The following is a 42,199-nucleotide window of genomic DNA, read 5'->3' on the forward strand; positions in this document are numbered from 1 at the left end:
GCGAGCCTGCTCGCGATAGCGGAGTGACAGTCGACAGCAATGTTGAAGGTGATGACCCCATCGCGAGCAGAGCGCTTCCACAGTGATTTTCGAGGCGGGGAGGCGTAGGCCTCCCCGGTTCGTTTATGGAAACCACATGAAAATTCTGATCGTTGGGCCCAGTTGGGTCGGTGACATGGTGATGGCGCAGACACTTTTCCAGTGTCTTAAGCAACGCCACCCTCAGTGCGAAATCGACGTGCTGGCCCCCGAGTGGAGCCGGCCGATTCTTGAGCGCATGCCCGAAGTTCGCCAGGCCTTGAGCTTTCCGCTCGGTCACGGCGTTCTGGATCTGGCGACGCGTCGGCGCATCGGTAAATCCCTGGCCGGCCAGTACGACCAGGCGATCCTGTTGCCCAACTCCCTGAAGTCGGCGCTGGTGCCGTTCTTTGCCGGTATCCCGAAACGCACTGGCTGGCGCGGCGAATTCCGTTACGGCCTGCTCAATGACGTGCGCACGCTGGACAAAGATCGTTACCCGCTGATGATCGAACGCTTCATGGCCCTGGCTTACGAGCCGGGCGTTGAGCTGCCAAAACCGTATCCGCGCCCGACGCTGCAGATCGATCCGGTCACCCGTGAAACGGCACTGGCCAAATTCGGCCTGACCCTCGACCGTCCGGTGTTGGCCCTGTGCCCCGGCGCCGAGTTCGGCGAGTCCAAGCGCTGGCCGTCCGAGCATTACGCCAAGGTTGCCGAAGCGAAGATCCGCGAAGGCTGGCAAGTCTGGCTGTTCGGTTCGAAAAACGATCACGCCGTGGGCGAAGACATTCGCGCACGTTTGATTCCCGGCCTGCGTGAAGAGTCAGTGAACCTCAGTGGCGGCACTTCGCTGGCCGAAGCCATCGACCTGATGTCCTGCGCCGATTCGGTGGTGTCCAACGACTCCGGCCTGATGCACGTCGCCGCCGCGCTGAACCGCCCATTGGTAGCGGTCTACGGTTCGACGTCGCCGGGTTTCACACCACCGTTGGCCGAGCATGTGGAAATCGTACGCCTGGGCATCGAGTGCAGCCCATGCTTCGACCGCACCTGCCGTTTTGGCCATTACAACTGCCTGCGCCAGCTCATGCCGCAGGCCGTGAACGAAGCCTTGCAGCGGTTGCAAGGCACTGTGGTCGAGGTCAAATAGCTTGCGGGTTCTGTTGATCAAGACGTCTTCGCTGGGCGACGTCATTCATGCGTTGCCGGCGTTGACCGACGCGGCGCGGGCGATCCCCGGCATCAAATTCGACTGGGTGGTGGAAGAAGGCTTTGCCGAGATCCCGACCTGGCATCCGGCGGTGGGCAAGGTGATTCCGGTGGCGATCCGTCGCTGGCGCAAAAACATCTGGCAGACCATCAAGAGCGGTGAGTGGAAGCGTTTCAAGCAAAGCGTTCGCGCCTCGAAATACGACTTGGTGATCGACGCCCAGGGCTTGCTGAAAAGCGCCTGGCTGACCCGTTATGTCAAGGCGCCGGTGGCCGGCCTCGATAAAAGTTCGGCACGCGAGCCAATTGCTGCACGCTTTTACAATCGACGTCTGGCCGTTGCCCGAGGCCAGCACGCGGTGGAGCGAGTGCGTCAGCTGTTCGCCATCGCGTTGGGCTATGACTTGCCCAAAGGCCTGGGCGACTACGGTCTGAATGTCGAGCGCCTGGTGGAGCTGCCGCGCAAGAATCCTTACGTGGTGTTTCTGCATGGCACCACCTGGGACACCAAGCACTGGCCTGAAGCCTATTGGCGCGAGCTGACCGAACGGGTCGGCTACCTTGGCGTAGGGGTGAAGTTGCCTTGGGGCAATGCCCAGGAGAAAGCCCGCGCCGAGCGCATCGCCGCGGATTTCAAACACGCCGAAGTGTTGCCAAAATTGAACCTGGCGGGTGTCGGCAAGGTACTGGCCGGCGCGCAAGCCTGCGTGGCGGTAGACACCGGCCTGGGGCATCTGGCCGCCGCGCTGGATGTGCCGACGCTGTCGCTGTTCGGCCCGACCAATCCGGGCCTGACCGGCGCCTACGGCAAATCGCAGATTCACCTGGCCAGCGACTTCCCCTGCGCGCCGTGCCTGCAAAAGAAATGTACTTACCAACCGACGGCCGAAGATGCCCGTCAGTTTGACCTGAAACGCGAGTGGCCATTGTGCTTCACGCGACTGAATCCCGAGCGTGTCGCCAGCCGACTGAGCACGTTGTTACTGGCTGAGGAGCTGCGCTGATGCAATTGGCATTTGTCTTGTACAAATATTTCCCGTTCGGCGGCTTGCAGCGCGATTTCATGCGCATCGCCCTGGAGTGCCAGAAGCGCGGCCATCAGATTCGCGTCTACACGCTGATCTGGGAGGGCGACGTGCCGCCGGGCTTCGAAGTGCTGGTGGCGCCGGTCAAGGCGTTCTTCAACCATCGGCGCAATGAAAAGCTCAGCGAATGGATGGAAGCGGACCTGGCCAAGCGCCCGGTTGACCGTCTGATCGGCTTTAACAAGATGCCGGGTCTGGACGTGTACTACGCCGCCGACGGCTGCTTCGAAGACAAGGCGCAGAACCTGCGCAACTCGCTGTACCGCCGTTGGGGTCGCTATCGCCACTTCGCCGAATACGAGCGCGCAGTGTTCGCCAGGGACGCCAAGACCGAAGTGTTGATGATTTCCGAGGTCCAGCAGCCGTTGTTCATCAAGCATTACGACACACCGCTGGAGCGTTTCCACCTGCTGCCGCCGGGCATTGCCCAGGATCGTCGCCGGCCGGCCGATGCCGACGAAATTCGCGCAGGGTTCCGCGCGGAATTCAAGCTCCAGGACGACGAACTGCTGCTGGTGCAGATCGGCTCCGGGTTCAAGACCAAAGGTGTGGACCGCAGTCTCAAGGCACTGGCGGCATTGCCCGCCGAGTTGAAGAAGCGCACCCGGCTGTTTGTAATTGGCCAGGATGACCCCAAGTTATTCCAGATGCAGAGCGCGACCTTGGGGTTGGGCGACAACGTCACGTTCCTCAAGGGTCGCAGTGACATACCGCGTTTCCTGTTGGGTGCCGATCTGTTGATCCACCCGGCGTACAACGAAAACACCGGCACGGTTTTGCTTGAAGCGCTGGTGGCCGGCTTGCCGGTGCTGGTGAGCGCGGTGTGCGGTTACGCCCATTACATTGCCGAGGCCGATGCAGGTCTGGTGCTGGACGAACCGTTCGATCAGGCACAACTGACGCAGTACCTGACCGGCATGTTGAACGACGCTCTGGCAAGGGCGGCCTGGAGCCGCAACGGTCTGGCCTTCGCCGAAACGGCCGACCTCTACAGCATGCCGCAGCACGCGGCCGATGTGATTCTGGCGGAGCACGCTTAAATGAAGTTGATGCTGGCTGAACCGTTCAAAAGCCTCTGGGCCGGACGCGACCCGTTCGCCGAAGTCGAGGGGCTTGAGGGCGAGGTGTACCGCGAGCTGGAAGCGCGCCGGACATTACGCACGGAAGTCGACGGCAACGGGTTTTTCGTGAAAATCCACCGTGGCATCGGCTGGGGCGAAATCTTCAAGAACCTGCTTACAGCCAAGCTTCCTGTACTGGGCGCGGGTCAAGAGTGGAGGGCCATCCAGCGCCTGCAGGAAGTCGGCGTGCCGACCATGACCGCCGTGGCGTACGGCGAGAAGGGCAGCAACCCGGCCGACCAGCACTCGTTCATCGTCACCGAAGAACTGGCGCCTACGGTCAGCCTCGAAGATTTCAGCATCAACTGGATCAGGCAGCCTCCCGAACCAAGACTCAAGCGCGCACTGATCGCCGAAGTCGCACGCATGACCGGCATGATGCACCGCGCCGGGGTCAACCACCGCGACTGCTACATCTGCCATTTCCTGCTGCACACCGACAAACCGGTGACGGCGGACGACTTCAAGCTCTCGGTGATCGACCTGCACCGTGCCCAGACCCGTCCGACGATCACCTTGCGCTGGCGCAACAAGGACCTGGCGGCCCTGTACTTTTCGGCCCTGGACATTGGCCTGACCCGCCGCGACAAGCTGCGTTTTCTCAAAGGTTATTTCCAGCAGCCGCTGCGTCAGATCCTGAGTGAAGAGGCGTCGTTGCTGGCGTGGCTCGACGGCAAGGCCAACAAGCTCTACGAGCGTAAACAGCGATACGGGGATGCGCTCTGATGTCGGGTTGGAAACTGGAACCGGCCTACAGCGATCTGGCCGATGACTTCGGCAGCCTCGAGGCTGTGTTTGCATTGCAGGGCGAGCAATTGACCAGCGATCTGCTTTCGGAAGTCATCCGTGTCGAGCGCAATGGCGTCAACTATTACGTCAAGCGCTACGTGGGCGCTGGCAAAGGCTTGCGGCGTTACCTCGGCAAGCCTCGGGTGAAGATGGAGTGGCAGAACCTCAAGCGCTTCGCCAAGTGGGGCATTCCCACCGCCGAAGTGGTGGCCTGGGGGCTGGAGCGGCGCGGTGTGGCCTACGCTCGTGGTGCGATGATTACCCGGGAACTGCCGCGTACCGAAGACTTGTCGGCACTGGCCGAGCGGCGCGACCCGAAACTTTCGGATCGCGCCTGGGTCGATACTGTCAGTCGTCAGTTGGCCGAATACACCCGGATCATGCACGATCACCGCTTCACCCATAACGATTTGAAGTGGCGCAACCTGCTGATCGACGATGAGGCCCGAGTGTTTTTGATCGATTGCCCCAACGGCGATTTCTGGCGCGGTTTCTGGCTCAAGTACCGTATTACCAAGGATCTGGCGTGCCTGGACAAGGTCGCCAAGTATCAACTGTCGACTACCCAGCGCCTGCGCTTTTACCTGCAATACCGCAATCGGACCCGGCTCAACGCTGCGGACAAAAAACGCATCCGGCATGTGGTGAGATTTTTCGAGGGACGCGAATGACCGATTTTCTGGCCGCCGAGGACCGTGCGCTGCTTGAGCGCCATGGCCTTGGCACGTTCGAGGCACTCTGGGCCATGCAGCTCGAAGCGGTGGATGAACCCAACACCGGTCGCGGCGGCTGGAGCAGCGTGTCTCGGCTGGATCTGGAAGGTCATGGTTTCTACCTCAAGCGCCAAAGCAATTACCTGACCCGCACCTTGCGCGCACCGTTCGGCGAGCCAAGTTTTGCCCGCGAGTTTCGCAACATCTCCCATTACCAGAAACTGGGGATTCCGGCGCTGGAAGCGGTTTTTTACGGTGAGCGCAAGGTCAATGGCGAAGTCCGGGCGATCCTGCTGACCCGTGCCCTGGATGGTTGGGACGACCTCGACTCGCTGTTGCAGCGCTGGGCTGAATTGAGCCCCGAGCAGCACTCGGAAATCCTCAAGGCCAGTGGTGAACTGGCCCGGCAACTGCACGCTGCACGCCAGGTGCATGGTTGCTTCTACCCCAAGCACATTTTCATGCGCGCCACCGGCAACGGCTATCAGGCTCAATTGATCGATCTGGAAAAGACCCGACCGTTGCTGTACGGGCAGCGTGACCGAATCAAGGACCTGGAACCGCTGACGCGCCGTGCGTCCGAGTGGGGCGAGTCGCAACTACGGGAATTGCTGGCCGCCTATCTGGATCAGCCGCAGGAAAGCTCACTGATCGATAGTTGGCTGCAGCGCTTGACGGCGCGGCGCAGCCAGAAGAGGCCGCGCTGATGCGATTGTCCGAATTGAAGTCCGCCGGCCGCAATCCGGTTTTGCCGCTGAGCATATCGCTGGCCGACGCTGCCGGCCCCGCCGATTTACAACTGCTGAGCCTGTTGCGGGTGTTGCCGGGGCAGCGTTATGTCGGTGCTGGCGTCTGGCGTGGTCGGCCGGTGCTGGCCAAGTTGCTGGTCGGCAGCAAGGCAGCCCGGCATTTTCAGCGTGAACTGGACGGCGTGCGCCTGCTCTCTGCCCAAGGGCTGACCACGCCGCAGCTGTTGGCCGACGGCCTGAAAGAAGGTGAGGGTGGCTGGCTGCTGTTCGAGTTTCTGGAGGGCGCCGAAAGCCTGGGTGATACCTGGAAGCAGGTCGAGAATTTACCGGTGTTATCCGACGGGCAGGGGGCGGTGTTGGCCGAGGCGTTAGGCGCCATCGGTCAAATGCACCGCAAAGGACTGTGGCAGGAAGACCTGCACCTGGACAACCTGCTGCGTCAGCGTGGTCGTCTGTACTTGATCGACGGCGCCGGGATTTGCTCCGAAACGCCGGGGCAGCCCCTGTCGCGGCAGAAAGTCCTGGAAAACCTCGGGGTGTTCTTCGCCCAGTTGCCCAAGTCGCTGGAGCCCTTCATTGAAGAGTTGCTGGTGTATTACCTGCTCAGCAACGGCGAGCACGCCCTGCCGATGGAGGCGTTGCAGAAGCAGATCGACAAGGTCCGCAACTGGCGCCTCAAGGACTTCCTGAACAAGATCGGCCGCGAGTGCACACTGTTCAGCGTCCAGCGCGGAGCCTTTGGATTGCGGGCGATTCGCCGCGAGGAAGAGCCGTCAATGTTGCCGGTGCTGGAGCAGGCCGATGCCTTGCTCGATCAGGGGCATCTGTACAAGACTGGCGGTGCAGCGAGCGTCGGCAAGGTCGAGGTGGATGGCCGCACACTGGTGATCAAGCGCTACAACATCAAGGGTTTTGCCCATTGGCTCAAGCGCTTCTGGCGTCCGAGCCGGGCCTGGCATTCATGGCGCGAAGGCAACCGCCTGGCGTTCCTCGGGATTGCCACACCGAAGCCGCTGGCGCTGCTGGAAAAACGTGTTCTCTGGCTGCGAAGCCGGGCGTACTTGATCACCGAGTATCTGCCCGGGCCGGACATCATCGAGCGGTTTGCGCCGTATGTTGAGCGTGGCGATGCACCGGAAGCCGAGCTGGCGGCGCTGGATCATCTGTTTGCCGAGTTGATTCGCGAACGCATCAGCCATGGCGACTTCAAGGGGCATAATCTGTTCTGGCAGCAGGATCGCTGGGCGTTGATCGACCTTGACGCGATGTGCCAGCACGGCTCCCTCGGCAGCTTCGCCCCGGCGTACGCAAAGGACCGCGCGCGGTTCATGCGCAATTGGCCTGAAAGCAGCGCCCTTTACCAGGTCATCGATCAGCGTCTTCCCAAAGACATCTCCAGCGCTGCCTAAGCCGCTATCGCGAGCAAGCCCGCTCCCACACTGAATCTTTGTCGAACACATATTTTGTGTGCGGCCGAGAACCACTGTGGGGGCGAGCTTGTTCGCGATGACGGACTACCCGGCAACCCATGTTTGGCCAGTGTCCCGAATTTTGTGGGCGCCCAAGAGCTTGCCGCTGCTTTTACGCTATAATCCCGCCCTTTAGCTGTCTCTCGCCCCTTGCGAGGGCACATTAATTTTTGAGGCGCTTGCGCCTGCATGCAGACTAAAGAGGCTAGACCCCTGTGGCATTGACGATTCTTGGCCTGTCCGGCGCCCTTAGCCATGATCCTTCCGCAGCCCTGTATATCGACGGCAAACTGGTCGCGGCGGCTGAAGAAGAGCGCTTCGTACGCGATAAACATGCAAAGAACCGCATGCCCTACGAATCGGCGAAATTCTGCCTGGAGCAGGCCGGTATCAAGCCGTCCGACGTTGACGTGGTAGCGATCCCGTTCGCCCCGATCAGCCTGTTCGGCAAGGCCCGCTGGCAGTACGCCAAGCGTTACTGGTACGCCCCGGACCGTGCACTCGACGCGATCCTGATGGGCAACCGTCGCTACAAGCGCTATCGCAACAAGATCGTCTGGTGCCTGGAGCAATTGGGTTTTGATCCGAAGAAGATCAAGATCGAGCCGGTCGAACACCACCTGGCCCACGCCTCCAGCGCTTATCACTGCTCCGGTTTCAAAGAGAAAACCGCGATCCTGGGCATCGACGGCAAGGGCGAGTACGCCACGACCTTCTTCGGTTATGGCGAAAACGGCAAGATCCACAAGATCAAGGAGTTCTTCGATCCGGACTCCCTCGGCGGCCTGTACGGCGCGATCACCGAGTTCCTCGGTTTCGATATGCTCGACGGTGAGTTCAAGGTCATGGGCATGGCGCCGTACGGCGACGCCAGCAAATACGATTTCTCGCGCCTGGCTTCGTTCGAAAACGGCGAGCTGGTGATCAACACCGACTACGCCAACGTCATCGGCCTGCGTCGCTATAAAGAGAAGGGCAAGGGTTACTACTTCTCGCCGAAGCTGATCGAGTGGCTGGGGCCGAAGCGCGAAGGCGACATCGCCGACGAGCCTTACATCCACTACGCCGCGAGCATTCAAGCGCTGTTCGAAAAAATTGCGCTGCAGATGATCGACTACTACCTGGGCGGCGTGCTCAAGGAAACCGGCAAACTGGCCTACGCTGGCGGCTGTGCGTTGAACGTCAAGCTCAACCAGAAAATCATTGCTCGCGATGACGTCAAAGAGCTGTTCGTGCAGCCTGCGTCCGGCGATGCCGGTACCGCGGTGGGTGCGGCAGCCTATGTGTCCCACGCCCGTGGCGTACCGGTCGAGAAGATGGAACACGTCTACCTCGGCCCGTCGTACAGCAACGAAGATGTTATCGCTGCGTGCGCCCGTCACGAGAATAAGCCAACCTGGCGCAAGCTCGACAACATGCCGGAGCAGATCGCCAAGATCATGGTCGACGGCAACCCGGTGGCCTGGTTCCAGGGGCGCATGGAGTTCGGTCCGCGTGCACTGGGTGGTCGCTCGATCATCGGCTGCCCGAGCATTGCGGGCGTGGCTGACCGGATCAACCATCAAATCAAGTTCCGCGAGCGCTGGAGGCCTTTCTGCCCGTCGATGCTCGACACCGTGGCGCCGCAGATGATCAAGATCGATCACCCGGCTCCGTTCATGACCTTCACCTTCGAAGTGGCGGAAGAATGGAAAACCCGCGTGCCGGAAGTCGTCCACGAAGACGGCACCTCCCGCGCCCAGGTGCTCAAGCGCGAATACAACCCGCGCTACTACGACATGATGAAAGCGCTGGAAGTGCTCACCGGCAACGGCGTGTCGCTCAACACCTCGCTCAACCGTCGCGGCGAACCGATGATCTGCTCGCCGACCGATGCGCTGAACATGTTCTTCGGTTCGGATCTACAGTATCTGATCATGGAAGACATCCTGGTGGTCAAAGAGGGCGCGAACGCCTATGACACGTTCGGCTGAACGTCATGTGCTGCAGTTCTGTCACGGCTATGACGGGCCGTTCCTGGACTGCGCACGGCAGTACGCCAGCCTGTTCGCGGGGACCGGCTATCGCGTGACCACGGTGTTCCTCACCGGGGCTGCCGATGCCGAAGTCGCCGCGGGCTGTGCCTCCGATGAAGTGCTGTTCATGGAGTACAGCTCCAAGGCCATTCGTGGCCTGAAGCTGGGCGCCATCGGCGATCTGCGCAAGATCGCCGCGTCGCGCAACTTCAGTTTCTGCATCGCTCATCGCTTCAAGCCTATCTATATCGCCTTGCTCGGTACGTCGTTGCCGGTCATTGGCGTGCACCACGGGTTTGAAGACTACAAGCGCGGCAGCCGCAAACTGTTCGCGCATATTTTCCGCAAGCGTCTGAGTTTGCTCGGTGTGTCCGACGCGGTGCGCGACGAGATGCGTGAATGCCTGCCGAAGTGGCCGGCTTCGCGAATTCAGACGTTGTACAACCGTATTGACGTGGAGGCCCTGCACGCCTCGCAAGTATCGGCTCGCGAGGCCCGGGAAACCCTGGGGCTGGCGGCGGATGCCTGGATCGTCGGCAACGTCGGACGGCTGCATCCGGACAAGGACCAGGCCACGCTGCTGCACGGTTTCGCCGAGGCGTTGCCGCAGTTGCCGGCCAACAGCCAGCTGGTGATTCTCGGCAAGGGGCGCCTGGAGGAAAGCCTCAAGGCTCAGGCCCGCGAACTGGGCATCGGTGACCGTGTGCTGTTTCTCGGCCAGGTGCCGGATGCGCGCAACTACTTCCGCGCCTTCGATGTGTTCGCCCTGAGTTCCGATCACGAACCGTTCGGCATGGTGCTGCTGGAGGCCATGGCCGCCGGTGTACCGTTGCTGGCCACCGCCTGCGGCGGAGCGAAGGAAGTGGTCGAAGGCGTGGGTATCCTGTTTCCGCTGGGCGATGCCGAACATCTGGCCAAGGGGCTGCAACATCTGGCCGCCATGGATAAGCAGCAACGTCGACAGTGTGCCGAGTTGATGCTCGAGCGCTTGCGCGAACGCTTTTCCGACCGCGCCGTGCGCGATGCTTTCTGGCACTTGCCGCACGTTACCGAACTGGCACAGAGGGGCTGATGCTCAACCGATTTCAAGGCTGGCGCGAGCGTGGCTGGGCGGTAGTCGACGCCTCGACTTACGCCGAAACCTGGCAGCGTTATGGCGGCAGCGTCGCGACTCATCCCATGGTGGTCGAGCGGCTGGCGAAACTGGCCGACATTCCTGTGCGTTACCTGGCCTGGGTGCAGGCTGACGAGATCAAGGCGGCGATCCCGACCTGGGGCCGCGACCTTGCCTTGTCCAAGGACGTACTCAAGCGTCGCGGCAAGAAAGGGCTGTTCGATCTGGGTAACGCCGAGATCATCCTGCCAGCCGCTGCCGATGCCCAGGCGCCTTTGCGCCATCGCGGGCGCTATCTGTCGGCGTTGAACGAGGGGCGGTTCACCGGCATCAGGTTGCAGACCGAGCAACTGGCCATGGCTCGCACACCCGAAGAGCTGTCGAAAAAGTTTCGCTACAACCAGCGCCGCGAATTGCGCCTGCTGGAAGAGGCCGGGGGCGTGGTGCGGCCGGTGTCCGAGTTTTCCAGCTTCGATCTGGCGGCGATTTATTGCGACCTGTTCCAGCGCCGCTGGGGCTTCCCGGCGACGGGCGCCGAACGCATGGCCGAGGTCATCGAACTGTTGCGCGAGTGGCTGATCGGTTCGGTGATTTTCCTCAACGATGCGCCGATCGCGATTCAACTGGTGTACCGCGTCGAAACCCCGCAGTGGATCAGTGTCGAGTACATCAATGGTGGGGTCGATCCCGAAACCCGTGAGTTCAGTCCCGGCAGTGTGCTGAGTTTTCTCAATACGCAAAGCGCCTGGGAGCATGCCCGGGCGCAGGACAAGCCGTTGCGCTTTTCCTTCGGACGCGCCGACCGTGAATACAAGGATCGCTGGTGCAACTCCGTGCCGGTCTTCACTGTATGAGCCAAGCCATGAGCCGCAAACAGCAACTGCTCAAGCGCCATCGGCGCACTAAACGCATCGGCCTGTTGATTGCGTTGGTGCTGTTGATCGTCATTGGTGTGCTGGTGGCCTGGTGGTTGCCGCTGGTGCTGGCGGTTATGGGCTGGATCGCCCACGAAGCCTGGTTTGCCGACCATCTGTTCTACTCACCGAAAGACGATTACCAGTACAACTTTCCCCCCTACACGCCACAGCCCAAGGTGCACCTGAACGGTGAACATTTACGGCTGGACGAGGGCGTGATGCTGGTCGACGACGCGACGCTGGTGTTGGCCCTGCGGGTAAAAAGCACCTGGCTGGGACGCTTTATCGATCCGGTGGTCGAGTTGGCGGGGGGCGAAAACCCTGACCGGCAAACCTTCGAGCGGGGCGTAAACGGCCTGCGTTACCTCAACCTCAGTGGTCAGGCCCAGGCGCTGTCCCGTGGTGACCTGCGCTTGCGCGGGCGTTTCTGTCGCGTGCTCGGCGAGCCCGTGCTGTGGGCACTGGAACATCCGGATTACCGGCGTCAGCGGGTGATGGTCATCGCGCCCCACGCCGATGACGCCGAACTGGCGGCCTACGGTTTGTACAGCCAGGCCGATGAAACCTGGATCGTCACGCTGACCGCCGGTGAAATCGAAGCCGAACACTATCGGCAGATGGGCCTGAACAAGGTCGATGCGGCCCGCTTGAAAGGCCGCCTGCGCGCCTGGGACAGCATTGCCGTGCCGCGTTGGGCCGGTGTGCCCGAGGCTCACTGCGTACAACTGGGTTATTTCTGTTTGCAACTGGCAAGCATGCAGGCCGCGCCTGGCGTGGCGGCGGGATCGCGGGAAGCCGACCTGAGCGATACCCGGCTGTTTCGCCAGTTGAATCCGTTCACGCTGCCTGGCGATGCCGATGGCGCGCCGACCTGGAACAATCTGCTGGCCGATCTGCGCGAGTTGCTGCTGCGGGCCCGGCCCGAGGTCATCGTGCTGCCGCATCCGACCCTGGATCCGCATCCCGATCATATCTGCGCCCAGGCAGCAGTCCTTGAAGCCTTGCAAGGCCTGGACTGGCAACCGACCACGCTGCTGGGCTATGCCAACCACTTGCACGACAACGACCGCTGGCCGATGGGCGATACCGGCGATGGCATCGCCTTGCCACCCATCTTCGCTTCGACCCAGCCGATGCAGCCTTATTGCCTGCCGATGGCGCTGGAACAACAGCGAGACAAAGCCATGGCGCTGGGCATGATGCACGACCTGCAACCGGCGATGCCGTTCAAGCGTCGCTTGCGTCGGTTGATACAGCGGTTGTTGGCCCGCCGGTTGCCGCCAACCTACGGCGAGAACGAATTCTTTCGCAAGGCAGTCCGGCGCCACGAGCTTTTGTGGTCCCTCAAGCACACACCAGGTAATGTTTCTCAGCGGGGAGAGTTATGAGTCAGCGGTCGAAGGTCCTGCAGCTGCAGCCTGACTACAACGTCAAAGCCCATGATTTCGCCGACCTCGCGGAGCAAATCGTCAAGGCCCTGCCCAGTGATCGCTATGAAGTGACCGCCGCGTTTTTGCGCGGCAAACCCGGGCCGGGGGAAGCGGTGAGCCGAGCCGACCGTTCGGTGTACTTCGAGTTTTCCGACAAGTCCCTCAAGGGCATGCGCCTGCGGGCGATGTGGCAGCTGTACAAGTTCTGCCGCCGGGAAAAGTTCGATGTGGTGATCTGCAACCGCTTCAAGCCGGTGAACATGATGCTGGCACTCAACCGCTGGTTGAAAGTGCCGTTGTGCATCGGCATTTCCCATGGTTTTGGCGAGTACGACCGTTTTTACCGGCGCCGCCAGACCCAGCGCCTGATCGATCGTCACTGGCGCTTCGTTGGCGTGTCGCCTGCGGTGAAACAGTATCTGCTGGACTGTGACTGCGGCTTCACCGACCAGAATACCTACGCCATTACCAATGCCATCGACATCGAGCAAGCCGAAGGTCTGCAGCACAGTCGTGAAAAGGCCCGTGAAATGCTGGGCATCGATCCGTCGGTGCGGTTGATCGGTGCGTTGGGGCGACTGGTGCCGGTCAAGGGCCATATCTATTTGCTGCAGGCCTTTGCCGCACTCAAGGACAAATACCCGAACACCCAGCTGGCGATCATCGGTGCCGGTCGCGAAGAGTCGCGCCTGGCTGCGGAAATCGACCGCCTCGGCCTCAGCGGTCGTGCCCATTTGCTGGGGTTCAAGGAAATCGCCCTGCAGTACATTCGCGCATTCGACATCTGGACCATGCCTTCCCTGGCCGAAGGCCTCGGGCTGGCGCTGCTTGAAGGCATGAGCGGGCATTTGCCGGTGATTGCCTCGAACGTGCCGGCCATGTTGCCGCTGATCGAGGGGGCCGGTGGCCTGGCGATTACGCCGAAGGATGTGCCGACGCTGCAGGCTGCGCTGGACACCTACCTCGGGCTGTCGGATGACGAGCTCAAGGCCAAGGGTGAGCAGGCCTTCCGTTATCTGCAACAACACCATGACATCGAGGTCTTCCGCCAGGAGTACCTGAACCTGATCGACTCCGGCCTGGAACAGGCCCGCAAGGAACAGCCATGAACGACGCGAAACCCATCGTCACGGTCATCATCGCGTCGTATAACCACGCCCCTTACATCGAGGAAAGCATTCTCAGCGTCCTCAACCAGACCTATCAGAACATTGAGTTGCTGGTGGTCGACGATGGCTCGAAGGATGACAGCGTCGAGCGGATCAAAGCGTTGCAGGCCATCCATGGTTTCGACTTCCGGGTCCAGGAAAACCAGGGGCTGACCAACACCCTCAATGGTGCGATTGCCCGGGCAAAGGGCAGCCTGATCGTGCCGTTCGGTTCGGATGACATCATGTTGCCGGAGCGAATCGCCACGCAGGTCGCGCATATGGAGGGCAAGCCCGAGGTCGGAATCTGCGCCGGCAACATCGAGCTGATCGATGCCGACGGCAATCTCTACCCGGAGAAGCGCCAGCGTCGGGATGTCCCGTTCCGTCGCCTGGACTTCGATGACATGTTCCTGGAGCGCAAGCCCTATCCGCCGGCACCGACCCTGATGATTCGTCGCGAAGCGCTGGACAAGGTGGGCGGTTTCGACCCGACCATTCGCCTGGAAGACTTGCTGATTGAACTGAAGGTGACCCATGCCGGTTACTTCATCGATGGCCTGAATGTGTTGATGGCGCGCTATCGCAAGCACGCCACCAACTCCTACAAGAACCACCGCTTCATGATCGATAGCATCCTGCGCACCTACGCGCTCTTCAGCGACCACCCGTTGTATGACGAGGTGCGCTACAGGTTTCTCAACTCCATGTTCCTCAAGACCGCCAACCGTGATCGCAAGCTGGCGCGGGAGTTGCTGGCGCAGATTCCGTTCAAGGCCTGGAACAAGAAAACCTGGCGCGGGCTGGGCCGGATGTATTTCTCACGGTTGGAGAAAGACTGAGTCACCGCCGGTTTGCACCAAGATCCAGGTAGTGATCGAGTGGTGCCCGAGCACGCCGAAAGCCAGATACCCGCGTAAGCTGCCATCGCGATAAGCGGGTTGATTTCTGTCATCAGTGAGCCTGGGCCGGAGGACTCCCGGCCAGTACTTGCCTGTGCAAATTATCTACGTCGGCTTGCGAGGCCGCCGCGGCGTATCCCTGCAGCAGTGCTTCGAAGTGGTCCTCGAACAGCCAGCGCCGATCTTCTGCGTAGCGCTGCATATGGCGCAGATTACGCCGGCGCAGGGAAGGGCTTAAAGATGAAGGGTAAATTCGCAGGTCGGCCAGGTCGATCAGGCCGAACTCGCCGTCCTCCAGCACCAGCACATTGCCCAGGTGCAGGGAGCGGAAGTACACCCCTTGCTGATGCAATTGAGCCATGAACTTGCCGAAACGCTCCACCAGTGCCTGGCGCACTGCCGGGGCGGTGATGCCTTGCAGGATCTGGCGCAGCGTGTTGCCCGGCAACGGAGAGTAGTGCACAGCGGTGCTGCCGTCTTCGAACCGGTAAAGGTCAAGGATGTGCGGTGTCGGGACGCCCATATTGCGCAGTTGCACGCTGTTGACGGCAAAGCGATCGGAATAAGGCGTGAAACTGCCCGAGGTGTACCAGCGGCGGCGGCGGAACAGCTTGAGAAAGCTGCCATCGGTCAGGCGCAGGACTTTGGGGCCCAAGCCATCCTCCTCGATGACCCGGGCATCGGCAGTCAGCTGTTGCAGGGCGCTTGGCGTCGCGGTCTTGATCGGCGTGTCCAGCAGGCGCCTGGCCCGTTGATTGATGCTCAACGCGGCGATCAGTGCCAGGGGGATCCACAGCAGGAACCAGTGCTCCTTGGGACGAGAGATAATCCCGCCACCTTCGGTCAGGCCTGCACCGATACCGAAGGCCAGCCAGGCTGAGGCAATAATAAACAGCGGTTGCACGCGATGGCGCTGGCTACTGATGAGGCTCCATACGAGGAAGAACAGCCATGGCAGCAGTCCGATAATGCCGACGTAGTAGAGCACGCCCAGGATAAAGCTATGGGGCTCCTCGAGGGGGTAGCCGACGCCTGGGTCCAGAGTCAGCTCGGCGTTGTAGCTGTGTCCGATCCATGGATGTTCAGCAATCTTGTCCAGGGCCAACTGCCAGAGCTCGATACGGAAGGAGCTGCCTCTTTCAAAGATTTTGTCCGCAAACAGAACGAGCGTCGCTGTTCCAGCGATGAATATGGAGCCAAGCATCAGGACCGAGCGTCGATTCCAGCAGATGAAACACAGCCACAGCGCAGCCAGCGTCAGTGCAACCAGTGGGGTCCTGGAACCGGTGGCCAGCACTGTGGCGAACATGATGGCCATCGCCGGTATGCTCAACCAAAGTACCTGGCGTCGCTTGCAGGTCATGCTCAGGCTCAGCCAGTAGGTACAGAAAAAGCCGAAAACGTGGGAGCTGAGCAGTGGATTGTCGAACGCGCCTGCACCGATCAGGCGCATTTCCGGTTGGTAGATCTGGTCGAACCTGTACAGGTTGTAGACGGAAGCGATCAGCGCGACCATCGCGGCGCAGAACAGCAGGGGCTGAATGATTTCGCTGCGATAGCGCACCAGCAGGTAGCAGCCGACGAACAGAAACAGGGTATGCAATGAGGGTTTGAACTGACCAAACTCGATGTCGTCGCCTGGCCCCCAGCTCAGGCTGAGCAGTGCCCATGCCAAAAACAGCAGGACTGCAATGACGACCGGTTCGTGCAGCAATTCTTTGCTGAGCCGTGGACGCAGGCACAGTGCAATCAGTGCCGGAATGCTGAACAGGCCATAGTAAAGCTTGTGAAGCACACTGCGCCCTGGCAGGAAAAACAGCGCACAAAGCAGCAATAAATAACCGAGCGGAAGGATCCACAGACAAATGAAATCGAAGATTCTATTGGACGTGCTGTTCAAAGCGTTTAATTGCATGCTGAGTAACTTATTCCTGAATTGAGCGACCGTACCAAGGCAGGGGCATTAGGTGGCTATTTGACGCGCCACAATACACAGACTGTATGCGATTGCCAGAACCCTGAGGAAGCTGTGCTAAAGTCAGCGTCCTTTTCATCGACATTCGCGTGATATGACCGACTCCAGTCTCTCCGCAAGCCCATCGAGCTTGAAAATCTACTTCCGCCTGCTCGGCTATGTCCGGCCGTACATCAGCCTGTTCCTGATCAGCATCGTCGGTTTTCTGATTTTCGCTTCGACGCAGCCAATGCTGGGCTACATCCTCAAGTACTTCGTCGACGGTCTATCCAACCCTGAAGCGGCCTTGTTTCCAACCGTGCCCTATCTGCGGGATCTGCAACTGCTGCAGGCGGTGCCGCTGTTGATCATCCTGATCGCCGCGTGGCAGGGGTTGGGGTCGTATCTGGGCAACTATTTCCTGGCCAAGGTTTCCCTGGGCCTGGTCCATGACTTGCGGGTCCAGTTGTTCAACAACCTGCTGGTGTTGCCAAACCGGTATTTCGACAAGCATAACTCGGGGCACCTGATTTCACGCATCACCTTCAACGTGACTATGGTCACGGGGGCGGCAACAGATGCGATCAAGGTCGTTATTCGTGAAGGCATGACAGTGATCTTCCTGTTTGCCTCGCTGCTGTTCATGAACTGGCGCCTGACGCTGGTCATGGTCGCCATCCTGCCGCTGATCGCCATCATGGTGCGCACCGCCAGCAAGAAATTCCGCAAGCAGAGCAAGAAAATCCAGCTGGCGATGGGCGACGTGACACACGTGGCCTCGGAAACCATCCAGGGCTATCGCGTGGTGCGCAGTTTTGGCGGTGAAGCCTATGAAGAGAAGCGCTTCTTCGACGCCAGCCAGGGCAATACCGACAAGCAATTGCGCATGACCCGTACCGGCGCCATCTACACACCGCTGCTGCAATTGGTGATCTACACCGCCATGGCCGTGCTGATGTTCCTGGTGTTGTTCCTGCGGGGTGATGCGTCTGCCGGCGACATGGTGGCCTACATCACCCTGGCCGGTCTGCTGCCCAAGCCGATTCGCCAGCTGTCCGAAGTCAGCTCGACCATCCAGAAGGGGGTGGCCGGTGCCGAAAGTATCTTCGAGCAACTGGATGTCGAGCCTGAAGTCGATACCGGCACCGTCGAGCGTGATGTGGTCAGCGGTCGCCTGGACGTGCGCAACCTCAGCTTCACCTACCCTGACACCGAGCGTCAGGTGCTCAATGACATCAGTTTCTCGGTTGAGCCGGGGCAAATGGTGGCTCTGGTGGGCCGTTCCGGCAGCGGCAAGTCGACCCTGGCCAACCTGATTCCGCGTTTCTATCACCACGACAAGGGCGAAATCCTCATCGATGGCGTCGAAGTGGAACAGTACAAGTTGTTGAACCTGCGCCGGCATATTGCCCAGGTGACTCAGCACGTGACCCTGTTCAGCGACACTGTGGCCAACAACATCGCTTATGGCGACCTGGCCGGTGCCCCCCGTGAAGACATTGAAAAAGCAGCCAAAGATGCCTACGCGATGGACTTCATTGCGCAATTGCCTGAAGGCCTGGACACCCAGGTCGGGGAAAACGGCGTGCTGCTGTCCGGTGGCCAGCGTCAGCGCCTGGCGATTGCCCGGGCGCTGTTGAAGAATGCTCCGCTGCTGATTCTCGATGAGGCGACGTCGGCACTCGATACCGAGTCCGAGCGGCATATCCAGGCAGCGCTGGATCAGGTCATGAAAGGTCGCACCACGCTGGTGATCGCTCACCGCTTGTCGACCATCGAGAAGGCTGACCTGATCCTGGTCATGGACCAGGGGAAAATCGTCGAGCGCGGCACCCACGAGCAACTGCTGGCGCAAAACGGCTACTACTCGCGCCTCAACGCGATGGGCCTCGATGCCCCGGCCGAAGACATCGCCTGACCCCGAAAGGGCTCGCCCTTTCGCGAGGGTGCCGTCGTCTGGCGGGTCTTTATGCTCAAAAAATGAGCATAAAGACCCGGCAAATCATCCCGTTGCAGCCACCGCACAAGCCGACACCAACCCTGTGTTAATATCGCGCCCCTGTTCATTTTGTATGTGGGTTTCACCATGAAGTTGTCCATGCCGCGATTCGATCAAGCCCCTGTCTTGGTGGTCGGCGATGTCATGCTCGACCGTTACTGGCATGGTGGTACCTCACGGATTTCCCCTGAGGCACCGGTGCCGGTGGTCAAGGTCGATCACATCGAGGACCGCCCGGGCGGTGCTGCCAACGTTGCCTTGAACATTGCCGCCCTGGGGGCTCCGGCCTCGCTGGTCGGTGTGACCGGCGACGATGAAGCCGCCAACAGCCTGGTCAACAGCCTCAAGGGCGCTGGCGTGCGGGCTATCTTCCAGCGCATTGCGCACCAGCCGACCATCGTCAAGCTGCGGGTCATGAGCCGTCACCAGCAACTGCTGCGTATCGACTTCGAAGAGCCTTTCGCCACCGACGCGCTGGCGTTGGCGGCGCAGGTCGACGAGTTGCTTGAAGGCATCAAGGTGCTGGTGTTGTCCGACTACGGCAAAGGCGCGCTGAAAAACCATCAGGCGCTGATCCAGGCCGCCCGTGCCCGTGGCATTCCGGTGCTGGCCGATCCCAAGGGCAAGGATTTTTCGATCTACCGTGGTGCGAGCCTGATCACACCAAACCTCAACGAGTTCGAAACCATCGTCGGTGGTTGCGCCGATGAGCACGAGTTGGTGAGCAAGGGCGCGCAACTGATGCACGACCTGGACCTCGGTGCCTTGCTGGTGACCCGTGGCGAGCATGGCATGACCCTGCTGCGTCCGGATCACCCGGCGCTGCATTTGCCGGCCCGCGCCCGTGAAGTGTTCGACGTGACCGGTGCTGGCGATACGGTGATTTCCACCCTGGCGGCCGCGATTGCCGCTGGCGAAGAACTGCCCCACGCGGTGGCCCTGGCCAACCTGGCGGCGGGTATCGTGGTCGGCAAGCTTGGTACGGCGGCCATCAGTGCGCCGGAACTGCGTCGTGCGATTCAACGCGCGGAGGGTTCCGAGCGCGGTGTGCTGGGTCTTGAGCAGCTGTTGCTGGCGGTCGATGATGCGCGCGCGCATAACGAACGGATTGTCTTCACCAACGGTTGCTTCGACATCCTGCATGCAGGCCACGTGACCTATCTGGAGCAGGCGCGAGCCCAGGGCGATCGCCTGATCGTGGCGATCAACGACGATGCATCGGTCAGCCGCCTGAAAGGGCCGGGCCGTCCGATCAACAGCGTCGACCGGCGCATGGCGGTACTGGCCGGCCTGGGAGCGGTGGACTGGGTCATCAGTTTCCCGGAAGGCACCCCGGAAAACCTGCTGAGCGCGATCAAGCCGGACGTGCTGGTCAAGGGCGGCGACTACGGGATCGACCAGGTCGTCGGCGCGGACATCGTGACGGCCTATGGCGGTACCGTGAAAGTGCTGGGGCTGGTGGAAAACAGCTCGACCACCGCGATTGTCGAGAAGATCCGCAAGTCCGAGTAACGCTCGGGCTTTTTGTGGCGAGGGGGCTTGCTGTGGCGAGGGAGCTTGCTGTGGCGAGGGAGCTTGCTCCCGTTCGGCTGCGCAGCAGTCGTAAAATGGCTGGATGCAATTAACTCGAAAAAACCGCGCTGTATGGTTTTAGGGTCGCTTCGCAACCCAGCGGGAGCAAGCTCCCTCGCCACAAAAGCTTTTCTGCCTTTTCTATCGTGCCGCCTTGCGCGGCACCATCCTCTTCAGCAATTGCTTCGCTTTTCCGCGCAACCGCGCCAGCCCCGAATCCTTTCCCGGCGGCGTCAAACCCTGCTGCCTCACCCAGTCTTTCCAGCGAATTCGCTCATCCCTCACCAGCCAGCCTTCCTGTCGGGCAAAACTCTCGGCCAGGTACAATCCACGCGTGCTGGCCGGGCACAGCTGATCCTTTTTCAAGGTGTAGAGCTCAGCCATCGGGTGGCCGTCCTGCAAGGGCATCAAGTACAGATCGGGGCGCTTGCGGTCGAGGCGGGCGACGAGTTGATCGCCTTCCAGTCTTTCATCGACATGGAACAGGCTCAGGGATTTGGCGTCCTTGGGAACGTCCAGGCGCAAGTCGTAGATCAGTTGCAGCGACGCCGTTGGCAAATGCACGTAAGCCCGCGGGCGCTCCATCAGCATCAGGTTGGCGCAACGTACCGGCCGCGCCGAGCCGGACAATGGCGACAGGCGAAACGGCAGCGCTTCGCGGTAATGCAGGGCAGCCGAGTAGGGCGTCGGCAACCAGGTGTCATTGAACCGCCCACCGAGCCAGCCTTCGGGGGTTTCCAGAAGGCATTCTTCAGCAATCTCCTGGATCGCCGTGTGCAAGGGCAGGTTCAGCTCATGGGCCGGCACGTACCCGGAGATCAACTTGAGCACCACATCGCCACGGTCCTGCCGGCGTTGGCGCACCAACACCCAATAATCGCGATTCTGCCAATGCAGGGTCAGGCGCACCGAAACCCCGAGATTGGCCAGCTCCAGGGCAAACCGTTCGCTGTCGCCGACCGTCACCGGGCGACGACGTTGCAGGGTCTGGGAGAAATTCAGCGGCCTGCCGACGCTCTGATAAGCCAGGCCTTCGGGAGTCGCTTCGACGAATAACGGCAGGGTCTTGAAGTTGCTCGGGTTCTTTCTGATGAGCGTACGCGACATGTCGGCTCCTGCTTAAGGCCGCGTGGGCGGCATCAGTGGCTACGTAGGACCTGGGCAACGGTCGCGACATTGTGGGCGAGGTGCAGCGGGTTGATGGTCCCGACAATAGCACTGGCAACACCCGGATGTTCAAACAAAAGCTCGAAGCTGGCGCGCACCGGATCGATGCCCGGACTCAGGCATGCATGACCACTGGCGAGGGCTTTTTTGACCAGAATGGCTTTGCCGTGTGCAGCAGCATAGTCAATGACGGCCTTCTCGTTTTGCTCGTTCAGATTGTAGGTGACCATCGCGCAGTCACCTTGCTCCAGCGCCTTCAAACCGCCTTCGACGGTTTTGCCGGAAAAGCCGAAGCCACGAATCTTGCCTTCGGCCTTGAGCTCGGCGAGGGTGGCGTAGACTTCGCTGTCATTGAGGATCGCCAGGTCGTTACCGTCGGAATGCACCAGCACCAGGTCGATAAAGTCCGTTTCCAGTCGTTGCAGGCTTCGTTCCACCGACATACGTGTGTGGGCGGCGCTGAAATCGTGACGGGACTGGCCATCGGCAAATTCTTCGCCCACCTTGCTGACAATCACCCACTCCTGACGCTGGCCACGCAGTAATTGGCCGAGACGTTCTTCGCTGCGACCATAGGCCGGTGCGGTATCGATCAGGTTGATGCCCAGTTCGCGGGCGAGCTTGAGCAGCATGCGCGCTTCATCGTCATCGGGAATCCGGAAGCCGTTGGGGTACTTCACCCCTTGGTCGCGGCCCAGTTTCACCGTGCCCAGGCCCAGGGGTGAAACCAGCAGGCCGGTGCTGCCCAGCGGGCGGTGCAGGTCGTGCAGGGTCGCTTGGTTCATGGCAGCAGTTGCTCCCAGGCAGGTACGCCCATCGGCGGCTTCGGCAGTGCAGGCAGCGCTGCCGGGTGGCTTGGCTGGATGCCGTCGCGGGTCAGGCTGGCAATGACCCGGTCAGCGAAGTCCGGTGCCAGGGCGAGTTTGGTCGGCCAGCCCACCAGCAGGCGGCCTTCCTCGGCAACAAAGGCGTTGTCGGGGCGCGTCAGGCCTGATTGCAGCGGTTCGGCGCGATCCACGCGCAAGGTCGCCCATTGCACCGTGCTCAGGTCGATCCAGGGCAACAATTGGCCGAGTTCTTTCTGTGCGGTGGCGATTTGCTCGGCGGGCTCGCGGGTCACGCCTTCAGATTCCGCGATATCACCGCCCAGGTACCAGACCCATTGGCCATCCGCCGCCGGGTGCGTGGTCACGGTAATACGCGGCTTGGTGCCGCCACCCAGGCAGTGGGCGTATAGCGGTTTAAGACTCGGGCCCTTGGCAATGATCATGTGCAACGGGCGACGCTGCATGGCGGGCTGGCTCAGGCCCAGCGCTTCCAGCAATGCTGCTGTCCCGGCACCGGCGCTCAGGACGATGCGTTGGGCGCGGATTTCGCGCTCATCCACCCTCAGGCCGACCAGCACGCCATCTTCGAGCAACGGCTCGATTTTCTGCCCGGCGAGCAAACCGTCTTCCGCCAGAACGGCCAGGCGCTGGATCAGGCTCGGCACGTCGACCACCAGTTCCGCCAGGCGATAGACCTTGCCCTTGAAGCGTCTGTCTTGCAGGGCGGGCGGCAATTGCTCGCCCTTGACCTGATCGACGCGACCACGCACGGCTTTGCTGGCAAAGAAACTGGTGAGGTTGCCGGCGAGGGTGCCGGGGGACCACAGGTAATGGGCTTCGGACAGCAGGCGCACCCCGGACAGGTCCAGTTCGCCGTTACCGGCCAAGGCTTCGCGCCAGCGGCGCGGCATGTCGGCGATGGCTTCCGAGGCGCCAGTCAGGGCGCCATGCAGCGCGTATTTGGCGCCGCCGTGGATGATGCCCTGGGACTTCACGCTCTGCCCACCGCCGAGGCTGGCGTTTTCCACCAGTACGGTCGAAAAACCCTGGCGACGCAGGCGCGCATTCAGCCAGAGGCCGGCGACACCAGCGCCGACAATCAGAACGTCGGTGGAAATAACGGATGGCATGCAGCGACCTCTGTGTTCAAGACGAGGGCGCAGTATACAGACTCGAAGTGCAGGGGAGAGGTGAACGCAGAACCTGTGGGAGCGGGCTTGCTCGCGAAAGCGGTGGATCAGTCAATTCATGTGCGACTGACAGAGTGCATTCGCGAGCAAGCCCGCTCCCACAATGGACCTCACTTCGGGCTTAGTGCCCGGCGGTTTTGGAGAAGAGCTGGATGACTACGACGCCCAACACAATCAACGCCATCCCCATCATCGCCGGCACGTCCAGCTTCTGCCCATAGATAAACAATGCTGCAACGCTGACCATCACGATCCCCATGCCGGCCCACACGGCGTACGCCACACCCACCGGAACGCTGCGCACCACCAGGGTCAGCATCCAGAAGGCAATCCCGTAGCCGAGGATGACCAGCACTAGTGGCAGCGGGGTGCTGAGGCCCTTGACGGCTTTCATCGAAACAGTGGCAATCACTTCGGCGCAGATGGCTATGGCCAGGTAGTAGTAAGCGGTCATGGTTCAATCCTCGTGTGAAGTGTTGCTCTCTGAGGTCGGCATTCTAGTGATTCGCCAGATGCGGTAAAGTCATTACCTATCTGTTTGGAAGATGGGTTGAGCCATGAGCATGCAATGGAATCTGGAGCAGTTGCGGTTGTTTGTCAGCGTAGCGGAGCAGCGATCGTTTTCTGCCGTGGCGCGGGATCAGCGCAAGGCGCAGTCGGCGGTCAGCAGTTCGATAGCGTTGCTGGAGGAAGACCTGGGCGTCAGCCTGTTCGACCGCAGCAGCGGCCGTCAGCCGAAACTCACCGAAGCTGGCACCGCTTTGCTGGACGAAGCGCGGGAAGTATTGCGCCAGTGCGAACGACTCAACGGCCGGGCGTTGGCGATGATGCGCGGTCAGGAGGCACGACTGCGTGTGGCGCAGGACGAAGCGATGCCTTATCAGCCGATCATCGAAAGCTTCGAGGCCCTGGCGGAAAAATTCCCCAGCCTTGAAGTGCAACTGACCAGCGCTGCCCAGGGTGATGTCGCGCGCAAGCTGGTGGAGCGGCGCGCCGATCTGGGGTTGCTGTTCTTTCACGATCAGATTCCCGAGGCACTTGAGCGGCGGGTACTGGGCAGCGTGGAAATGGTCACGGTGTGCGGCAAGGATCATCCGTTGGCGGGCAAAGTCGCAGTGGATGGCCAACAATTGGCGCAACATCGGCAGTTGCTGATGTCCACGGAGTCGAGCATTTATCCCGGCAGTGATCCCGCCAGCCCGCAGGTCTGGCGCGCCGACAGCTTCTATGTGATGGCCGAATGGCTGGTGCGCGGCCTCGGCTGGGCCTGGTTGCCACGCCACGTGGTGCAATACCCGACCTATCAGAACCAGATGGTCGAACTGGTCAGCGAATGGACCCCGCCAGCCCTGGTGGTGGAACTGGTATGGCGCCGGGACGAGCCGCTCGGTCCGGCCGCGCGCTGGCTCGCCGAACGTTTTGCCGTGCACTTGCAGACGATTGGCGAAAAAAGCCGATAAACTCCGCCGCCATGAATAGAACTCTATACACCGCGCTGTTTTATCTGGGGCTGCCATTGGTAGCGATTCGGCTTTGGCTGCGCGCGCGCAAGGCGCCGGCGTATGCCAGGCGCATCGGCGAGCGCTTCTCCTGTGGGATGCCGGCGATGAAACCGGGCGGCATCTGGGTGCACGCCGTGTCGGTGGGCGAGAGCATTGCGGCCGCGCCGATGATCCGTGCCTTGCTGGCGCGCTACCCGAATCTGCCGATCACCGTGACCTGCATGACGCCGACCGGTTCGGAGCGCATCCTGGCCCTGTTTGCCAATGAGCCGCGCATCCAGCACTGCTATCTGCCTTACGATTTGCCGTGCGCCGCCCGGCGCTTCCTCGATCGGGTCCAGCCGAAACTGGCGGTGATCATGGAAACCGAGCTGTGGCCCAACCATATCCATCAATGTGCCAAACGCGGGATTCCCGTGGCGCTGGCCAATGCGCGACTGTCCGAGCGTTCGGCCAAGGGCTACGGCCGGTTCCGCGAGCTGACCCGGCCGATGCTGGCCGAGATGAGCCTGTTCGCGGTGCAGACAGAAGCCGAAGCCAAGCGCTTCCTTGAGCTGGGTGCGCGTTCGGAGACGGTCGAAGTGACCGGGTCGATCAAGTTCGACCTGACCATCGATCCGCAACTGTTCCGGCGCGCCGTTGAGCTGCGCGGGCAATGGCAAGCGCAGGAACGACCGGTGTGGATCGCTGCCAGTACCCATGACGGCGAAGACGAGGTGGTGCTGGCGGCTCATCGTCAGTTGTTGGCCAGTCACCCCGATGCCTTGCTGATTCTGGTGCCGCGGCATCCGGAACGCTTCAATTCGGTGTACGGGTTGTGCCAGCAGCAAGGGTTTGCCACGGTCCGGCGTTCCAGCGGCGATGCGGTCAGCGCGAATATTTCTGTGCTGCTTGGCGACACCATGGGCGAATTGCTGTTTCTCTACGCCCTGGCTGACAGTGCATTCGTCGGCGGCAGCCTGGTGCCGAACGGCGGGCATAACCTGCTGGAGCCGGCGGCCCTGGCCAAACCGGTGCTCAGTGGGCCGCATCTTTTCAACTTCCTCGAAATCGCCGCGCAGTTGCGCAGTGCCGGGGCGTTGCAGGAAGTGGAGGATGCCGAAGGGCTGGCAGTGGCGGTGCAGCGGCTGTTCGAGCTGCCGCGTGATGCACAGCGCATGGCAGAGGCCGGGTTGAAAGTGATGCGCGCCAATCAGGGGGCGTTGCAGCGGTTGCTGGATGGGTTGGGGCGGTTGATCGGCCGGGCTTGACCCCGTCACTGAGACATTGTGGCGAGGGAGCTTGCTCCCGCTGGGCTGCGAAGCAGCCCCAAAACCTGCAACCGCGTTTCTCCTGAAACACTGAGCCCGCAGAGTTTACGACTGCTTCGCAGTCGAGCGGGAGCAAGCTCCCTCGCCACCTGCAATTGCCTTAAGGACGAGACTTGAGTTGCTCGGCTGCCGCCTCGGCCAGGTCCGGTGGCAGGAAGTCCTTGTCCGGGTTGTAGTCGGGCTTGAGCCAGCGGGCCAGGTCCTGCAAATCCCCCGGGTTCAACGTGCCGGCCTGCTGCTTCAGGCGCAGGTTGTCGAGGATGTAGTCGTAGCGGGTGTTGTTGTAGTCGCGTACCGAGGTGTACAGCTGGCGCTGCGCATCCAGTACGTCGACGATGTTGCGTGTACCCACCTGGTAACCGATTTCCGTCGCTTCCACCGCGCTCTGGTTGGAGATGATCGACTGCTTGCGCGCTTGCACCTGCTCGACATCGGTGTTCACCGCACGGTGCAGGTCGCGGGTGTTTTCCACGATCTGCCGACGCAGGGCCTCGCGCTGCTGCTCGGTCTGGTCCAGCTGTGAATACGATTGACGTACCTGGGAGCTGATCAGGCCGCCGCTGTAGATCGGAATGTTCAGTTGCAGGCCGACGGTCGTTTGCGCGACGTTACCGCCATAGGGCTGGGACAGGTTGTTCGGGTTGCTGAAGCCCAGTGCATCGTTGTCGCCTTTCTCGTACTTGGCAACCGCGTCAACCGTTGGCAAGTGACCGGACTTGCGTTGCTTGAGGGTTTGCTCGGCGGCGCTGACGGCGTAGTTGCTCGCCAACAGATTGAGGTTCTGCCGGGCGGCCGTTTCGACCCAGGCTTTGGCATCGTTCGGTGCCGGCGGCAGGATCGGCAATTTATGGCTGATGCCCTGGATCGATTTGTACTGACGGTTAGTCAGGGTGATCAGGGCTTCGAAGGCGTCATCCACCTGGCGTTGCGCGACGATCCGGTTGGCGCGGGCAGTGTCATAGCTGGCTTGTGAGTTCAATACGTCGGTCTTGTCCGAGAGGCCGACATCGAAACGCTCCTTGGATTGATCGAGCTGGCGTTTGAACGCGGCTTCTTCGGCCTTCGTCGACGCCAGATTGTCCTGGCTGCGCAGCACGTTGAAATAGCTGTTGGCGGTTTGCAGGATCAGGTTTTGCTCGGTCGCCGAGAGTTGCAGGGCGGCCTGTTCGTTTACATCCTTGGCGGCCTGGAACTGGAACCAGCGATCGGCGCGGAACAAGGGTTGCGCCAGGGTGGCCTGGTACGAATGAGCATCGCGGTTCGTCGTGCTCGACGGTTGATCGAGCGACGTACGCACCTCGGCAATATCGGCACCGCCCGAAAGGTTTGGCAGCAAGCCGGCGCGAGCCTGGGGAACGACTTCTTTCTGTGCACCGTATTGGGCAATGGCGGCCGCCAGATCGGCGTTATTGTCCACGGCTTCCTGATAGACACTGACCAGATCCGTCTTGGTCGATAAGGGCGCTTCTGCTGCCCAGGCCATTCCATTTGACGCACAAGACACGGCAAGGGCCAGTGAGAGTTTGCGCAGCATAGACGATCCCTAGAATTGATATTACACAGGTAATTTGAGCGCCAAGGCTAAGGCGCTGCTTTGACAGCGTCAATGCATGGCTCAGCGTAGCGAGTGTAGTTGTGCATTCAGGCGGCAACAATCCTGGTACTGCTTGTAATTGCGCCATTCATCATGGTGTTTGCAGCGGGGTTGGCGTTCTTTGCCAGTTGTGTCTAGACTGGCCGGGTTCTTGTCGGGGTGCCTTGCTATGAGGCTGAGATCGAATAATTTCGGATCCCGTTGAACCTGATCAGGTTAGCGCCTGCGTAGGGAACAAGATTTCTCGTCACCCGGCGAGTCCTCTTGTGCTTCGTCCGGGATGTTGTTCGACAATCGAACACCCCTCGAGCACTGAGCACAGCACAGCTGGTTTTCCCAGCGCCCGTGCGTCCATTCGTTTACAGGTTCGCTCCGACAAAAAATCCACTGCCTGGATGTGTGTCTGGAGAGCCCGTGATGACTACAAAAGCAAAAATCGCCACCAACCTGAGTGACTCGGCCAAGGTCGATCAGCAATCGGTTCAGCCGTTTACCCGCTCGCAAAAAATCTATGTTCAGGGCTCCCGCCCGGACATCCTCGTGCCGATGCGCGAAATCAGCCTCGACGTGACACCGACCGACTTCGGTGGCGAGGTCAACGCACCGGTAGTGGTCTATGACACCTCGGGCCCGTACACCGACCCCAATGTCATCATCGATGTGCGTAAAGGTCTGGCCGATGTGCGCTCGCCCTGGATCGAAGCCCGTGGCGATACCGAGCGCCTTAGTGGCCTAAGCTCCAACTTCGGTCGCGAACGCCTCGCCGATCCGGAGCTGACCAAGCTGCGTTTCGCTCACGTCAACAACCCGCGCCGCGCCAAGCCGGGCGCCAACGTCAGCCAGATGCACTACGCGCGTAAAGGCATCATCACACCCGAGATGGAATTCGTCGCCATCCGCGAAAACATGAAGCTTGAAGTTGCCCGTGCGGCAGGTCTGCTTGACCAGCAGCACGCCGGCCACAGCTTCGGCGCCAGCGTACCGAAAATCATCACCCCCGAATTTGTCCGTGAAGAAATCGCCCGCGGCCGCGCGATCATTCCGGCCAACATCAACCACACCGAACTGGAACCGATGATCATCGGCCGTAACTTCCTGGTGAAGATCAACGGCAACATCGGCAACAGTGCCTTGGGTTCGTCCATCGAAGAAGAAGTGGCGAAACTGACCTGGGGTATTCGTTGGGGGGCGGACAACATCATGGACCTGTCCACCGGCAAGCATATTCACGAAACCCGTGAGTGGATCATCCGCAACTCGCCGGTGCCGATCGGTACCGTACCGATCTATCAGGCCTTGGAAAAAGTCGGCGGCGTCGCCGAAGACCTGACCTGGGAATTGTTCCGTGACACGCTGATCGAGCAGGCCGAGCAGGGTGTCGACTACTTCACTATCCACGCCGGTGTGTTGTTGCGCTACGTGCCAATGACCGCCAAGCGCGTGACAGGCATCGTGTCCCGTGGCGGTTCGATCATGGCCAAATGGTGCCTGGCGCACCACAAAGAGAACTTCACCTACACGCATTTCGAAGAGATCTGCGAAATCATGAAGGCCTACGACGTCAGCTTCTCGCTGGGCGATGGCCTGCGTCCGGGCTCGATTGCCGACGCCAACGACGAAGCGCAGTTCGGCGAACTGGAAACCCTTGGCGAGCTGACCAAAATCGCCTGGAAGCACGACGTGCAAACCATGATCGAAGGCCCGGGTCACGTGCCGATGCAGTTGATCAAGGAGAACATGGATAAGCAGCTCGAATGCTGCGACGAGGCGCCGTTCTACACCCTCGGCCCGCTGACCACCGACATCGCGCCGGGCTATGACCACATCACCTCCGGCATAGGTGCGGCGATGATCGGCTGGTTCGGTTGCGCCATGCTCTGCTACGTGACGCCAAAAGAACACCTGGGCCTGCCGAACAAGGATGACGTGAAGACCGGGATCATCACCTACAAGATCGCCGCGCATGCCGCCGATCTGGCGAAGGGTCACCCGGGTGCACAGATTCGCGACAATGCCTTGAGCAAGGCGCGCTTCGAATTCCGTTGGGAAGACCAGTTCAACCTGGGCCTCGATCCGGACACCGCCCGTTCGTATCACGATGAAACCCTGCCGAAGGATTCGGCCAAGGTCGCGCACTTCTGCTCGATGTGCGGGCCGAAATTCTGCTCGATGAAGATCACCCAGGAAGTCCGCGAATACGCGGCCAACCAACGGATCGAAGCGGTCGACGTGGACATCGCTCAAGGCATGGCCGAACAGGCCGAGCGCTTCAAGCAGGAAGGCAGTCAGCTGTACCAGAAAGTTTGATCTGACTGGCGCACTCAGGTGCGCCGCTTACCCTTGTGGCGAGGGAGCTTGCTCCCGCTCGGCTGCGAAGCAGTCGTAAAATCGGTCATTGCAACCTGACTGTCAGAATGCGGTGACTGGTTTTGGGTCTGCTTCGCAGACCAACGGGAGCAAGCTCCCTCGCCACAAAGGGTGGTTAACACAACAACAAATGTCCCTCTGAGATAACACCTTTGAGCATTCAACCCAGCACTTACTCCCCCGATATCGCGGTGCCGACCGACAAACGTGTGTTCGGCGGTCGTGACCTGTTTTCCCTGTGGTTTTCCCTCGGCATCGGCCTGATGGTCCTGCAGACCGGCGCATTGCTCGCGCCGGGCCTGGGCCTGTCGGGTTCGTTGCTGGCGATTTTTCTCGGTACGCTGGTCGGCGTACTACTGCTGGCGGCGGTCGGGGTGATTGGCAGTGACACCGGCCTGTCGTCGATGGCCGCGCTCAAGCTCAGCCTCGGCACGAAAGGCGCGAGCCTGCCGGCGGTGCTGAACCTGCTGCAACTGATCGGCTGGGGTTCGTTCGAAATCATCGTCATGCGCGATGCCGCCAGCCTGTTGGGTGCGAAGGCGTTCAGTGACGGCAGCCTGCTGTCCAATCCAGTGTTGTGGACACTGTTCTTCGGCGCACTGGCGACCCTGCTGGCCGTTAGCGGTCCATTGACGTTCGTCCGGCAGATCCTGCGCAAATGGGGCATCTGGCTGTTGCTGGCCGCGTGCACCTGGCTGACCTGGAACCTGTTCGCCAAGGCTGACCTGGCCGCGTTGTGGGCCCAGGCCGGTGACGGTTCGATGCCGTTCGCCGTGGGTTTCGACATCGCCATTGCCATGCCGCTCTCGTGGTTGCCGCTGATCGCCGACTATTCGCGCTTCGGCAAGCGGGCGAAAAACGTTTTCGGTGGCACCGCCATCGGTTTCTTCATCGGTAATTTCTGGCTGATGAGCCTGGGCGTGGCCTACACCCTGGCGTTCGCGCCGAGCGGTGAAGTCAATGCCTTGCTGCTGGCGCTGGCCGGTGCCGGCCTGGGGATTCCGCTGCTGCTGATTCTTCTGGATGAATCGGAAAACGCCTTTGCCGATATTCACTCGGCGGCGGTGTCCAGCGGGATTCTGTTGCGCGCCAAAGTCGAACACCTGGCCCTGGCTATCGGCGTCATCTGCACGCTGATTGCCCTGCTGGCGCCGTTGGCCCAGTACCAGAACTTCCTGCTGCTGATCGGTTCGGTGTTTGCACCGTTGTTCGGCGTGGTGCTGGTGGATCACTTCATCCTGCGCAAGCGCAGTGGAAAGGTGGCCTCGGCCGCACTGCGCTGGCCGGCGCTGCTGGCCTGGCTGGGTGGGATCAGCACTTACCATCTGCTCGCCAACCTGTATCCGGACGTTGGTGCAACCCTGCCGGCGCTGGTCCTGGCAGGGCTGCTGCAGCTGGTGCTGGGTCGGGCCTTCAGTTACGGCCGGGAAACAGCTCGGGCTTAATGATGCCGTTCAGGCGAGGGTAGGGGATCTTCAGTTCGACATGGCCCAGCGCGTAAGGCGCAATGCTGCTGGTTTCGTACTTGAGGATCACCCCGCCGTAGGTCAGTGCCACGTTCCGGGTTTTCTGGAACGGCCAGCTCTTCACGAACTCCGGTTCCTGATCGAGCTTGGTGCTGATCAGCCAGCTGTTGTGCGCCACCTGTGCGGCTTTCCAGAACGCTTCTTCCTGCCCCGGCACCAGCATGTCCGACAGCGTCAGCACTTTATGCTGCTGGCGCGAGTAGTTGATAAAACCTCGACCTGGCGTGCCATGGGCACCGCCGGTGTCCAGGTAACTGGACAATTCGACGATCACCAAGCCGTCATGCTGCTCACGTACCTTTGCTTGCAGATAGCTGCTGTTGCGCGGGCCGGCGGTGCGCAAAAACTCTTCGCGATAGGCCGCCAGGGTCGGGGCCACCGGGGCGTCGGGCGAGGTACGGGTCATTTGCAGCAGGCGTTTTTCGATGATGCCGTCCAGTGCAGGCTCGGCCGGGAAGTGCACGGTATCGATGTTGACCAGCGGGCAATCCGGGTTGCTGCAACCGGGCTTGAGCTGCTCGGAGGCATCGCGGGTGGTTTCCAGCGGCGTCCGGTAATTGGGCTGGAACAGGCTCGCGCAAGCGCCCAGGGTCAGGGCGATAGCGGCCACGGAGGCGATTTTGAAAAGCGACATGAGCGTCCTTTCTGAAACAGGGGAAGGCAAAAAGTTACCGGCTTCGACTCTCAACAAAGCAGTCAGTTCGCCACTAAGCTAATTAGAGTGGGTTTCGCCTTCACCGTCCATCCCGCTGACGGGAAAGGGGCTGCATCAAATGTCACGGGCGCGTTAGGATGGCGCGAAGTCGAGGCCCAGGAAAAAAGGAGCCTCGAACAGGATTTGCAGTAAAAGAGGATTGTCATGACGGATTTTGCCAACGCCATTCCGACCGCCGTTGATATCGTGCGGCGCGAAAAGTGCTACGAGGGCTTCTACAAACTCGAACGCGTGCACTTGCGCCACGAATTGTTCGCCGGGGGCATGAGCCGCGAGATCAATCGTGAAGTGTTCGTTCGCCATGACGCGGTCTGCATGCTGCCCTACGATCCGCAGCGCGATGAAGTAGTGCTGATCGAGCAGTTTCGCGTCGGTGCCATGGGCAAGACCGACAACCCGTGGCTGATCGAACTGGTCGCTGGTCTGATCGATAAGGATGAAGTACCGGAAGCAGTTGCTCACCGCGAGGCGCAGGAGGAAGCTGGGCTGGAAATCGGGGCGCTCTGGCCGATGCTCAAATACTTTCCATCGCCGGGCGGCAGCAACGAATTCGTGCATCTTTACCTGGGGCGTTGCGACACAACCGGGGTTGGCGGCCTGCATGGGCTGGAGGAAGAGGCAGAAGATATCCGCGTCACGGTCTGGGCTTTCGACGATGCCCTGCAAGCCGTGCGCGACGGGCGTATTGCCAACGCGGCGAGCATCATTGCCTTGCAATGGCTGGCTTTGAACCGCGTTGAAGTGAGGGGGCTATGGTCGTAAACAAGCTGCGCGATCGGTATCGGGTGGACCTGGTGGGGCTGCAAGCGTCCTGCGAGGCGAACTACGCGCGCCTGATGCGACTGCTGCCGGACATGCGCAGCGAGCCCGCCGCCCGGCGCATCGCCGTGACCCATGGCGACCAGATGCTCGGCGTGCTGGCCCTGGAAGTGCTGCTGACCTGTCCTTACACCACGACCCTGCAAGTGCGTCAGGAACACAGCCTGCCGTGGCTGCCGGTGCCGCAACTGGAAGTGCAGGTCTACCACGACGCACGCATGGCCGAAGTAGTCAGCGCCGAACATGCGCGACGCTTTCGCGGCATCTATCCTTACCCGAACGCCTCAATGCACCAGCCGGACGAAAAGGCCCAGCTGAACATGTTTCTGGGCGAATGGCTGAGCCATTGCCTGGCGTTGGGGCATGAGTACGAAGTCGTCCGTTAATTGAACAACGCAGTTGTGAACTGCGTCAGGTTCAACGGTTTCCCCTTTCGACCGTCCCCCAGCATAATTGCGGCACTTACCCATCCCCGCGATCACGCCCTGGGAGAACGCCTTGCCGAGCGTATCCATATTGACTACCGCCGATCCGGCGTTGCTGGTGCAACTCTCCGACAGCCACCTGTTTGCCGAAGCGGACGGCACGCTGTTGGGCATGAACACCCGCGACAGCCTGCAAAAAGTCATCGAGCTGGTGAGCGCGCAACAGCCGCAGATTGACTTGATCCTGGCCACGGGTGACCTGTCCCAGGACGGGACGCTTGCGTCGTACCAGCAATTTCGCGACATGACGCGCCAGTTGGATGCGCCGGCGCGCTGGATTCCCGGCAATCACGATGAACCGCAGGTCATGGCCGAGGCAGCGGTGCAGAGTGCTTTGCTCGAACCGGTGGTGGATATCGGTAACTGGCGGGTCACGATGCTCGATTCGGCCGTGCCGGGCTCGGTGCCGGGGTATTTGCAGGACGAACAGTTGCAGCTGCTCGCCCGCTCCTTGAGTGAAGCGCCGGAGCGTCATCATCTGGTGTGCTTCCACCATCACCCGGTTTCGATCGGTTGCGCGTGGATGGAGCCTATCGGTCTGCGCAATCCCGAGGCGTTTTTTGAAGTGCTGGATCGTTTTCCACAGGTGCGTGCCGTGCTGTGGGGGCATGTACACCAGGAAATCGATCAATTACGTAAGGATGTGCGTCTGATCGCTTCGCCGTCCACCTGCATCCAGTTCGAGCCCGATAGCGAGGACTTCAAGGTCGGAGAGCAGGCGCCGGGCTATCGCTGGTTGCGGTTGTTGCCCGACGGGCGGCTGGAAACCGGGGTGGAGCGGGTCACCGGGTTCGATTTCACTGTGGATTACGGCTCCAACGGCTACTGACTGTTCATTTTTCAGGTAGACCGAGGCGCGGCCTTCGCGAGCAAGCCCGCTCCCACAGGGGATTTGTGACCGACGCCAATCCCCTGTGGGAGCGGGCTTGCTCGCGAAGTCGTCTACACAGACGCCTTGAATTTCGCGGATATCCCCGATTCCCCAGAGTCCCTGTAAACTCCGTCTCTTTAGCCGACGTCCAGGGAGCTCAAATGTCCGGTTCGATCCTTTATATCCACGGCCTCAACAGCTCGCCGTTGTCGAAGAAGGCCTGCCAGTTGATCAACGTGATGGAGCGACTGGGCGTGAGCGAACACTTGCGAGTTCCGGCGTTGCACCATCACCCGCGCCAGGCTATCGCGCAACTGGAGCAGGCGATTGCCGAGCTGGGGCGGCCGCTGCTGGTCGGCAGCTCACTCGGCGGCTACTATGCCACTCACCTGGCCGAGCGCCATGGCTTGAAAGCCCTGTTGATCAACCCTGCCGTCAGCCCGCACCGGATGTTCGACGGCTATCTGGGAACGCAGAAAAACCTGTATACCGAAGAGACCTGGGAGTTGACCCCCGACCACGTGACGGCCCTGGCCGAGCTGGAAGTGCCGGCGCCCCAGGATCCGCAGCGTTATCAGGTGTGGTTGCAGACGGCTGACGAAACGCTGGACTATCGCCTCGCCCAGCAGTATTACCGGGCATGTGCCCTGCGTATCCAGGCTGGCGGCGACCACAGTTTTCAGGGGTTTGCCACGCAACTGCCAGCCTTGTTGAGTTTTGCCGGCATTGGCGCCGATTTGTATCAGGCGATTGATTTCACATCGCTTTGATGCAATGCCTGCTTTCATGGATTTCTTTTTTTCCGAACACTTTTTTTCACCGAACACTGACGACGAGACCCCATGGCCACTCCCAGCGCTAGCTCTTATAACGCAGACGCCATCGAAGTCCTCTCGGGCCTCGACCCGGTGCGCAAACGCCCCGGCATGTACACCGACACCAGTCGGCCGAACCACCTTGCCCAGGAAGTCATCGACAACAGTGTCGACGAAGCCTTGGCCGGGCATGCCAAATCGGTGCAGGTAATCCTGCATGCCGACCATTCCCTGGAAGTCAGCGATGACGGCCGTGGCATGCCGGTGGACATTCACCCCGAAGAAGGCGTGTCGGGCGTCGAACTGATCCTTACCAAGCTTCATGCCGGTGGCAAGTTTTCCAACAAGAACTACCAGTTCTCCGGCGGTCTGCACGGGGTGGGTATATCCGTGGTCAACGCCTTGTCCACCGAAGTGCGGGTGCGGGTCAAGCGTGACGGCAACGAATACCAGATGACCTTCAAGGATGGCTATAAGGCCACCGAGCTGGAAATCGTCGGCACAGTCGGCAAGCGCAACACCGGCACCAGCGTGTTCTTCGCGCCGGATCCGAAATACTTCGACTCCCCGAAATTCTCCATCAGCCGCCTCAAGCACGTGCTCAAGGCCAAGGCCGTGTTGTGCCCGGGGCTGCTGGTCAGCTTTGAAGACAAGGCCACCGGCGAGAAAGTCGAATGGCATTATGAAGACGGCCTGCGTTCCTACCTGGTGGATGCGGTCAGCGAATTCGAGCGCCTGCCGGACGAGCCGTTCTGCGGCAGCCTGGCCGGTAATAAAGAAGCGGTGGATTGGGCACTGCTGTGGCTGCCGGAAGGTGGCGACGCGGTGCAGGAAAGCTATGTCAACCTGATCCCGACCGCCCAGGGCGGCACCCACGTCAACGGCTTGCGCCAAGGCCTGCTCGACGCCATGCGCGAGTTCTGCGAATTCCGCAGCCTGTTGCCGCGCGGTGTGAAACTGGCGCCGGAAGACGTCTGGGAACGCATTGCCTTCGTGTTGTCGATGAAGATGCAGGAGCCGCAGTTCTCCGGCCAGACCAAGGAGCGCCTGTCGTCCCGTGAGGCGGCGGCGTTCGTCTCCGGTGTGGTCAAGGATGCGTTCAGCCTGTGGCTCAATGCCCACCCGGAAACCGGCATGCTGCTGGCGGAATTGGCAATCAACAACGCCGGCCGTCGTCTCAAGGCCAGCAAAAAGGTCGAGCGCAAGCGCATTACCCAGGGTCCGGCGCTGCCGGGCAAGCTGGCCGACTGCGCCGGACAGGATCCGATGCGTTCCGAGTTGTTCCTGGTGGAAGGTGATTCCGCCGGCGGCTCGGCCAAGCAGGCACGGGATAAAGAGTTCCAGGCGATCCTGCCGTTGCGCGGCAAGATCCTCAACACCTGGGAAGTCGACGGCAGCGAAGTGCTGGCCAGCCAGGAAGTGCACAACATCGCCGTGGCCATTGGCGTCGATCCGGGCGCGGCGGACATGAGCCAGCTGCGCTACGGCAAGATCTGCATCCTCGCCGACGCCGACTCCGACGGTCTGCACATTGCGACCCTGCTCTGCGCCTTGTTCGTCCAGCATTTCCGCCCGTTGGTGGATGCCGGTCATGTCTATGTCGCCATGCCCCCGCTGTACCGCATCGACCTGGGCAAGGAGATTTACTACGCTCTGGACGAAGCCGAACGCGATGGCATTCTTGATCGTCTGGTGGCCGAGAAGAAGCGTGGCAAGCCGCAGGTTACTCGATTCAAGGGGCTGGGTGAAATGAACCCGCCGCAGTTGCGTGAAACCACCATGGACCCGAACACCCGACGCCTGGTGCAACTGACCCTGGACGATTTCGAAGCAACCTCGGAAATCATGGACATGCTGCTGGCGAAGAAACGCGCCGGTGACCGCAAGAACTGGCTGGAGTCCAAGGGCAACCTGGCCGAGGTTCTGGGCTGATGCGCTTGGGCTTTGCCCTGGCCTGTGGGTTGCTGCTGACGTCGATCACGGTATCCGCCGAGCCGGCGCCACAGCTGCGCCTGTTGTCCGAGCATGTCGTCGACGGCATGCGCGGCGGCAACCTGTCCGGGCTGGCACAGTGCGGCAAAGATTTGTGGGCGGTTTCCGACCGCGACGATGATCAGATCTACCGCCTCGATACCAGTGAATCTGCCTGGCAGGCGGAAACGGTGCACATTGACGTACCGCCGGTGCCGGACAGCAGTTTGCCCTGGGGGCTGAAGTCTCGCGTTTGGGGGGCTTCGTTCGTGCGTGGCGGTAATCTGGACTTCGAAGGCATCACCTGCGACAGCGCCGGTAATCGTTATGTGGTCAGTGAAGGCCATGCCGCTGTCTTGCAAGTGCCACCAACGGGGCCTGCCTCCTGGTTGAAAATCTCGCCGATGCTGGTTCGCGAGGCGCGGGCCAGTGGCCTGCTGTTGCAATTCAACGCGCTGTTCGAAGGGCTGGCGATCAATCCGGCGGGTGATCAGATGTGGCTCGCCGCCGAGCGTCAAGGCCGCGGACTGCTAATGATCAAGCGCAAACAGACGTTGTGGGATTGCGACGGTGGCTGCGTGCTGCTGAGCGAGGCAGGCATGGAAATGCAGCCCGAGCAGTTTCCCCATGCCAAAGCTGCCCCGCGGGACTTCTCTGACCTGTCGCTGTTCAACGGCAAGCTGTTCACCCTTGAACGCAACGCCTACCAGATTTGCCGCCGGGATCCGCAGACAGCCAAGGTCGAGCGCTGCTGGTCGTACGCCGCCGAGTTGCTGCAGGAAAACCGTCGTTATCCACAGAACTATGGGCTGGAAGAAGCGTTGATCGTGGATGCCGATGGTGCCTGGATTGGTGTTGACAACAATTTTGGCGCCCGTGCCGATGGCGAAGTGCGTCCGGTGGTCTGGCGCTTCGCTGCACCGGAAGGTGGCTGGAGTGCCAAGCCATGAGCCGACAAACGCCGGGTCAGCGCATCGGTCGGGTGTTTATGGTACTGGCCTGGTGTGCCGCGCTGTTTCTGGCCACGCGGTTTTTTGGCCAATGGGAAGCGCGACAGCAAAATCCGAATGTGGTGGTCAGCTCGCAGCAGGGCGAAGGTTTCATTGAGGTGAAACTGGTCAGCAATGCCCAGGGGCATTTTGTCGCCAGTGGCCAGATCAACGGCCAGACGGTGGACTTCATGCTCGATACCGGGGCGACCGATGTGTCGATCCCGGCGGATCTGGCCAGGCGTTTGAAACTCGAAGAAGGATTCGGCGTGACCCTGAGCACGGCCAATGGCTTGAGCCAGGGCTATCGCACTCGTATCGAACGCCTGCAACTGGGCGACATCGTGCTACATGACGTGCGTGCATTGGTGGCGCCGGGACTGCATGGCGATCAGGTGTTGCTCGGCATGAGCGCACTGAACAAACTTGAATTTACCCAGCGCGGTGGCACCATGCTGCTGCGCCAGACAACGAACCGATGAGGCCCGCATGAGCGACTCCCTTGATCTCAGCCTGGACGGTGTAGAACGCCGGTCACTGGCTGACTTCACCGAAAATGCCTACCTCAACTACTCCATGTACGTGATCATGGACCGTGCCTTGCCGCATATCGGCGACGGTCTGAAACCGGTACAGCGGCGTATCGTCTACGCCATGAGCGAGCTGGGGCTGGACGCCGATTCCAAGCACAAGAAGTCGGCGCGTACCGTCGGTGACGTGCTCGGTAAGTTCCACCCCCACGGCGACTCGGCTTGCTACGAAGCCATGGTGCTGATGGCCCAGCCGTTCAGCTATCGCTACACGCTGGTCGACGGCCAGGGCAACTGGGGTGCGCCGGATGATCCCAAGTCCTTCGCCGCCATGCGTTACACCGAAGCGCGGCTGTCGCGTTATTCCGAAGTGCTGCTCAGCGAGCTGGGCCAGGGCACGGCAGACTGGGGCCCGAACTTCGACGGCACGCTGGACGAGCCGCTGGTCTTGCCGGCGCGTTTGCCGAACATTCTGCTCAACGGCACCACTGGCATCGCCGTGGGCATGGCCACCGACGTGCCGCCGCACAACCTGCGCGAAGTGGCCACGGCCTGCGTGCGTTTGCTCGATGAGCCCAAGGCCACGGTCGAACAGCTCTGCGAACACATCCAGGGCCCGGACTACCCGACCGAAGCGGAAATCATCACCCCGCGCGCCGACCTGCTGAAAATCTACGAAACCGGTCGCGGTTCGGTGCGCATGCGCGCCGTGTATCACATCGAAGACGGCGACATCATCGTCACCGCGCTGCCGCACCAGGTCTCGGGTGCCAAGGTGCTGGAGCAAATCGCCGCAATGATGCAGGCCAAGCCGTCCAAGGCCCCGCAAATTGCCGACCTGCGTGATGAGTCCGACCACGAAAACCCGTGCAGGATCGTGATCATTCCGGGGGCGCGGAAGAACTTCGACCACGATGCCTTGATGCAGCACCTGTTCGCCAGCACCGAGCTGGAGTCGAGCTACCGGGTCAACATCAACATCATCGGCCTGGACGGCAAGCCGCAGCTGAAAAACCTGCGCGCGTTGCTGGTTGAATGGCTGGAATTCCGGGTGCAGACCGTACGTCGTCGCCTGCAATTTCGCCTCGACAAGGTTGAGCGTCGCCTGCACCTGTTGGACGGTTTGTTGATTGCCTACCTCAACCTGGATGAAGTGATCCACATCATCCGTACCGAGGAGCAGCCACGGGCCAGGCTGATCGAACGCTTCGCCCTGAGCGAAATCCAGGCTGACTACATCCTCGACACCCGTCTGCGTCAGTTGGCGCGACTGGAAGAGATGAAGCTGCGTGCCGAGCAGGATGAACTGCTCAAGGAACAAGCCAAGCTGCAAGCCCTGCTGAGCAGCGAAGCCAAGTTGAAAAAACTGGTGCGCAGCGAACTGATCAAGGACGCTGAAACCTACGGTGATGACCGCCGGTCGCCTATTGTCGAGCGTGCCGAAGCCAAAGCCCTGACCGAGCACGATCTGCTGCCGAACGAGAAAGTGACGGTCGTGCTGTCGGAAAAAGGCTGGATTCGTTCCGCCAAAGGCCACGAGATCGATGCCACCGGGCTTTCCTACAAGGCCGGGGACGGTTTCAAGGCGCTGGCCGCCGGGCGTTCCAACCAGTTTGCCGTGTTTATCGACTCCACCGGCCGCAGTTATTCGGTGGCCGCCCACACCTTGCCGTCGGCCCGTGGCCAGGGCGAACCGCTGACCGGTCGCCTGACGCCGCCACCGGGAGCGAGTTTCGAATGCGTGCTGATGCCGGAAGACGATGCGCTGTACGTGATCGCCTCCGACGCCGGCTACGGTTTCGTGGTCAAGGGTGAAGACCTGCAGGCCAAGAACAAGGCGGGCAAGGCCCTGTTGAGCCTGCCGAACAACGCCAAGGTGATGCTGCCGCGCCCGGTGGCCGATCGTGAACAGAACTGGTTGGCGTCGGTGACTACCGAAGGTCGCCTGCTGATCTTTAAAATCAGCGACCTGCCACAATTAGGTAAAGGCAAAGGCAACAAGATCATCGGGATTCCCGGTGAGCGAGTCGCCAGTCGCGAAGAGTTTGTGACGGACATCGCCGTATTGCCGGACGGTGCAACACTGGTGTTGCAGGCCGGGAAACGTACCTTGTCGCTGAAAGCGGACGACCTCGAACACTACAAGGGTGAACGTGGCCGTCGTGGCAATAAATTGCCGCGTGGTTTCCAGCGGGTAGATGCGCTGCTCGTCGAAAACCCCAATTAGGTGACTTAGAAGCGCCGATCTACGATTTAACCCGTAGTTCGGCGCTTTGCGCTGGAGTCGGAACGCATATTCACGGATGATATGGCCTTTCAAGCGCCGGCACTGCCGCGCGTTCTTCATATTTGTTGAGTATTTTCACTGTGATCAGCCTTTTAGCGATCACCTGGATGGGACGATGACTGCTCTGCGCCTTCCTTTTATTCTTATGCTCGCCGGCATTCTTGGCCTGGCGGGCTGCAGCGTTCACCAACCGGTGTCGCTGTATCAGCTGGACGCTGGAAGTCCGGCTCAGCCTGCACAGAACGCGGGCATGGCGGTATTGTTGGGGCCGGTCACCGTGGCCGACTACCTGCAACGCGAAACCCTGTTGCAGCGTCAGCCGGATGGCAGCCTGCAAGCCTCGACCGACGGTCGTTGGGCTGGCAGCCTTTCGTCGGATATCGATCAACTGTTGCTCCGTCAGGTCGCAGGTCACCTGGACAGCCAGCGCGTAGTACTGGCCCCGGCTACAGTGGGTTTCACCCCGGATGTTCAGGTGCTGCTGACCATCACACGCCTGGATTCGGGTGAAAAACAACCGGCGATCCTCGATGCGCAATGGCGCCTGATCGACCGTCGCGGGCAGGTCCGCGACAACCGCATCATCCATTTGCAGGAACAGCATGCCGGTAGTACGGCGGCTCAGGTCCAGGCGCAGGGCGTGTTGCTGCAACGCCTGGCCGAGCAATTGTCTGTGGCACTCAAGCCACTGGCCAATCAGCCGCCGATCGCCGAAGTCCCGCGCAAACCGGCGGCCAAGCCGGCGGCGCCTGCAGTAGAACAGGAGAAGCAGCCGAAGATCCCGATGGCCGCGCCTGTTCGTACGGATATGGAAGTGTTCCGCTTCTGACCCTGGATGGATTTGAAACAAAGCCTGCATTGATGCGGGCTTTTTTGTTTCTGCAGGTGGGTTTGTAGCAGCTGCCGAGCCTGCGAGGCTGCGTTCGAGGACGAAGTCCTCGCAATCCGGTAACGCCGTTTGTCTGGCCGCGCCCATCGCCTGGCTTTACGACTGCTGCGCAGCCGAACGCAGCCTCGCGGGCTCGGC

At 61.0% G+C, this 42,199-nt stretch carries 35 protein-coding genes and 1 riboswitch; of the genes, 28 read left to right on the top strand and 7 right to left on the bottom strand.

Annotation, left to right across the window (positions count from 1 at the left end):
• Positions 1-136 precede the first annotated feature (136 nt).
• From waaF to PMI28_RS03490, 13 genes are all read left to right on the top strand, one after another.
• Positions 137-1,171 carry a lipopolysaccharide heptosyltransferase II gene (gene waaF, locus PMI28_RS03550; RefSeq protein WP_007991497.1) on the top strand — a complete coding sequence of 345 codons (1,035 nt, stop codon included), beginning with the start codon at positions 137-139 and terminating at the stop codon, positions 1,169-1,171.
• Between the two features lies 1 nt (position 1,172).
• The gene (gene waaC, locus PMI28_RS03545; RefSeq protein ID WP_007991498.1) at positions 1,173-2,234 is read left to right on the top strand and encodes a lipopolysaccharide heptosyltransferase I; all 1,062 of its coding nucleotides are present in this window, start codon (positions 1,173-1,175) and stop codon (positions 2,232-2,234) included.
• On the top strand, positions 2,234-3,355 hold the full coding sequence (locus tag PMI28_RS03540) for a glycosyltransferase family 4 protein (RefSeq protein ID WP_007991501.1): 1,122 nt from the start codon (positions 2,234-2,236) through the stop codon (positions 3,353-3,355). The genes waaC and PMI28_RS03540 overlap by 1 nt, the downstream gene beginning before the upstream one ends.
• Positions 3,356-4,162, top strand: a complete 807-nt coding sequence (rfaP, locus tag PMI28_RS03535) for a lipopolysaccharide core heptose(I) kinase RfaP (protein ID WP_007991503.1) — start codon at positions 3,356-3,358, stop codon at positions 4,160-4,162. It begins immediately after the preceding gene.
• Positions 4,162-4,896: a lipopolysaccharide kinase InaA family protein gene (locus tag PMI28_RS03530; RefSeq protein WP_007991505.1), complete on the top strand. Its 735-nt coding sequence runs from the start codon at positions 4,162-4,164 to the stop codon at positions 4,894-4,896. Before rfaP ends, PMI28_RS03530 begins: the two co-directional genes overlap by 1 nt.
• A complete protein-coding gene (locus tag PMI28_RS03525; protein ID WP_007991507.1) occupies positions 4,893-5,645 on the top strand; it encodes a lipopolysaccharide kinase InaA family protein in 753 nt (250 codons plus the stop codon). Before PMI28_RS03530 ends, PMI28_RS03525 begins: the two co-directional genes overlap by 4 nt.
• Entirely contained in the window at positions 5,645-7,096 is a 1,452-nt protein-coding gene (locus PMI28_RS03520) for a lipopolysaccharide kinase InaA family protein (protein ID WP_007991509.1), read from the top strand. The genes PMI28_RS03525 and PMI28_RS03520 overlap by 1 nt, the downstream gene beginning before the upstream one ends.
• Positions 7,097-7,371: 275 nt before the next feature.
• On the top strand, positions 7,372-9,129 hold the full coding sequence (locus PMI28_RS03515) for a carbamoyltransferase family protein (protein ID WP_007991511.1): 1,758 nt from the start codon (positions 7,372-7,374) through the stop codon (positions 9,127-9,129).
• Positions 9,113-10,243 carry a glycosyltransferase gene (locus tag PMI28_RS03510; protein ID WP_007991513.1) on the top strand — a complete coding sequence of 377 codons (1,131 nt, stop codon included), beginning with the start codon at positions 9,113-9,115 and terminating at the stop codon, positions 10,241-10,243. The genes PMI28_RS03515 and PMI28_RS03510 overlap by 17 nt, the downstream gene beginning before the upstream one ends.
• Positions 10,243-11,139, top strand: coding sequence for an antimicrobial resistance protein Mig-14 (locus PMI28_RS03505; protein ID WP_007991515.1), 897 nt, complete (start codon positions 10,243-10,245; stop codon positions 11,137-11,139). The genes PMI28_RS03510 and PMI28_RS03505 overlap by 1 nt, the downstream gene beginning before the upstream one ends.
• Positions 11,140-11,147: 8 nt before the next feature.
• On the top strand, positions 11,148-12,590 hold the full coding sequence (locus PMI28_RS03500; RefSeq protein WP_007991517.1) for a PIG-L deacetylase family protein: 1,443 nt from the start codon (positions 11,148-11,150) through the stop codon (positions 12,588-12,590).
• Positions 12,587-13,741, top strand: coding sequence for a glycosyltransferase family 4 protein (locus tag PMI28_RS03495; RefSeq protein WP_007991518.1), 1,155 nt, complete (start codon positions 12,587-12,589; stop codon positions 13,739-13,741). The genes PMI28_RS03500 and PMI28_RS03495 overlap by 4 nt, the downstream gene beginning before the upstream one ends.
• Positions 13,738-14,622 (top strand): glycosyltransferase, encoded by an 885-nt coding sequence (locus PMI28_RS03490; protein ID WP_007991521.1) that lies wholly within the window; start codon positions 13,738-13,740, stop codon positions 14,620-14,622. Before PMI28_RS03495 ends, PMI28_RS03490 begins: the two co-directional genes overlap by 4 nt.
• Positions 14,623-14,734: 112 nt before the next feature.
• Here PMI28_RS03490 and PMI28_RS03485 read toward each other — a convergent pair whose 3' ends face one another.
• Positions 14,735-16,597 (bottom strand): bifunctional O-antigen ligase/aminoglycoside phosphotransferase family protein, encoded by a 1,863-nt coding sequence (locus tag PMI28_RS03485; RefSeq protein WP_007991523.1) that lies wholly within the window; start codon positions 16,595-16,597, stop codon positions 14,735-14,737.
• 154 nt (positions 16,598-16,751) lie between these two features.
• On the opposite strand from PMI28_RS03485, the gene msbA reads away from it, so the two are divergent.
• Positions 16,752-18,554, top strand: a complete 1,803-nt coding sequence (gene msbA / locus PMI28_RS03480; RefSeq protein WP_007991526.1) for a lipid A export permease/ATP-binding protein MsbA — start codon at positions 16,752-16,754, stop codon at positions 18,552-18,554.
• A gap of 168 nt (positions 18,555-18,722) precedes the next feature.
• On the top strand, positions 18,723-20,147 hold the full coding sequence (gene hldE / locus PMI28_RS03475; protein ID WP_007991528.1) for a bifunctional D-glycero-beta-D-manno-heptose-7-phosphate kinase/D-glycero-beta-D-manno-heptose 1-phosphate adenylyltransferase HldE: 1,425 nt from the start codon (positions 18,723-18,725) through the stop codon (positions 20,145-20,147).
• A gap of 201 nt (positions 20,148-20,348) precedes the next feature.
• Here the strand turns inward: hldE and PMI28_RS03470 are convergent, their stop codons facing one another.
• The 4 genes from PMI28_RS03470 to PMI28_RS03455 form a co-directional block, all read right to left on the bottom strand.
• Complete coding sequence (locus tag PMI28_RS03470) at positions 20,349-21,314, bottom strand: hypothetical protein (protein WP_007991530.1); 966 nt, start codon at positions 21,312-21,314, stop codon at positions 20,349-20,351.
• A gap of 32 nt (positions 21,315-21,346) precedes the next feature.
• On the bottom strand, positions 21,347-22,159 hold the full coding sequence (locus PMI28_RS03465) for an aldo/keto reductase (RefSeq protein ID WP_007991532.1): 813 nt from the start codon (positions 22,157-22,159) through the stop codon (positions 21,347-21,349).
• Positions 22,156-23,331, bottom strand: a complete 1,176-nt coding sequence (locus PMI28_RS03460) for an NAD(P)/FAD-dependent oxidoreductase (protein WP_007991534.1) — start codon at positions 23,329-23,331, stop codon at positions 22,156-22,158. Before PMI28_RS03460 ends, PMI28_RS03465 begins: the two co-directional genes overlap by 4 nt.
• A gap of 181 nt (positions 23,332-23,512) precedes the next feature.
• Positions 23,513-23,845, bottom strand: a complete 333-nt coding sequence (locus PMI28_RS03455; protein WP_007991536.1) for a DMT family transporter — start codon at positions 23,843-23,845, stop codon at positions 23,513-23,515.
• A gap of 103 nt (positions 23,846-23,948) precedes the next feature.
• On the opposite strand from PMI28_RS03455, the gene PMI28_RS03450 reads away from it, so the two are divergent.
• Positions 23,949-24,851, top strand: a complete 903-nt coding sequence (locus PMI28_RS03450; protein WP_081501470.1) for a LysR family transcriptional regulator — start codon at positions 23,949-23,951, stop codon at positions 24,849-24,851.
• 11 nt (positions 24,852-24,862) lie between these two features.
• Positions 24,863-26,143 carry a lipid IV(A) 3-deoxy-D-manno-octulosonic acid transferase gene (waaA, locus tag PMI28_RS03445; RefSeq protein WP_007991541.1) on the top strand — a complete coding sequence of 427 codons (1,281 nt, stop codon included), beginning with the start codon at positions 24,863-24,865 and terminating at the stop codon, positions 26,141-26,143.
• A 160-nt stretch (positions 26,144-26,303) separates the two neighbouring features.
• On the opposite strand, the gene PMI28_RS03440 is transcribed toward waaA, so the two are convergent.
• Positions 26,304-27,737, bottom strand: a complete 1,434-nt coding sequence (locus tag PMI28_RS03440; protein WP_007991543.1) for a TolC family outer membrane protein — start codon at positions 27,735-27,737, stop codon at positions 26,304-26,306.
• 205 nt (positions 27,738-27,942) lie between these two features.
• A riboswitch (TPP riboswitch) is annotated at positions 27,943-28,048 on the top strand.
• Positions 28,049-28,214: 166 nt separating this feature from the next.
• Between PMI28_RS03440 and thiC the strand changes: the two genes are divergently transcribed.
• Together thiC and cytX are read left to right on the top strand one after the other, a co-directional pair.
• Complete coding sequence (gene thiC, locus PMI28_RS03435; protein WP_007991545.1) at positions 28,215-30,104, top strand: phosphomethylpyrimidine synthase ThiC; 1,890 nt, start codon at positions 28,215-28,217, stop codon at positions 30,102-30,104.
• 212 nt (positions 30,105-30,316) lie between these two features.
• Entirely contained in the window at positions 30,317-31,609 is a 1,293-nt protein-coding gene (gene cytX / locus PMI28_RS03430) for a putative hydroxymethylpyrimidine transporter CytX (RefSeq protein WP_007991547.1), read from the top strand.
• On the opposite strand, the gene PMI28_RS03425 is transcribed toward cytX, so the two are convergent.
• On the bottom strand, positions 31,578-32,324 hold the full coding sequence (locus tag PMI28_RS03425) for an RsiV family protein (protein ID WP_007991549.1): 747 nt from the start codon (positions 32,322-32,324) through the stop codon (positions 31,578-31,580). The two genes, cytX and PMI28_RS03425, sit on opposite strands and share 32 nt — an antisense overlap.
• A 225-nt stretch (positions 32,325-32,549) precedes the next feature.
• Between PMI28_RS03425 and PMI28_RS03420 the strand changes: the two genes are divergently transcribed.
• The 9 genes from PMI28_RS03420 to PMI28_RS03380 all read left to right on the top strand — a co-directional run bounded on the left by PMI28_RS03420 (position 32,550) and on the right by PMI28_RS03380 (position 42,001).
• A complete protein-coding gene (locus PMI28_RS03420; protein WP_007991550.1) occupies positions 32,550-33,167 on the top strand; it encodes an NUDIX domain-containing protein in 618 nt (205 codons plus the stop codon).
• The gene (locus tag PMI28_RS03415) at positions 33,158-33,610 is read left to right on the top strand and encodes a DUF1249 domain-containing protein (RefSeq protein ID WP_007977461.1); all 453 of its coding nucleotides are present in this window, start codon (positions 33,158-33,160) and stop codon (positions 33,608-33,610) included. The genes PMI28_RS03420 and PMI28_RS03415 overlap by 10 nt, the downstream gene beginning before the upstream one ends.
• Before the next feature lie 112 nt (positions 33,611-33,722).
• Positions 33,723-34,538, top strand: coding sequence for a 3',5'-cyclic-AMP phosphodiesterase (cpdA, locus tag PMI28_RS03410; RefSeq protein ID WP_007991552.1), 816 nt, complete (start codon positions 33,723-33,725; stop codon positions 34,536-34,538).
• Positions 34,539-34,741: 203 nt separating this feature from the next.
• Positions 34,742-35,350, top strand: coding sequence for a YqiA/YcfP family alpha/beta fold hydrolase (locus PMI28_RS03405; protein WP_007991554.1), 609 nt, complete (start codon positions 34,742-34,744; stop codon positions 35,348-35,350).
• 72 nt (positions 35,351-35,422) lie between these two features.
• Positions 35,423-37,327 carry a DNA topoisomerase IV subunit B gene (parE, locus tag PMI28_RS03400; RefSeq protein ID WP_007991557.1) on the top strand — a complete coding sequence of 635 codons (1,905 nt, stop codon included), beginning with the start codon at positions 35,423-35,425 and terminating at the stop codon, positions 37,325-37,327.
• Positions 37,327-38,316 (top strand): esterase-like activity of phytase family protein, encoded by a 990-nt coding sequence (locus PMI28_RS03395; protein ID WP_007991559.1) that lies wholly within the window; start codon positions 37,327-37,329, stop codon positions 38,314-38,316. Before parE ends, PMI28_RS03395 begins: the two co-directional genes overlap by 1 nt.
• Positions 38,313-38,837, top strand: coding sequence for a retropepsin-like aspartic protease family protein (locus tag PMI28_RS03390; RefSeq protein WP_007991560.1), 525 nt, complete (start codon positions 38,313-38,315; stop codon positions 38,835-38,837). Before PMI28_RS03395 ends, PMI28_RS03390 begins: the two co-directional genes overlap by 4 nt.
• 7 nt (positions 38,838-38,844) lie before the next feature.
• Complete coding sequence (gene parC / locus PMI28_RS03385; RefSeq protein ID WP_007991562.1) at positions 38,845-41,112, top strand: DNA topoisomerase IV subunit A; 2,268 nt, start codon at positions 38,845-38,847, stop codon at positions 41,110-41,112.
• A 175-nt stretch (positions 41,113-41,287) separates the two neighbouring features.
• A complete protein-coding gene (locus PMI28_RS03380) occupies positions 41,288-42,001 on the top strand; it encodes a PqiC family protein (RefSeq protein WP_007991563.1) in 714 nt (237 codons plus the stop codon).
• Positions 42,002-42,199 lie beyond the last annotated feature (198 nt).

Origin of the sequence: Pseudomonas sp. GM48, from assembly GCF_000282335.1 — a bacterium.
GTDB lineage: Bacteria > Pseudomonadota > Gammaproteobacteria > Pseudomonadales > Pseudomonadaceae > Aquipseudomonas.

What these genes read in the sequence shown, in the direction of transcription:
- waaF (WP_007991497.1), top strand. Translation starts at nt 137, where the DNA reads ATGAAAATTCTGATCGTTGGGCCCAGTTGGGTCGGTGACATGGTGATG.
- PMI28_RS03540 (WP_007991501.1), top strand. Translation starts at nt 2,234, where the DNA reads ATGCAATTGGCATTTGTCTTGTACAAATATTTCCCGTTCGGCGGCTTG.
- rfaP (WP_007991503.1), top strand. Translation starts at nt 3,356, where the DNA reads ATGAAGTTGATGCTGGCTGAACCGTTCAAAAGCCTCTGGGCCGGACGC.
- PMI28_RS03530 (WP_007991505.1), top strand. Translation starts at nt 4,162, where the DNA reads ATGTCGGGTTGGAAACTGGAACCGGCCTACAGCGATCTGGCCGATGAC.
- PMI28_RS03525 (WP_007991507.1), top strand. Translation starts at nt 4,893, where the DNA reads ATGACCGATTTTCTGGCCGCCGAGGACCGTGCGCTGCTTGAGCGCCAT.
- PMI28_RS03520 (WP_007991509.1), top strand. Translation starts at nt 5,645, where the DNA reads ATGCGATTGTCCGAATTGAAGTCCGCCGGCCGCAATCCGGTTTTGCCG.
- PMI28_RS03510 (WP_007991513.1), top strand. Translation starts at nt 9,113, where the DNA reads ATGACACGTTCGGCTGAACGTCATGTGCTGCAGTTCTGTCACGGCTAT.
- PMI28_RS03505 (WP_007991515.1), top strand. Translation starts at nt 10,243, where the DNA reads ATGCTCAACCGATTTCAAGGCTGGCGCGAGCGTGGCTGGGCGGTAGTC.
- PMI28_RS03500 (WP_007991517.1), top strand. Translation starts at nt 11,148, where the DNA reads ATGAGCCGCAAACAGCAACTGCTCAAGCGCCATCGGCGCACTAAACGC.
- PMI28_RS03495 (WP_007991518.1), top strand. Translation starts at nt 12,587, where the DNA reads ATGAGTCAGCGGTCGAAGGTCCTGCAGCTGCAGCCTGACTACAACGTC.
- PMI28_RS03490 (WP_007991521.1), top strand. Translation starts at nt 13,738, where the DNA reads ATGAACGACGCGAAACCCATCGTCACGGTCATCATCGCGTCGTATAAC.
- PMI28_RS03485 (WP_007991523.1), bottom strand. Translation starts at nt 16,597, where the DNA reads ATGCAATTAAACGCTTTGAACAGCACGTCCAATAGAATCTTCGATTTC.
- msbA (WP_007991526.1), top strand. Translation starts at nt 16,752, where the DNA reads ATGACCGACTCCAGTCTCTCCGCAAGCCCATCGAGCTTGAAAATCTAC.
- hldE (WP_007991528.1), top strand. Translation starts at nt 18,723, where the DNA reads ATGAAGTTGTCCATGCCGCGATTCGATCAAGCCCCTGTCTTGGTGGTC.
- PMI28_RS03470 (WP_007991530.1), bottom strand. Translation starts at nt 21,314, where the DNA reads ATGTCGCGTACGCTCATCAGAAAGAACCCGAGCAACTTCAAGACCCTG.
- PMI28_RS03465 (WP_007991532.1), bottom strand. Translation starts at nt 22,159, where the DNA reads ATGAACCAAGCGACCCTGCACGACCTGCACCGCCCGCTGGGCAGCACC.
- PMI28_RS03460 (WP_007991534.1), bottom strand. Translation starts at nt 23,331, where the DNA reads ATGCCATCCGTTATTTCCACCGACGTTCTGATTGTCGGCGCTGGTGTC.
- PMI28_RS03455 (WP_007991536.1), bottom strand. Translation starts at nt 23,845, where the DNA reads ATGACCGCTTACTACTACCTGGCCATAGCCATCTGCGCCGAAGTGATT.
- PMI28_RS03450 (WP_081501470.1), top strand. Translation starts at nt 23,949, where the DNA reads ATGAGCATGCAATGGAATCTGGAGCAGTTGCGGTTGTTTGTCAGCGTA.
- waaA (WP_007991541.1), top strand. Translation starts at nt 24,863, where the DNA reads ATGAATAGAACTCTATACACCGCGCTGTTTTATCTGGGGCTGCCATTG.
- PMI28_RS03440 (WP_007991543.1), bottom strand. Translation starts at nt 27,737, where the DNA reads ATGCTGCGCAAACTCTCACTGGCCCTTGCCGTGTCTTGTGCGTCAAAT.
- thiC (WP_007991545.1), top strand. Translation starts at nt 28,215, where the DNA reads ATGACTACAAAAGCAAAAATCGCCACCAACCTGAGTGACTCGGCCAAG.
- PMI28_RS03425 (WP_007991549.1), bottom strand. Translation starts at nt 32,324, where the DNA reads ATGTCGCTTTTCAAAATCGCCTCCGTGGCCGCTATCGCCCTGACCCTG.
- PMI28_RS03420 (WP_007991550.1), top strand. Translation starts at nt 32,550, where the DNA reads ATGACGGATTTTGCCAACGCCATTCCGACCGCCGTTGATATCGTGCGG.
- PMI28_RS03415 (WP_007977461.1), top strand. Translation starts at nt 33,158, where the DNA reads ATGGTCGTAAACAAGCTGCGCGATCGGTATCGGGTGGACCTGGTGGGG.
- PMI28_RS03405 (WP_007991554.1), top strand. Translation starts at nt 34,742, where the DNA reads ATGTCCGGTTCGATCCTTTATATCCACGGCCTCAACAGCTCGCCGTTG.
- parE (WP_007991557.1), top strand. Translation starts at nt 35,423, where the DNA reads ATGGCCACTCCCAGCGCTAGCTCTTATAACGCAGACGCCATCGAAGTC.
- PMI28_RS03395 (WP_007991559.1), top strand. Translation starts at nt 37,327, where the DNA reads ATGCGCTTGGGCTTTGCCCTGGCCTGTGGGTTGCTGCTGACGTCGATC.
- PMI28_RS03390 (WP_007991560.1), top strand. Translation starts at nt 38,313, where the DNA reads ATGAGCCGACAAACGCCGGGTCAGCGCATCGGTCGGGTGTTTATGGTA.
- parC (WP_007991562.1), top strand. Translation starts at nt 38,845, where the DNA reads ATGAGCGACTCCCTTGATCTCAGCCTGGACGGTGTAGAACGCCGGTCA.
- PMI28_RS03380 (WP_007991563.1), top strand. Translation starts at nt 41,288, where the DNA reads ATGACTGCTCTGCGCCTTCCTTTTATTCTTATGCTCGCCGGCATTCTT.